General features: G+C 57.4%; 55 protein-coding genes (1 of these 55 running past the window's edge). 31 read left to right on the top strand and 24 right to left on the bottom strand.

All coding sequences use genetic code 11. From position 1 onward, the window contains the following. Nucleotides 1–2,492: the 5' portion of a ribonucleoside-diphosphate reductase subunit alpha gene (locus O3S85_RS17660; protein ID WP_269542151.1), read on the bottom strand. It extends 769 nt beyond the left edge of the window; only the first 2,492 of its 3,261 coding nucleotides appear in the window; the start codon lies at nt 2,490–2,492; the stop codon falls past the left edge of the window. A 515-nt stretch (nt 2,493–3,007) separates the two neighbouring features. Here O3S85_RS17660 and O3S85_RS17655 point away from each other — a divergent pair. After that, complete coding sequence (locus tag O3S85_RS17655) at nt 3,008–3,814, top strand: DNA-methyltransferase (protein ID WP_269542150.1); 807 nt, start codon at nt 3,008–3,010, stop codon at nt 3,812–3,814. 7 nt (nt 3,815–3,821) lie between these two features. Here O3S85_RS17655 and O3S85_RS17650 read toward each other — a convergent pair whose 3' ends face one another. The 5 genes from O3S85_RS17650 to O3S85_RS17630 form a co-directional block, all read right to left on the bottom strand. Continuing rightward, nucleotides 3,822–4,190 carry a hypothetical protein gene (locus O3S85_RS17650; protein ID WP_269542149.1) on the bottom strand — a complete coding sequence of 123 codons (369 nt, stop codon included), beginning with the start codon at nt 4,188–4,190 and terminating at the stop codon, nt 3,822–3,824. Between the two features lie 167 nt (nt 4,191–4,357). Then, a complete protein-coding gene (locus O3S85_RS17645) occupies nt 4,358–5,455 on the bottom strand; it encodes a ribonucleotide-diphosphate reductase subunit beta (RefSeq protein ID WP_269542148.1) in 1,098 nt (365 codons plus the stop codon). 609 nt (nt 5,456–6,064) lie between these two features. Further along, nucleotides 6,065–6,484, bottom strand: a complete 420-nt coding sequence (locus O3S85_RS17640) for an acyl-CoA thioesterase (protein ID WP_269542147.1) — start codon at nt 6,482–6,484, stop codon at nt 6,065–6,067. A 17-nt stretch (nt 6,485–6,501) separates the two neighbouring features. After that, nucleotides 6,502–7,497, bottom strand: a complete 996-nt coding sequence (locus O3S85_RS17635) for an NAD-dependent epimerase/dehydratase family protein (protein WP_269542146.1) — start codon at nt 7,495–7,497, stop codon at nt 6,502–6,504. Nucleotides 7,498–7,561: 64 nt separating this feature from the next. After that, entirely contained in the window at nt 7,562–8,830 is a 1,269-nt protein-coding gene (locus O3S85_RS17630) for an alpha/beta hydrolase (RefSeq protein ID WP_269542145.1), read from the bottom strand. Nucleotides 8,831–9,347: 517 nt separating this feature from the next. On the opposite strand from O3S85_RS17630, the gene O3S85_RS17625 reads away from it, so the two are divergent. The 5 genes from O3S85_RS17625 to O3S85_RS17605 all read left to right on the top strand — a co-directional run bounded on the left by O3S85_RS17625 (nt 9,348) and on the right by O3S85_RS17605 (nt 15,575). Next, entirely contained in the window at nt 9,348–10,430 is a 1,083-nt protein-coding gene (locus tag O3S85_RS17625) for a pyridoxal-phosphate-dependent aminotransferase family protein (protein WP_269542144.1), read from the top strand. A gap of 51 nt (nt 10,431–10,481) precedes the next feature. After that, nucleotides 10,482–10,883, top strand: coding sequence for a GxxExxY protein (locus tag O3S85_RS17620; RefSeq protein WP_269542143.1), 402 nt, complete (start codon nt 10,482–10,484; stop codon nt 10,881–10,883). 59 nt (nt 10,884–10,942) lie between these two features. After that, complete coding sequence (locus O3S85_RS17615) at nt 10,943–13,477, top strand: DNA topoisomerase III (RefSeq protein WP_269542142.1); 2,535 nt, start codon at nt 10,943–10,945, stop codon at nt 13,475–13,477. Next, nucleotides 13,474–14,085 carry an HAD family hydrolase gene (locus O3S85_RS17610; protein WP_269542141.1) on the top strand — a complete coding sequence of 204 codons (612 nt, stop codon included), beginning with the start codon at nt 13,474–13,476 and terminating at the stop codon, nt 14,083–14,085. The genes O3S85_RS17615 and O3S85_RS17610 overlap by 4 nt, the downstream gene beginning before the upstream one ends. A gap of 659 nt (nt 14,086–14,744) precedes the next feature. Then, nucleotides 14,745–15,575, top strand: a complete 831-nt coding sequence (locus tag O3S85_RS17605; protein WP_269542140.1) for a CHASE2 domain-containing protein — start codon at nt 14,745–14,747, stop codon at nt 15,573–15,575. Between the two features lie 7 nt (nt 15,576–15,582). Here O3S85_RS17605 and O3S85_RS17600 read toward each other — a convergent pair whose 3' ends face one another. Beyond that, nucleotides 15,583–16,722, bottom strand: a complete 1,140-nt coding sequence (locus O3S85_RS17600; RefSeq protein WP_269542139.1) for a LolA-like protein — start codon at nt 16,720–16,722, stop codon at nt 15,583–15,585. Between the two features lie 189 nt (nt 16,723–16,911). Between O3S85_RS17600 and O3S85_RS17595 the strand changes: the two genes are divergently transcribed. From O3S85_RS17595 to O3S85_RS17580, 4 genes are all read left to right on the top strand, one after another. Continuing rightward, the gene (locus O3S85_RS17595; protein WP_269542138.1) at nt 16,912–17,937 is read left to right on the top strand and encodes an HAD family hydrolase; all 1,026 of its coding nucleotides are present in this window, start codon (nt 16,912–16,914) and stop codon (nt 17,935–17,937) included. A gap of 3 nt (nt 17,938–17,940) precedes the next feature. Beyond that, the gene (locus O3S85_RS17590; RefSeq protein WP_269542137.1) at nt 17,941–18,978 is read left to right on the top strand and encodes a Gfo/Idh/MocA family protein; all 1,038 of its coding nucleotides are present in this window, start codon (nt 17,941–17,943) and stop codon (nt 18,976–18,978) included. Between the two features lie 82 nt (nt 18,979–19,060). Beyond that, nucleotides 19,061–19,660: a hypothetical protein gene (locus O3S85_RS17585; protein WP_269542136.1), complete on the top strand. Its 600-nt coding sequence runs from the start codon at nt 19,061–19,063 to the stop codon at nt 19,658–19,660. A 64-nt stretch (nt 19,661–19,724) separates the two neighbouring features. Continuing rightward, a complete protein-coding gene (locus O3S85_RS17580; RefSeq protein WP_269542135.1) occupies nt 19,725–20,858 on the top strand; it encodes an acyltransferase family protein in 1,134 nt (377 codons plus the stop codon). A gap of 26 nt (nt 20,859–20,884) precedes the next feature. Here O3S85_RS17580 and O3S85_RS17575 read toward each other — a convergent pair whose 3' ends face one another. The 5 genes from O3S85_RS17575 to O3S85_RS17555 all read right to left on the bottom strand — a co-directional run bounded on the left by O3S85_RS17575 (nt 20,885) and on the right by O3S85_RS17555 (nt 27,310). After that, the gene (locus tag O3S85_RS17575; protein ID WP_269542134.1) at nt 20,885–22,633 is read right to left on the bottom strand and encodes an alpha-amylase family glycosyl hydrolase; all 1,749 of its coding nucleotides are present in this window, start codon (nt 22,631–22,633) and stop codon (nt 20,885–20,887) included. 46 nt (nt 22,634–22,679) lie between these two features. Then, complete coding sequence (locus O3S85_RS17570) at nt 22,680–23,090, bottom strand: four helix bundle protein (RefSeq protein WP_269542133.1); 411 nt, start codon at nt 23,088–23,090, stop codon at nt 22,680–22,682. 5 nt (nt 23,091–23,095) lie between these two features. Further along, entirely contained in the window at nt 23,096–24,355 is a 1,260-nt protein-coding gene (locus O3S85_RS17565; RefSeq protein WP_269542132.1) for a glycosyltransferase family 4 protein, read from the bottom strand. 310 nt (nt 24,356–24,665) lie between these two features. Further along, complete coding sequence (locus O3S85_RS17560) at nt 24,666–26,270, bottom strand: ATP-dependent DNA ligase (RefSeq protein ID WP_269542131.1); 1,605 nt, start codon at nt 26,268–26,270, stop codon at nt 24,666–24,668. Then, entirely contained in the window at nt 26,267–27,310 is a 1,044-nt protein-coding gene (locus O3S85_RS17555; protein WP_269542130.1) for a ligase-associated DNA damage response exonuclease, read from the bottom strand. Before O3S85_RS17555 ends, O3S85_RS17560 begins: the two co-directional genes overlap by 4 nt. 52 nt (nt 27,311–27,362) lie before the next feature. Between O3S85_RS17555 and O3S85_RS17550 the strand changes: the two genes are divergently transcribed. The 10 genes from O3S85_RS17550 to O3S85_RS17505 all read left to right on the top strand — a co-directional run bounded on the left by O3S85_RS17550 (nt 27,363) and on the right by O3S85_RS17505 (nt 36,493). Then, the gene (locus O3S85_RS17550; protein WP_269542129.1) at nt 27,363–27,986 is read left to right on the top strand and encodes a DUF445 domain-containing protein; all 624 of its coding nucleotides are present in this window, start codon (nt 27,363–27,365) and stop codon (nt 27,984–27,986) included. A gap of 651 nt (nt 27,987–28,637) precedes the next feature. Next, a complete protein-coding gene (locus O3S85_RS17545; RefSeq protein ID WP_269542128.1) occupies nt 28,638–29,729 on the top strand; it encodes an acyltransferase family protein in 1,092 nt (363 codons plus the stop codon). 268 nt (nt 29,730–29,997) lie between these two features. Beyond that, nucleotides 29,998–30,489, top strand: coding sequence for a hypothetical protein (locus O3S85_RS17540; RefSeq protein WP_269542127.1), 492 nt, complete (start codon nt 29,998–30,000; stop codon nt 30,487–30,489). 216 nt (nt 30,490–30,705) lie between these two features. After that, nucleotides 30,706–31,617 (top strand): peroxiredoxin family protein, encoded by a 912-nt coding sequence (locus tag O3S85_RS17535; protein WP_269542126.1) that lies wholly within the window; start codon nt 30,706–30,708, stop codon nt 31,615–31,617. Beyond that, nucleotides 31,614–33,452, top strand: coding sequence for an outer membrane protein assembly factor BamB family protein (locus tag O3S85_RS17530; protein ID WP_269542125.1), 1,839 nt, complete (start codon nt 31,614–31,616; stop codon nt 33,450–33,452). The genes O3S85_RS17535 and O3S85_RS17530 overlap by 4 nt, the downstream gene beginning before the upstream one ends. A gap of 292 nt (nt 33,453–33,744) precedes the next feature. Then, nucleotides 33,745–34,176: a hypothetical protein gene (locus O3S85_RS17525; protein WP_269542124.1), complete on the top strand. Its 432-nt coding sequence runs from the start codon at nt 33,745–33,747 to the stop codon at nt 34,174–34,176. Nucleotides 34,177–34,242: 66 nt separating this feature from the next. Continuing rightward, nucleotides 34,243–34,590, top strand: coding sequence for a hypothetical protein (locus O3S85_RS17520; protein WP_269542123.1), 348 nt, complete (start codon nt 34,243–34,245; stop codon nt 34,588–34,590). Nucleotides 34,591–34,681: 91 nt separating this feature from the next. After that, nucleotides 34,682–35,155 (top strand): YybH family protein, encoded by a 474-nt coding sequence (locus O3S85_RS17515; protein ID WP_269542122.1) that lies wholly within the window; start codon nt 34,682–34,684, stop codon nt 35,153–35,155. 25 nt (nt 35,156–35,180) lie between these two features. Beyond that, the gene (gene rpe / locus O3S85_RS17510) at nt 35,181–35,831 is read left to right on the top strand and encodes a ribulose-phosphate 3-epimerase (protein ID WP_269542121.1); all 651 of its coding nucleotides are present in this window, start codon (nt 35,181–35,183) and stop codon (nt 35,829–35,831) included. A 275-nt stretch (nt 35,832–36,106) separates the two neighbouring features. Then, on the top strand, nt 36,107–36,493 hold the full coding sequence (locus tag O3S85_RS17505) for a response regulator (protein WP_269542120.1): 387 nt from the start codon (nt 36,107–36,109) through the stop codon (nt 36,491–36,493). On the opposite strand, the gene O3S85_RS17500 is transcribed toward O3S85_RS17505, so the two are convergent. The 8 genes from O3S85_RS17500 to O3S85_RS17465 all read right to left on the bottom strand — a co-directional run bounded on the left by O3S85_RS17500 (nt 36,490) and on the right by O3S85_RS17465 (nt 44,643). After that, nucleotides 36,490–37,512, bottom strand: a complete 1,023-nt coding sequence (locus tag O3S85_RS17500; protein ID WP_269542119.1) for a phosphotransferase enzyme family protein — start codon at nt 37,510–37,512, stop codon at nt 36,490–36,492. The two genes, O3S85_RS17505 and O3S85_RS17500, sit on opposite strands and share 4 nt — an antisense overlap. Nucleotides 37,513–37,518: 6 nt before the next feature. Beyond that, nucleotides 37,519–38,112 (bottom strand): recombination mediator RecR, encoded by a 594-nt coding sequence (gene recR, locus O3S85_RS17495; RefSeq protein ID WP_269542118.1) that lies wholly within the window; start codon nt 38,110–38,112, stop codon nt 37,519–37,521. Between the two features lie 28 nt (nt 38,113–38,140). Beyond that, nucleotides 38,141–38,449, bottom strand: a complete 309-nt coding sequence (locus O3S85_RS17490; RefSeq protein ID WP_269542117.1) for a YbaB/EbfC family nucleoid-associated protein — start codon at nt 38,447–38,449, stop codon at nt 38,141–38,143. 204 nt (nt 38,450–38,653) lie between these two features. Beyond that, complete coding sequence (locus O3S85_RS17485; protein ID WP_269542116.1) at nt 38,654–39,562, bottom strand: NAD-dependent epimerase/dehydratase family protein; 909 nt, start codon at nt 39,560–39,562, stop codon at nt 38,654–38,656. Nucleotides 39,563–39,607: 45 nt separating this feature from the next. Continuing rightward, nucleotides 39,608–40,762 (bottom strand): hypothetical protein, encoded by a 1,155-nt coding sequence (locus O3S85_RS17480; protein WP_269542114.1) that lies wholly within the window; start codon nt 40,760–40,762, stop codon nt 39,608–39,610. Nucleotides 40,763–40,857: 95 nt separating this feature from the next. After that, entirely contained in the window at nt 40,858–41,556 is a 699-nt protein-coding gene (locus O3S85_RS17475; protein ID WP_269542113.1) for a lysophospholipid acyltransferase family protein, read from the bottom strand. Nucleotides 41,557–41,612: 56 nt separating this feature from the next. After that, entirely contained in the window at nt 41,613–43,742 is a 2,130-nt protein-coding gene (locus O3S85_RS17470; protein WP_269542112.1) for a sulfatase-like hydrolase/transferase, read from the bottom strand. A 58-nt stretch (nt 43,743–43,800) separates the two neighbouring features. After that, entirely contained in the window at nt 43,801–44,643 is an 843-nt protein-coding gene (locus O3S85_RS17465) for a PEP-CTERM sorting domain-containing protein (RefSeq protein WP_269542111.1), read from the bottom strand. A gap of 183 nt (nt 44,644–44,826) precedes the next feature. Between O3S85_RS17465 and O3S85_RS17460 the strand changes: the two genes are divergently transcribed. The 7 genes from O3S85_RS17460 to O3S85_RS17430 all read left to right on the top strand — a co-directional run bounded on the left by O3S85_RS17460 (nt 44,827) and on the right by O3S85_RS17430 (nt 49,813). Next, nucleotides 44,827–45,546: a TonB C-terminal domain-containing protein gene (locus O3S85_RS17460; RefSeq protein ID WP_269542110.1), complete on the top strand. Its 720-nt coding sequence runs from the start codon at nt 44,827–44,829 to the stop codon at nt 45,544–45,546. Nucleotides 45,547–45,628: 82 nt separating this feature from the next. Further along, entirely contained in the window at nt 45,629–45,907 is a 279-nt protein-coding gene (locus O3S85_RS17455; protein WP_269542109.1) for a Sec-independent protein translocase subunit TatA/TatB, read from the top strand. 11 nt (nt 45,908–45,918) lie between these two features. Next, a complete protein-coding gene (locus O3S85_RS17450) occupies nt 45,919–46,380 on the top strand; it encodes a polysaccharide biosynthesis/export family protein (RefSeq protein ID WP_269542108.1) in 462 nt (153 codons plus the stop codon). A 96-nt stretch (nt 46,381–46,476) separates the two neighbouring features. Next, on the top strand, nt 46,477–47,676 hold the full coding sequence (locus O3S85_RS17445; RefSeq protein WP_269542107.1) for a phosphoglycerate kinase: 1,200 nt from the start codon (nt 46,477–46,479) through the stop codon (nt 47,674–47,676). A gap of 10 nt (nt 47,677–47,686) precedes the next feature. Then, nucleotides 47,687–48,466 (top strand): triose-phosphate isomerase, encoded by a 780-nt coding sequence (tpiA, locus tag O3S85_RS17440; protein ID WP_269542106.1) that lies wholly within the window; start codon nt 47,687–47,689, stop codon nt 48,464–48,466. A 158-nt stretch (nt 48,467–48,624) separates the two neighbouring features. Next, a complete protein-coding gene (locus O3S85_RS17435) occupies nt 48,625–48,999 on the top strand; it encodes a hypothetical protein (RefSeq protein WP_269542105.1) in 375 nt (124 codons plus the stop codon). Nucleotides 49,000–49,108: 109 nt separating this feature from the next. Beyond that, entirely contained in the window at nt 49,109–49,813 is a 705-nt protein-coding gene (locus O3S85_RS17430; protein ID WP_269542104.1) for a histidine phosphatase family protein, read from the top strand. A gap of 11 nt (nt 49,814–49,824) precedes the next feature. Here the strand turns inward: O3S85_RS17430 and O3S85_RS17425 are convergent, their stop codons facing one another. The 4 genes from O3S85_RS17425 to O3S85_RS17410 form a co-directional block, all read right to left on the bottom strand. Further along, entirely contained in the window at nt 49,825–51,258 is a 1,434-nt protein-coding gene (locus O3S85_RS17425; protein WP_269542103.1) for a glycosyltransferase family 4 protein, read from the bottom strand. 94 nt (nt 51,259–51,352) lie between these two features. Continuing rightward, entirely contained in the window at nt 51,353–51,844 is a 492-nt protein-coding gene (locus O3S85_RS17420; RefSeq protein ID WP_269542102.1) for a hypothetical protein, read from the bottom strand. A 1-nt stretch (nt 51,845) separates the two neighbouring features. Beyond that, a complete protein-coding gene (locus tag O3S85_RS17415) occupies nt 51,846–52,823 on the bottom strand; it encodes a glucosyl-3-phosphoglycerate synthase (protein WP_269542101.1) in 978 nt (325 codons plus the stop codon). Then, entirely contained in the window at nt 52,807–53,964 is a 1,158-nt protein-coding gene (locus tag O3S85_RS17410; RefSeq protein ID WP_269542100.1) for a peptidase dimerization domain-containing protein, read from the bottom strand. The genes O3S85_RS17415 and O3S85_RS17410 overlap by 17 nt, the downstream gene beginning before the upstream one ends. A gap of 111 nt (nt 53,965–54,075) precedes the next feature. Between O3S85_RS17410 and O3S85_RS17405 the strand changes: the two genes are divergently transcribed. The 4 genes from O3S85_RS17405 to O3S85_RS17390 all read left to right on the top strand — a co-directional run bounded on the left by O3S85_RS17405 (nt 54,076) and on the right by O3S85_RS17390 (nt 57,441). Next, on the top strand, nt 54,076–54,540 hold the full coding sequence (locus O3S85_RS17405) for an ATP-dependent zinc protease family protein (RefSeq protein ID WP_269542099.1): 465 nt from the start codon (nt 54,076–54,078) through the stop codon (nt 54,538–54,540). A gap of 12 nt (nt 54,541–54,552) precedes the next feature. After that, a complete protein-coding gene (locus O3S85_RS17400; RefSeq protein WP_269542098.1) occupies nt 54,553–54,948 on the top strand; it encodes a VOC family protein in 396 nt (131 codons plus the stop codon). Nucleotides 54,949–54,965: 17 nt separating this feature from the next. Then, entirely contained in the window at nt 54,966–56,150 is a 1,185-nt protein-coding gene (locus tag O3S85_RS17395) for a RimK family alpha-L-glutamate ligase (RefSeq protein WP_269542097.1), read from the top strand. A gap of 193 nt (nt 56,151–56,343) precedes the next feature. Continuing rightward, complete coding sequence (locus O3S85_RS17390; RefSeq protein WP_269542096.1) at nt 56,344–57,441, top strand: succinylglutamate desuccinylase/aspartoacylase family protein; 1,098 nt, start codon at nt 56,344–56,346, stop codon at nt 57,439–57,441. The last annotated feature ends 230 nt before the right edge of the window (nt 57,442–57,671 follow it).

Here is a 57,671-nt window from a genome sequence, read left to right as displayed (position 1 = left end):
AAGGTCGAGTAGCTGCCACGCTCGGCGGCCAGATCGCTCGATGCCTCATAGGCGTAGTAGGCAATGGCTTCCATGAACTCGTCGTTAAACTCAACGGCACCTTCGGAGGCGAACGGAATGTCTTTGATGTAAAGCGCGTTCTGCACACCCATGACCCCCAGGCCGATCGGGCGGTGGCGACCATTGGAGGTAGCAGCGGCCTTCGTCGGGTAGAAGTTGATGTCGATGACGTTGTCCAACGCACGGACCGCAACCTGGATCGTGTCGCGCAGCTTTTCGAGGTCGATGTTGCCATCGGCGTCGAGGTGGCTGTCGAGGACGACCGAGCCGAGGTTACAAACGGCGGTTTCGTCTTCGGAAGTATTGAGCGTGATCTCGGTGCACAGGTTGGAGCTGTGGATAACGCCCACGTGATCCTGTGGCGAACGCACGTTGCACGGGTCCTTAAAGGTGATCCATGGATGACCGGTTTCGAAAAGCATGCGGAGCATGTTTTTCCACAAGTCGATCGCCTTCAGGGTGTGGCCCCAAACTTCGCCGGCCTCGGCCTTGGCTTCGTATTCGAGATACTTTTCCTCGAAGGCCTTACCGTAAAGGTCGTGCAGCTCTTTGGCTTCGTTGGAGCGGAACAGGGTCCACTCACCACGCTGCTCCATGCGCTTCATGAACAAGTCTGGAATCCAATTCGCGGTGTTCATGTCGTGCGTGCGGCGGCGCTCGTCACCGACGTTGCGGCGCAGTTCCAGGAAGTCGAGGATGTCGTTGTGCCACGTTTCCAGATAGGCGCAGCCGGAGCCGCGACGCTTGCCGCCCTGGTTAACCGCGACGAGCTGGTCGTTGTGCAACTTGAGGAACGGAATCACGCCCTGGCTTTCGCCGTTGGTGCCCTTGATATAGGAACCGGTGCCACGAACCGCGGTCCACGAACCACCCAGACCACCGGCCCACTTGGAGAGGAAGGCGTTCTCGGCAATGCCGCGGTGCATGATGGACTCGATGGAGTCATCGACCTTGTAAAGGTAGCAGGACGAAAGCTGGCTGTGCGTCGTGCCGGAATTAAACAACGTCGGCGTAGATGAGCAGAAGCGGCGGCTCTTGTAGAGATTGTAAAGGCGGCAGACCCAGCCTTCGCGATCTTCCTTTTCGTCAATGAAGAGGCCCATCGACACACGCATCCAGAAGAGCTGCGGTGTTTCGAGGCGCTTGGCCTCCTTGCGGGATTTGTCGATGATCAGGTAACGATCATACATCGTTGAAATGCCGAGGTAGTCGAAGTCGAGGTCGGCCGACGGATCGAGGGCGTCGGCGAGGCGGTCCAGATCGTAGTCGAGCAGACGCTTGTCGAGGCGGTCCAGCTCCACGCCGCGCTTGAGGCAGCTCTTGAAGTAAAGACGATGCGCGGACTTGAGGCCTTCGATGCCGTCGCGAACGATGTCCCAGTCAAGCACTTCTTCGTAAATGTAGCTCAGCAAAATACGGCCCGCAAACTTCGAGAAGTCGGCGTCCTTTTCGATGAGGCTCTTGGCGTTGAGAATGATCGTGCTGCGCAGGTCTTCGCGGGTCATTTCCGCATAGAGCGAGCGGCGCAGCTCGGACTCGATCTGGTCCTTGGTCAGGCAGAGGTCGAGGCCGATGGAGGCAAAGTCGATGCGCTTGCGGAGCTCGGCCGGGTCCCAGAATTCGGTGCTGCCGTCCTTGGCCGTCAGCATGATCATGGAGTCCTGGCGGCTGTCGTCGGCGGCGGCTTCGGCTTGTTGCTCGCGGAGGCGGCGACGGTGCGCGCGATAGAGAATATACGACTCAGCGACCTTGAAATGGCCTTGGCGCATCAGCTCCTCCTGCACGATGTCCTGCACCTGCTCGATGTGGATAAATGACTCGCCGAGGTTGCGAACGCGCTCGGTAACACCACGCGAAACCGGAACCGCCGGAGTGGAGTCAAGATGCTGCGAAAGGAAGGACTTGCGCACGGCGACTTCGACCTTGTTCTGATCCCACGGCACCACTTGGCGGTTGCGGCGGATCAGGCGCACATTGACCGGCTCGGGCTCATCGGCACCAGCCACGCCATTGCGGCGCTGCGCCACGAGGCTGCGCGCGACGTCATGCGCGTCGTGCTCGATGAGGGCTTTTTCAATGATCAGGTTGATGTCGAGATCGGTCAGCGTGATGTCGCCCTTGCCCGAGATCTGGCGCGCAATGTTCTCGCCCACTTCCTTGGCAATCTGCGCAACGAAAGCCTGATTCTGGTCGGTGAAAATTTCGTTTTCCTCACGCGAAAGCATGAGGTCGGTAAGCGCGTTGCCAATAATTTCGGCCACTTCGGCGAGCTCAAACTCACGCTCTTCGCCAGCGAGCTCAACCTTAACATCGGGGTGCTTAACATCTTCGACAACGACCTCGCGCCAATTAAAGCGCTGCTTCTGGTCGGCGGGTGTGGCGACAATGCGCTTCAGGGCGATATCTTCATCAAAAGAAAAATTAGTGATCATAAGACAGACGGACAGTTTGAAGGTAAAATCAGGTTAGGTGAACAAATAATATGGGAGAAAGCCAGAGACAGCAAAGCCCGGCGGTGTGTGTTTTTAGTAGTGGCGTGATGGCGACCCACCGTGCGGGACAAACAAGAAGACAGCACTCCCGAAAGGGCAGCTCAAACAGAAGTTGTTGGAACTTATGCGCATATCAACTTTTTCTTTCCCTTACACTAGATATAGCGTCGCTTGGCGTTTTCCATACAAGATGTAGTAGTAGCGTTTGTCAAAATGTTTATTGTGAAAAATGTTGTCCACCAGCCTAAACTTCACGCTGGCGACACTTTTTCGTCACCATTCCGTTAACTACCTGCTACTGGCAGATTTACGAAAAAGGACGATGCGCGATTCAACACAAAAACAAACCCGGGATGAAGCTTAACGCCAAGCGATAGACGCCGGGCAACATATTATCAGGATATTTTTGAAGTTTTTTCTGGTACTTTTTACAAGTACTATTAAACAAATAGGACATGGACTATAAACTCTTTCACAAAGACTGCATCGAAGGCATGAAACAACTGCCATCAAAATCACTGGATATAACAGTTACTTCACCTCCTTACAATCTAGGGATTAAATACTCAAAATACTCTGATAAATGCGAAAGAACCGAATATCTAGAATGGACACTAGATTGGACCAATCAAGTTTATCGAGTATTGAAAGATGACGGCTCCCTTTTCCTAAACCTAGGATCCAGCCCAAACAACCCACTTCTGCCACATCAAGTAGCACTACTATTGAGCGAGGAATGGACTTTGCAGAACACCTTTCACTGGATAAAATCAATTTCACTAGAAAAGAAAGATGGAGAGCACATATCAGCAGGGCACTTTAAGCCAATAAACTCAAAACGATACGTAACAGATTGCCACGAATACGTTTTTCATTTCACCAAAACAGGCAATGTGACACTCGACAGACTGGCTGTGGGCGTGCCTTATGCCGACAAATCAAATATTTCCCGCTGGGGACACACAAAAGGCAAAGACAGACGCTGCCGTGGAAATAATTGGTTTATCCCCTACAATACCATCCAGAACAGAAACAAGGAGCGGCCACACCCAGCTACATTCCCCTACCAACTTGCAGAAACCTGCATTATGCTTCACTCGGGAGGCAGGCCATGCTCGATTCTTGACCCTTTTCTAGGCATTGGAAATACCCTAACTGCAGCCCAAAACTGCGGCATGGCCAGTTTCGTAGGTTACGAAATAGACGAGCACTATCTAGATGAGGCAATTAACCTTACGACCGAAAACGCGACCATCCAATAATGATAAACTAGATAGTCCATCCTACGTTTTGCGCAACTTGGACTAAATTATCCAAATGCGCTTGCTGCTTAGCAATTTTCTCCTCGAAAAAACTTTTACCCTCACGCGCATCGTCAATTGTATCGATCAAAAAACAACCGCGGTTGCAGGTCGCAATAAAGAAATCTGATCCACGAGATTCAGATAAAACCGTCTGCTGGAACTGATTGTAGGTGATATTGATGCCATTCTCATTTAAGTATTCAACGATTACGCTTATCGGTACGGCATTCCGCCTGCCTAAAGCATGATTCATCATATACTCAAGAGTAAGCCGAACAGTATCTCCAGCGGAACGGCTTGCTATCTCTCTTTTTACGGCTGTGATCAAGGACATCAGTCAAAGAACAATGATAGAACAAAAATAGTCAATTTTTATTTATTTAGACCATTACTTAGTGCTTGCGGAGGAAAAGGCCGCGATCTCGCGACCGCGGCCCCATCCTTTCCATTTACCACCATGCCACTTTGATGGGCGTTTCCAAGGCGCCCGAGGCAAGTCGATTAAAGTTCGTCGTCATCGACAGCGTCCAGCGAGCTGGCCTTCTGATATTCGGTGACGCGGCCTTCGAAGAAATTCTGCTCCTTCTGGATGTCCATCATTTCGGCCAACCAGGGGAACGGGTTGCTTAGACCCGGATTGAGCGGCTTCAGGCCGCAGCTTTCGAGGCGGCGATCCGCAATGTAGTCAATGTATTGCACGAACTCGTCGGCGGAGAGGCCCACGGCGTTGATCGGCAGGCAGTCGCGGATGAATTCCTTCTCCAGCGCAATGCCTTCCTTCATCGTGTTAACCAAGTCTTCTTTGAACTCGGGCGTCCAGACATCCGGGTTTTCGTCGACGAGGTCCATCAGCAAGTTTCGGAACACCTCAATGTGGTTCGACTCATCGCGCAGCGTGTAGCGGAACATCTGGCCAATACCCGGGAACTTGTTCTGCCGGTAGAGGCTGAGCACCATGCCGAAGAGGCCGTAAAACTGCGTGCCTTCCATGACCTGACCGAAGAGGAAGCAGTTTTTCGCGAGCGCCTGCTTGTTCTCGGTTTTGGTGAGGTCGATGTCGCGGCGCAAAGAGCGCGAGTTGCTGACCACGAAGTCCGTCTTCTTATTGATCGTCGGAATGTCGGAGAACATCGCCTCGCACTCGTGCGGGTTGATGCTGAGCGACGAAATCATATAAACCAGGCTGTCGGCGTGGATATTCTCCTCGTGCGCATGGCGTCCCAAAACGAGCTTCAGCTCCGGCGCGGTTACCAAATCGCGCGTAACGTGCTGAATATTGTCACCCACGATGCCCTCGGCGGCGGAGAAATAGCCGATGGCCATCTTAATAATCCAGCGGTCGATGTCGGACACCGCCTTGGGGTCGCGCCATTGCTCGACATCCTTCTGCATGGGGATATCTTCCGGCTCCCAGTGGTTCGACTTCATGGTCTTGTAGAGGTCGTAAGCCCACTGATATTTCAGTGGAAGGATGTTGAAAAACATCGTGTCGCGGCCATTGATGATCTTCTTGGCGGCGAAGGCCTGCTCGGCTTTTTCTTTGTCCAGAACGAAGGATTTGCTACCGATGGTAACGGTGGTCGTGTCGGTGGTCGGCATGGCAGTTATGCGGAAGTTATTCAGGTTGAAGATTTAGCGAAAAAAGCAGTGTGTCGCGGCCGGTCGGCTCATTTGCGACGATGGAGTGAACGGTGGGTCAGATGAGCAAACATGTCAACACCTACCACTATATCTAGGGTAATTTTTACAAAAAGACCACTAGATGTAGGAATGGCTTGTCAAAAGAATTTAACGGGCAACTCAGGCGCATGCAACGCTGAGGGGAGGATGTCACCAGAATGCCACGAAAATGACCCAATCGACAAGGAAGAGATATTCTTAGTTACCGCCAAGTTATTCACAGCCCAAAAATCGTCTGCACCAACATCCGTAAAGGCCTAAAAATCAGGTAAATACAGTAGACGATCCGGTGTCGTTTTTGACGGCCGCGTGACAGCGTAAAATGCCAATCAACGAATCAATTCACAGCGACGGGTTACCAACACCGAGCAGCGACAGAGAAGTTTATGGAGTACGCCAGCCCTCTGGCGCTTTCGGATTTTGTGATCGTATCAGAATGCTCCACTGTCGCCATTTTTTGAAACGGATCGTTTCATCCTAAAGCGGCAGAGGGCTGCCGCACTCCAAAAGCCACTCCACTCAGCTAAACTATCCCACCCACTGTTCCAAGGCTTCGCGAAAAGCGGGACTCCACTCAGCAGGCTGATGGGTCTTGCCGGAGAGCTTACACACCGTACGTTTCCCCGCGCAATAGAGGGTCTCTTCGTCGCCGGAGAGAAACGCGAAGTCCATCGTCACGCCGGCGGCGCGGATGCGGCTCACCGTGTAGCGAATCAAGACCGGGCCCGGGTTGCGCAGTGGCTGTTTGTAGTCGATCTCCAGGTTGCGCACGACCACGTAGATATCCTCATCGCGTGCGGCGTTGAAGTCCAGCACGCCGAGCAGTTGCTGGAAAAACGCCTGCTGCGCGCGCTCCAGATGCTTCAGGTAGCGGCTGTGGTGGAGCACCCACAGGGCGTCGAGCTCGTCGAAATAAACCTCACTGCGAAATTCAAACGTTTTGGGCATGGCGACACCTTGGTGGCTCAGCGCCCGGATTGCAAATCGCGAGCCACATCGTCCAGCGCTTTCGCGAGGTCCACCCGTGGCGCGTAGCCGAAATCCCGGCGTGCGGCGTCGATGGAAAACCAGTGGCTCTTGGCGAGCTCTGTTGCGACAAAGCGCGTCATCGGCGGCTCCCCCTTGAGCCCAAAGGTGCCCCAAACCCACTCACACACGCCGCCGATCCTGGTCGCGGCCTGGGCGGATACTTTCTTCTCAATCGGTGGCACGCCCACGCGGCGCAGCAGGTCGTTAATCCAGTCCCAGAGGACCACCGGCTCACCGTCGGATAAAAAATACGCCCGCCCGCCACACGTGCCGTGGTTCAGCGCGTCGAAGGCCAGTAAATGCGCGGCGGCGGCGTTGTCCACATGGGTCAGGTCGACGCGATTACCGCCCTCCCCCACGATGCGCAGTCGGCCGGTTTTCGCCTTGGCCACCACGCGCGGCACCAAGTGCGGGTCGCCCACGCCCCAGATCAAATGCGGGCGCAGCGCACAAATTTTCACGCCAGCCTTGCCGTGCGCGGCAAGCAGCTCGCCCTCGGCAATGGCCTTGGTTTTCGCGTAGGGGCTTAGGCCATTGTTCGGGTTGAGCGGCAGGGATTCGTCGGCCCCTTCAAAGGCTTCCCCGGAAAAGGTAACACTCGGCGTGCTGGTGTAAACCAAGCGCTCGACGCCATGCTGCTGGCAGGCCTTGAGCACATTGCGCGCGCCGGTGACATTGGCCGCAAAGAAATCTTCCTCGCGCCCCCACACACCGGCCTTCGCGGCGACGTGGAACACCGCATCGCACCCGGCAACGGCATTGGCAACGGCGGCCTCATCAGCCAAGTCGCCCTGAATCACCTCCACGCCACGCGCGGCGTTTTCCGGCTGCGGCGAGCGCCCGTAGCCGCGCACCTCGTAGCCGCGCTCCAGCAGGAGCCCCACGATCCGCGACCCAAGAAAGCCGCCACTGCCGGTGACCAGGATTTTCATGCTGCTAGGTATGGCGAAATAAGCGGGCGCGTAAACTGGATTTTAAAAAAGGTAGAGCACCGTCTCACTGCCCGATCTTTGCTTTGATCGCGGCCCGGAGCTTGCCCATGTAGTCGGGCGGGAAGGTCCATTCACCGGTGGCGTCATTCCAAACGAGACCGCGCTCTGCGGGGGTCAGGTGGAAGTCGAGCGAGGCCAGGATATCGCTGCTGGTCCAGGGACTGTTGCGGAAATAGCCGTGGCCGTTGCCCTTGGTGGCGTCTTCGGCGTCGGATACATTGATTAGTTGCAGCTTCGGCGTGTTGCGCACGAAGTCCAGCGCTTCTGGCAACGCAGCGAGTGCATCGTGCGAGCCGCCGATCCGATTGCGGTCGAAAAGCCAGTCGCTGAAACCCAGCGCCATGTCTCCCGTGGAATTATAAATCGTAAACGTGTCCACTTTATCCAGCGCATCATCGGCCAGGAGCGCGCCGACCTTGGCCGCGCTCACATCACCGCTGACCAGGATCACGTGCCCCAAATGCGGTGCGCTGGAGTCGATGGCGATGTTGTGCAGGGTCTCGGCCGCCATGCGGGTGCCGGCACTGTAGGCGAGCACGTTGATCTTTTCCACATTGGTGTTATCGGCGAGAAATTGCAGGAAACGGCGGAACTCGCGCGCACTGTTCCCCGAGGCCTCGATGTCGCGCAGATAGGCGATAAAGCTGGGAGTCGACGGCCAGGAATAAGCGATCGTCACGCCATCATAGCCCATGAAGTGCCAAAACTCCGTCGCCACTAGCACCGGGTCGTCAAAGGGCGTTTTGTAGCCGTGGACGAAGATCAAAATCTCATTGTCGCCAGACTGCGCCAACTGGCGATTGATCAGTTCAGCAAAGGCCGCATCGGCGTCGGGCGTATCCGGCGTGGGATCTTTAACAAAGGGGTGGCGGGTGTTGGACAACACGCCCAGCTCGTCCACGCTCTCGATCTGAATAACCAAATCTTTGTCGCGCACGGCGCTGGTGCTGATCTTGCGCACGTCGTCCCAGTCGAGCTCGGAGTCCGTCAGCGTGACCTTCGCCACGCCGACCCGGACCACGCCATCGGTCTGCCCGCCGTAGAACTGCGAGCCAAACTCCCGGCTATCCGCATCGTCAACGACGCGCATGCGGTTGGTCGCGTAGAGCATCCCTTCGTAGGCATTGACGTCCCGGGGCCGCTCGACGCTAAGGCGGTCGATATCCGCCCCTTCGTAAACGGCGGGTGCCCGCATCACCTCAAGTTGGTAAGGCTTGCTGGCACACCCCACGAACAAGACAGCAATGGATAGATTCAACAGTAAGCAGCGCATGCAGTCAGGAGTAAGCCCACTGCCCAAACCCGACAACGCCAAAGTAATCGTTCCCGCATTGCCCACGGGGTGCCCCGATGGACTTTTCTAAAAAGCCCTATGGAGAGATTCAAAAAAGCCACTACTGTTGTTGGTACGACACAGCAGGCTATGTTGCCTCAACAACAGTAGTGTTGTTAGAGAAACAACAGTGGTGGCTTTTCCAAAACACAGCATAGGGCTTTTTGAAAACACAGCAGTAGGCTTTTCGGAAAAGAAGCATTAGGCTTTTGCAAAACACAGCGTAGGGAAACGCTCTTTTGGCTCAGTTGCTTCAGTTGGCGTGCTCCGGGCGGAAAACTGCCACTCCTCGGCGCTGACCGGGCAACACCAACGCGCTCTCGAGACGCAGCAAATGCCCCCGCATCCCCGCGCTGTGCCAGATTGACCCTGTAAATTTTAAAAGGCGACGTTTGACACCGCGCGGCATTACACTCTATAGCCGCTGCTGCTTTATAATATTCAACGCAAGACACACGTGAGCTATAAACTCTTCATCCCTGGTCCGATCGCTGTTTCGGAAAAGACCTATAACGCCATGACCCAATGGGTAATGGGCCACCGCAGCAAGGACTTCGTCAACCTCTTTCAATCCGTCCAGCCTCAGCTGCAGCAGCTGATGTATACGCAGGACCCCGTTTTCATCAGCACCTCCTCAGCCTGGGGCGTGATGGAAGGCGCGATCCGCAACGTCACCAAGAAGGGTGTGCTCAACTGCATGTCCGGCGCGTTTTCGGACAAGTGGAACGACGTCGCCGAGCGCTGCAGCCTGCCCAACGGCAAGCTCCAGTATGAGTGGGGCACCCCGATCGATCCGGAAGACATCCGTCGCGAGCTCTCCACCGGCAAATACGACGCGATCACCTTTATCCACAACGAGACTTCCACCGGCACGATGAACCCGATTGAGGGCATCATGGAAGTGCTCCGCGAATTCCCGGACGTCATCTCGATCACCGACACCGTCAGCTCGTTCAGCGCGGTCAAGATCGACAAGGACGCGCTCGGCATCGACGTGCTCCTCACCGGCTCACAGAAGGCCCTGGCCATGCCCCCCGGCCTCTCGCTGCTGTCCGTTTCCGACCGCGCCATGAAGCGCGCCGAGACCGTCGAAGGCCGCGGCTACTACTTTGACTTCATCGAGTTCCAGAAGAACTACGAGAAGGGCATGACGCCGTCCACGCCGGTCATCCCGCTGATTTACGCGCTGCAAAGCAAGCTGGAAGACATCTTCGCCGAAGGCCTGGAAGCCCGCTACGAGCGCCACGAGCGCCTGAACAACCTCGTCCGCGCGTGGGGTGCCAAGCACGGCATCGAGCTGCTGCCACCGGCCGAGTTCGGCTCCAAGACCCTGTGCTGCTTCAAGAACGATGTCGGCATCGACCTGGAAGGCCTCCGCAAGGAGCTCAAGGCCAAGTATAGCTGCGACATCGACGGCGGCTACGGCAAGGTAAAGGGCAAGACCTTCCGCATCTCCAACATGGGCGACGAAACCGACGAAACGATGAACACCCTCATCGGCCAGCTCGACGACCTCGTCCCGCAGTTCCTGCCCAAGTAAGCCAACTTAAAACGAGGTTCAAACAGGAAGATCGGGAAGAACGGGAAGTTAATGCATCCAAATTACGCCAAGGCAGATAAGCTAACCAAGCCGGTTATTGATTCCGCCTTTCGGGTGCATAAACATTTCGGTCCCGGTCTTCTGGAACCTATCTATCAAAAAGCGCTTTCCCGGGACCTGCTGCTTGAAAAAATCAAAATTCAACGAGAGTTAAAAGTGCCGATTGAATATCGGGGTGAAGTCTTTGACGAATTTATCCGGGCGGACGTATTCGTCGAGGAATGCTTATTGCTGGAACTGAAAGTCGTTGAAAAGATTCGACCTGAGCACATCGCCCAAACTCTTAGTTATATGCGCCTTTTGGATGCGCCGATTGGGATCATTCTTAACTTTTACGAACCATACCTGAAAAACGGCATACGCCGACTCACCTTGCCCGGGGCGGATAATTAAGCTTCCCGTTCTTCCCGATCTTCCTGTTTAAACACACGCCCAGCGAGAACCACATTTACATGAAAACTTTGATCATTGCCGAGAAACCTTCCGTAGCGGGAGACCTGGCCCGCGTGCTGGGGAAGATCCCCAAGAAGGGCGATTTTTACGAAAACGACGAATACGTAATCAGCTCGGCGGTTGGCCACCTGGTGGAGCTCTACATGCCCGAGGACATCAGCAAGGACCTCAAGCGCTGGACCATCAAGACGCTGCCCATCGTCCCGGACAAGTTCAAGCTGAAGCCAATCGACAAGACCAAGCAGAAGTTTCAGGAGCTGAAAAAGCTCATTGCCCGCGAAGACGTCGGCGCCGTGATCAACGCCTGTGACGCCGGGCGAGAGGGTGAGCTCATCTTTACCTACATCCTCGAACTCGCCAAAAACAAGAAGCCCGTCAAGCGCCTGTGGATGTCATCCATGACCCCGGACGCCATTCGCTCAGCCTTCTCCAACCTGCGCGAAGACAAGGAAATGCAGCCGCTCCAGGACGCCGCCCGCTCGCGCTCCGAGGCAGACTGGCTGATCGGCATCAACGGCACCCGTGGCGCGACCGTCGTCTTTGGTCGCCGGGGAGGCCGCGCCGCCACCGTAGGCCGCGTGCAGACGCCGACCCTCTCGCTCGTTTACCAGCGCGAGATGGAAATCCGCAATTTCAAGCCGCGCGACTACTGGCGCATTTTCGCCAACTTCGGCGTCGCCGCCGGCGAATACGAAGGCGTCTACCAGAAGCCCGACTTTAAAAAGAGCGACGACGAGCACGACCGCGCCGACCGCCTCTGGAACAAGGAAGACGCCGAGGCCGTTGTCCAGGCCGTCCTGGCCGCCGGCGAAGCCAGCGTCACCGAGGAAAAGAAACGCACTAAGCAGTCCAGCCCACGCCTATACGATTTGACCAGCCTCCAGCGTGAGGCCAACAGCCGCTTCGGCCTGTCCGCCGGCCACACGCTCAACATCGCGCAGGCCCTCTACGAAAAGCACAAGATGATCACCTACCCGCGAACCGATTCGCGGGCGCTGCCGGAAGACTACGGCCCCACGGTGAAGAGCACCCTCGCCAATCTCGACGAGCCCTACGCGATTCACGCCGAAAAAGTGCTCAACAACAACTGGGTCCACACCGGCAACAAGCGCATCTTTAACAACAAGCAGGTCAGCGATCACTTTGCGATCATCCCGACCGACGCCAAACCGAAGAAGCTGGGCGACCTCGAAGCGAAAATCTTCGACATGATCGCCCGCCGCACCATCGCGATTTTCTTCCCGCCAGCGGAATTCGACGTCACCACGCGCACGAGCGTGATCGCGGGCCATTCCTTCAAGACCGAGGGTAAGGTGCTCGCCGTCGGCGGCTGGATGGACGTTTACGGCAAGGGCGGCGCGGGCGAAGACACGCTGACGCCACTGACCGACCCCGACTTTGCCCGCAGCGATGCGCCGAAGACCGCCATTGCCGACCGCAAGGACGCCCGCCTCGAAGAAGACCAGACCAAGCCGCCGCCCCGCTACTCGGAAGCCACGCTGCTCTCCGCCATGGAAGGTGCCGGCAAGCTTCTCGACGACGAAGAGCTGGCCGAAGCAATGAAGGAAAAGGGCCTCGGCACACCGGCCACCCGCGCGGCCACCATCGACCACCTTGCCCACGAGCGCTACATCGAGCGCCAGGGCCGCGAACTCCTCCCCACGCAAAAGGCCGAGAGCCTGATGCAATTCCTGAAGCAGTTCGACATCGAGCAGCTGACCTCCCCCGCCATGACCGGCGAATGGGAGCACAAGCTCCGCCTCGTCGAAGAAGGCGAGCTCTCGCGTGATGACTTCATGAAGGGCATTGTCGACGCGACGCAGGACATGGTCAACAAGCTCAACAGCCCGCCTCCGCCCGAGAAGACCAACCTCGTTTCCCCCACCAACAACCAGCCTCTGCTCGAAGATCACCGCGCGTGGTTCTCGCAGGACAAGGTGGAAATCCGCGGCCGCGAATACCCGCTCTTGCAGGTCAACAAAGTCATCGGCAACCGCAAGCTCGACCTCAAGGAAGTCGAGGAGCTGATCACCAAGAAGGAGATCGGCCCGCTGGACGGCTTTACCTCGCGCAATGGTAAAACCTTTTCCGCGATCCTCAAGTTGATCGATAAAGAAAACGGCACCAAACGCGTCGAGCTGGACTTCGGTAACAACGGCGAGGAAGCACTCGATGAGAGCGTCGACCTCAGCCAATACCCGGTTGTCGGCAATTCACCGGTGGACGGCACCCCCGTCCGCGAAACGCCGAATGCCTACGTTTCCGAAGGCCGCGACCCCGACGGCAAGCCCGCCTTCCGCCTGAGCCGTAACATGCTCAGCAAGGCCCTGCCCGCCGAGGAAGTGAAGAAGCTTCTCGCCGAGAAAAAGACCGGACTGATCAAGGGCTTCAAATCCAACCGCACTGGCCGCTTGTTTGACGCGCACCTGCTGCTCAAGGAAGACGGCAAGATCGGCTTTGAATTTCCGCCGCGTCCGCCGCGCAAGAAAGCGGCTAAAAAGGCGGCCAAGAAAGCCACTAATAAAGATAAATGAGCGACCTGAAACTTCCCGAGGGTGAGACGCGCGCAGTCATTTTCGACTGCGACGGCACGCTGGCGGACACCATGCCGCTGCACTACCGCGCGTGGAAATACGCCTACGAGAAGAACGGGGCAAAGTTCGAGTTCACCTGGGATCTGTTTTACTCAATGGCGGGCGTCGGCATGCACCACTCCGTCGAGCTCATCAACGAGAAGTATCAGGAAACACTGGACGTCAACCAGGTCGTCGAAGACAACCACGACTACATCGTCAAAGAGCACCACGCCGTGGAGCCCATCATCCCGGTGGCCGAACTGGCGCGCCAGTTCAAAGCCGAGGGCCTGCACATCGCCGTCGCCTCCGGCGGCGACCCGCGCCACGTCCACGGCACGCTCAAGTATTGCGGCATCGACGACCTGTTCGAAGTCGTCGTGACGAAAGCGGACGTGGTCCACAGCAAACCCGCGCCAGATGGCTTCCTCAAGGCCGCGGAATTGCTCGGCGTCGAGCCGCAGTATTGCGTGGTTTACGAAGACAGCAAGCTGGGCCTCCAAGCCGCCGAAGCCGCCGGCATGCGCTGGGTCTATGTAGACCCGGACAAGTATTCCGTCGGCGGATAAGGGCAGTTTCCCAGAAGCGCAGATTTGATCGGGTGGGATGCCAGCGTATCGGTCGGGTGGTATGCATACGAATCGGTCGGGTGGGATGCCAACGTATCGGTCATGCGGGAAATCGGCGTATCGAGCGCCAACGGCGCGGCCGCATAGTAGCCTAGGGTAAGCAAGGAGCAACGCGACGCAGCGCAGCCCTAGGAAAGGAGATCACCCACCAATATTAGAGCGCTGAAGGCGCGGCCGTATCAACGTTTTTGCGGCCGCGCCTTCGGCGCTCCAACGCTATATAAATCCGCAAAACCTAGGGCTTACCCTAGGGCCAACGGACATTCAACTTTCAGTAAATTTGCCCCAACGGGGCTACGCATCAATAGCCCAGGGTTGGCTTGAGGCCGCAGAGCGGCTGAACGCCTACCCTGGGAATACGAATACGTAAATTGCCTATCCCAACGGGATTGCGCAAAACGACATCTTGCGTAGCCCCGTTGGGGCAGTATTTGCAGCAATCAAGATACAAAATGAATGTCCGCTAGCCCTAGGCTACTATGCGGCCGCGCCATTGGCGCTCCAATCACCTATTGTCAAGAGCTCGGAGAAACCATACTCGGCTCGGCCTTGCGAAATATCCTCGGCAGCCCAGGCGTGATCCGCTAAAAACATCGGGCATGAAATCTCTGCTCCTGTCGCTGCTCGCCTGCTGCCTGTGTGTTGCCCCAGCCGTTGCCAACCCACCGGAGCCGTTTGCCGTCGTGCTGATCGACGCCCATGACGAGCAGCAGCTCGGTGGCTTTCCCCTGCCCCGCGAACTGATGGCCCAGGGCATCGACGCCATTGCCGCGCAGGAGCCGCGCGCGATTATTTTCAAATTCTTCATCGATCTGCCCAAACCCGGGCCCGGCGACGCCGCCCTGGCGGAATCCGTTGCCCGCGCACCGGTGGTCCTCCAGGCACGCATCGACGCCTCGGAGCCCAACCCCAATCCGCTGCCCGAGAAGTTTTTCCTGCCCAACATTCCGGCCAACTGGTCAATGAGCATCGTCGGCGACTCGGGCTGGATTCCCCTGCCTGCTATTTCACAGAATGCCCTTGCGGTGGGCTTCGCCGAACACATGCACCCGACCGCCGCGCCGATCCTGGAGCGCTTTCAGGGCAAGGCCGTGAAGTCGCTTTACCTCATCGGTCTGGAGCAGGCCTTTGGCGCGGAAGCCAAGCTGACCCAGCAATCGCTCAGCATCGATGGCCACACGCTGCGCATTGGCCCAAGCATGCTGACGCCCGTTGAATACCCGCAGATCGACGACCTGCCATACACGCCATTTACCGACCTGATTGCCGGCAAGACCGCGCCCAACGCCTTTAAGGACAAGGTCGTCATCTTCGGCTACGACGGCGAGAAAATGCACACGTTCGACACCCCCGTCGGCGAGCTGAAGGCGCACCGTATGTATTGCTACGCCTTGTTCGACCTCTACCGCGAAATGCAAGCAGCGGAGTAGGGAGCGTCTACGAATTGTCCAAGCTGAACAAGCTCGGGAGCAGCCCCTGATTGAAGCGGGTTTTCTCGACCTGGAACGAGCTGGTCACTTCTATCGCGGACTTTTCGCGAACCTCGATCAACGTCGGCACCATGAACTCGCCATCTTGCTGATAATCCTTTAGGCTGACCTCCACCGTGAAGCGCTGATCGTTTTCATCCAGGCCGTCCAGGGTGCGGTAATGCTCCACAAAGGTTTCCGTATCCAGAAAATGCTCGATGACATATGGCGGAAGAGCCGTGTTGCGCAGCACGTGGCACATCACGCCATCGTGCGATCGCTGTCCGGCATACTCGATAAAGCTCGGGTCCACATTAAATTGCCACAACGGCATGCTGGGCATTGCCGACATGAGCAGCGATACGCTTTGAGCACGGGTCATCGCGCGGTCCATGGAGCGGTCTTTAGCAAAGTCATTCGCCATGAGTTCGCCGGCAACGCCGTTGTAAATCGACGTCACTTTCATTTCGTCCATCGTAAGCACCTGCCGCACCTGGTTGGGGGCCTTGATGAAAAGATTCATCTCATACTCGCGGGTGGCGGTCTTTACGCGACCTTCCAGTGAGAATGTGCGCGCCAACTCGTAACCAGTGGCCTGCGCGTTGTAGGCCATGATTTCCTCGACCATGGTGGCGGGGTCGTCGATGCGCTTGAGCGCCGCGCTTTTGATTTCCTGAAAAGAGTCCCGCAGCGGAGCGGCGTCAAATCCCGGATCCTCCGACTTGGTTTCCCTCGCCGCAGCGGCAGTCCGATCGTCCGCCGTTTCCTCGGGCTGGTTGATCCGATTCGAGATCACGTAATACATCGGCACACTGATGGTCGCCAAAACGATCAGGAACATCACCAATGCGCTCAGCCAAAAGAACCCCTTGTTCACCCGGATGCCGTTGAGCAGTTGGTAGTCGGTCGACTTGGTATTGCGCGCGGCGGGCTTCTCCGGCTCAGGGGCCAGCACCGGCTTTTGCTCAGGCACTTTCTTTTCTTCGCGAATCAGGCAACGGCCTTTGCGCGACTCCCCATCAGGGTCTGCTTCACCGGGCTTGCGACGCAATGGACGCTGCGGAGGCGGCGGATATCGCCCCATGGGCGGCCCCGGCGGAGGGCGCATGCCGGGCCGGTATGGCGGCGGCGGGCCTCCACCTGGAGGAGGTGGCGGGGGACCATTGGGAAATCGAGGATCCATGAGGACAATCATCCAATACCGGCAGCCGAATTTTTTCAACCGTAGATTATCCTGCATGATTTGCGTTTTGAGTCTCGCCCTGGGCTAGCATTTAGCGGCAAAATCCGCTCAACCATGTCTGGAAGTCATAGCCTGAACCGCCGCCGCATCGTAGCATGTGTCTGGGATTTCGATAAAACGCTCATCCCCGGCTACATGCAGGAGCCGCTCTTTCGCCGCTATCAGGTGGACGGAAAACAGTTCTGGAAGGAAGTAAACGAATTGCCAAAAATTTATGGCGAGCGCGGCGTGCACGTTTCGCCGGACACCGTTTACCTGAACCACCTGCTCACCTACATCAAGAACGGCCCGCTCAAAGGCCTGCGCAACAGCATCCTGCGCGAGCTCGGTGCCGAGCTGCCGTTTTACCCGGGACTGCCCGATTTTTTCCAAGAGCTACGTGCGCTAACGCAGTCCACTCCCGCCTATCGCAAGCACGACATCCAACTGGAGCACTACATCATCAGCACCGGCCTGGCCGAGATGATTCGCGGCAGCAAAATTGCGCCCGAGGTGGACGGCGTCTTCGGCTGTGAGTTCATCGAAGCGCCCCTGCCGCCCTACTACCTCAAGCAGGACGAGCTCAGCATCCCGATGGATTTCGAGATCAGCCAGATCGGAGTCATGGTCGATAACACCATCAAAACGCGCTATATTTTCGAGATCAACAAGGGCTCGAACAAGAATCCGGACATTTCCGTGAACGCCAAGATGATGCCCGAAGACCGGCGCATCCCGATGGAAAACATGCTCTACATGGCCGACGGCCCCAGCGATGTGCCGGTGTTTTCCGTGGTTCGTCGCAGCGGCGGCAAGACCTTTGCCGTTTACGATCCCGAGCGCGAAAACGAATTTTTGCAGAACGACCAGCTCCTGCAGGACGGCCGCGTGGACAGCTATGGCCCGGCGGACTATACGCCCACCTCGCAGACCCACCGCTGGATCAAGATGCAGGTGCGCCGCATCTGCGATCGCCTCGTGGAAGAAGGCGAAGCCGCCCTGGCCCTCCGGGTCAAAAAGCCACCGCAACATCTCCACCCCCCGGAGAAGAAAGTGGTTGAACCCGGGCCAACGGATGAACAGAAAGACCTCTTCGAATAAGCCATGAAAAAATACCCCTCTACCAGTGATATCAAGGTAGGTGTCGTCGGCTACGGCGGTGCCTTTAACATGGGCAAGAAGCACCTGAACGAGCTTCAAGCCCAAGGCATGGTCCCCGTTGCCGTTGCCGAGATGGACCCCGAGCGCCTTAAAGTCGCCACCGAGGATTTTCCCGGCATCGGAACGTTTGCCTCGATCGATGAAATGCTCGACCAATCGGACGTCGACCTGATCGTGCTCATCACGCCGCACAACACCCACGCCGAGCTCGCCCTGAAGGCACTGCGCGCAGGTCGGCACGTAGTCTGCGAAAAGCCGCTGGCGATCACCACCGCCGAATGTGATCAGATGATCGCCGCCGCGCAAGAGTCCGGCGTTATGCTTTCCACTTACCACAACCGCCACTGGGACGGCATCCCGCTAACCGCGCTCAAGCTGATGGCCGACGGCGCGCTGGGCGATGTTTACAAGATCGACTGCCGCATGGGCAAGCGCTCCAAGCCACTCGACTGGTGGCGCACGAGCCGCACGATTTCCGGCGGCGTCCTTTATGATTGGGGCGTCCACCTGCTCGAATACTCCCTACAGATCATCGACTCCGAGATCACCGAAGTTTCCGGCTACGCCTTCGAAGGCTACTGGGGCAACCAAACCCGCTGGGGCGATGATGCCAATGAAGACGAGGCCAGCGCCGTCATCCGATTTGCCAACGGGGCCCGCGTCACCCTGACCATCACACATTTGGACAGCGATACGCCGCCCGGCATGATGCGCGTTACCGGAACCAAGGGCTCCGTGACCTTCATGGACCCGCACGGTCAGTATCGCCTCGCCCAGCAGGAGGGCGACACGCGGAAGGTCACCGAAGGCAAGCAGGAGGAAACCAAGCAGGAACTTTACTACCAGAACGTCGCGGAATACCTGACCGACCAGGCCAAGCTGATCATCACCCCTGAGTGGTCGCGCCGCCCGATCCACATCCTCGACCTCGCCGCCCGGAGCGCCAAGCTCGGCAAGGCGCTGCCGGCCGAGTATCAGTAAGCTCAGCGCGAATTGTGACGATCAGGTGAACCGCGCATTTCGCCTTTGAAGCGGCGCGGAGAACCACTAAATCCTTGTCGCTATGAAGAAAGCTCTCTTGCGAAACGCTGCGTATTTAATCGTCGGGCTGGCCAGCCTGGTACTCACCGGCTGCTACTCCGCCCGCGAATTTGATTACAAAGGTGCCAAGCTCGATACCGTCCAGGCAATCTCCATCGACAACCGTGAGCCCTACCCGGTGCCGCGTGACTCCTGGCGCCTCGGCCCCGAGCGCGAAGGCGTGGTCAACGGCGAGGAAATCCTCCTGGCCGCGAGCGAAGATGGCTCCACGATTCTCTTCAAGGTCAAGTTTTACCCCTTCGGCCAGAAATCACGCCTGATCAAGCAGTCCACCGAGCGCTCAACCAAGGCGCTCGATGGCATCACGGCTGACCTGAAAGCATCCGGGTTCACCGTCACCCGACGCATTGCGATCATCGACCACGCCAATGTCATTGGCTACAAGTTTGGCGGCGAGCCCCGCATCGTCGGCTTCTACATCTTCTCACAGCCGGGAGCCTACGACGCGCTTTTGCCCCAGCTTGGCGCGGTCACGCCGGAGTTCGACGCACAAGTCGAAGCCGAGGCTGAGGCCCTACCCGGCACACCAACTCCTGAAACCGAGCACGAAGAAGAGGAATAGGCCAGCGAGCCGTTGTTGACACATCCGGGAATACACTTTGCATATGTAGCCGACTGCTACTTACATGCAAAGGCTTTCTCAATTAGATGGGCTCAGGGCGTACGCCGTGGGCGCCGTGGTTTGGGCTCACTGGGCACCGCAGGGCATCCATGGCGACATTGGCGGCACCAACATCGGCGCAATCGGGGTCCAAATATTCTTTGTCCTCAGCGGCTTTCTCATCACGGGTATTCTGCTGGATGCCCGGTTTAAGCAAGCGACGCCGACACCAAGTAGCATCGTGCTACGGCAGTTTTACATCCGGCGATTCCTGCGCATTTTCCCACTCTACTATGCCACCATTTTCTTGATGGCGCTCCTGAACATCGAGCCGTTCAGGGAATCCATTTTTTGGCACGCGACCTACCTGCAGAATGTCTACCAGCAATTAACCACGCGCGATATTTGGGGCTCCCACTTGTGGAGCCTGGCAGTGGAAGAGCAGTTCTACCTCTTCTGGCCGATCCTCATGCTCTATGTGCCAAGGAGTAAACTGCTGTGGCTGATGTTTGCGTCCATCGCGATTTCACCGATTTCGAAAATCGTCGTCTGGTCATCGTCGCTTCAGATTGATCCCAACCTGCTGACCTTTGGCGTGCTGGATTGCTTCGGCGTTGGTGCGCTGCTTTCCGTGCTGGCGCGCCAGCTCTCCACCGACCGGATGAACACGCTGGCAGTGTGGTTCATCGGCGTGGGCGTAGCGCTGTTCTGTCTGGCGCAAACGGAATTCATCCCGCTCCTGGCCTTGCGTCAAACCGGCGTTGCATTGATTAGTGGAGCCATCATCTGGGGCGCTTCTCTGGGCCTGGGCGGCCCGTTGGGCTTCATGCTGCAAAACAAAGTCGCGGTGTATCTGGGCACGATCAGCTATGGGATTTACATTCTGCACGGGCTGAGCCTCGCCCTCTGGCAATGGTTCTATTACTCGGCACCGATCCCCGGCTATCTCATTTTTAGCAAGCTCGGCATACCCGATACCCTCAATGAGAATTACTGGTTCCTGCTCTTCGTGAAAACCGCCATCACGCTAGGGCTCTCGGTGCTCTCATGGCACTTCTTTGAAAAGCCACTCAACCACCTGAAACGGCACTTCCCATACATTCCAAAAAAGACGCCCGAGAACCCATCGCTGGAAACCCAGCCCGCCAAAACACGGTAGCTCACGCGCGACGAACGCCGACGCGATTACTCCGTCCGCGGCACGAGCCACATGGCCTGATACGGAGCCAGCTTGATGCCGCGCGAGCCGTCGCTGTGGGTCTTGCCCGAGAGGATGTCGTAGAATTTCTTCGCCTTCTTGAGCGTCTCAGTGTCTTTCGGATTAACCACGGTTTGCTCTTCGTCGGAGAAGTTAAACACGCAGAACACTGTCTGGTTTTTGCTCGGCGAAATACGCTCCAGCGCAAAGAGACTCTTGCCCGCATCGATGATCTTCTGCTCGCCGTCCGGGTGGAACGCCGGGTAGTTAGAGCGACGGCGCAGCATCTGCAGATACTTCCGGAAAATGGTCCCCTGCGCACGCGACTTGTCCTGCAACAATTCGGCGAGCTCCGCCTCGTCGTATTTGCGGCGATTGATCGTACGCGGCGCACCGGTTTGCTCCACGCCCTCGTGGTAGTTCGGCGTGCCGACCAGGCTGTGAAAATAAACCGCAGGCACGCCCTTAAACGCGAGCGCTACCGCTTGCGAACACAGGAAACGCGCCGCGCCGAGGCCGTCGGAATCATGCCGCCCGGAAAGCGCGGAGAAATACGTGATGTTCAGCTCGTAGGGGCTCTGTGAGCCATCGGGCAGCGTGCGCTTGGAAACATGCGCGCCACTCTGCTCCACGGAGTGAATCAGCTTGTCGAATTCCTTTTTCGGCAAGAGCCCTTGCAGCGGGCGCACGCCGACGCCGTCATGCGAGGCGGTGAAATTAAAGAACGTGCCCTCGCCCGGCTCCGGATACTCCAGATTGGTCGCCCATTTAGTCAGGTAGTGGCTGTTATTCGTCAGCAGCGCGTGCAGGAGCAGCGGCGGCAGGCTGAAGTTGTAAACCATATGCGCCTCATCATTACGGCCGAAGTAGCTGATGTTTTCGTCGTGCGGCACATTGGTCTCGGTGATGATCAACACCTGCGGTGCCACGAGCTCGCAGAAATCGCGCATCAGCTTGATGATCTCGTGCGTCTGCGGCAGGTGCAGGCAGTCCGTGCCCACCTCCTTCCACATGAAGGCGCACGCATCGAGGCGGATCGTCGTCGCCCCGTGGCTGATGTAGAGCATCAGGATGTCGAGAAATTCAAAAAGAAGATCCGGGTTTTGCCAATTGAGGTCCACCTGGTCGGCACTAAAGGTGGTCCACACGTAGGCGTCGCCGTCGCGCGTCACGGTCTTGGTCAGCAGCGGCGAGGTGCGTGGCCGGACGACCTGCGACAGATCCGTCTCCGGATCCATGGTGACAAAGTATTCGTCCGCCGGCGCAATGCCGATCAGGAAATCGCGAAACCAAGGGCTCTGGCTGGAGCAGTGATTGCACACCAGGTCGAACATCAGCTTGAACTCACGCCCGAGGCTTTCGACATCGCTCCACGGCCCGTATTCTTCCTTCACTTCACGATAGTCGATCACTGAAAAACCATCATCACTCGACCAAGGATAAAACGGCAAAATGTGCACGGTGTTGATCGCGCCCTTCAGGTGCTCAGTCGCAAACCGCTTGAGCGTGGCCAGCGGCGTATCCTTCTCGCTCTGCACCATGTCGGCGTAAGTGATCAGGTAAACATCATGCTCGGTCCAGCGATGCTCTGGCTTAATCGGCGGCTGCACCCCCACCCCATAACGCCCGACCATATAATACAGCCGCTCCGTCAACTGATCAGCCTTATCGCCATACAGATAATAGAGCCGGCGTTTAATACGGGAGAGAATGCCTTGGTCGATGTGTTTGATCATGAGATTAAAGTGAACAAATTAAAAATTAAAGATGGCGGTGAGCTGCTCATTCTTGCCGGGACTGAATCGACTTGATGAAGCCTTGGAGCATGGCTGAAATTTCCCGGCATTCGCTGACTAAGGCATCTACATCGGTTTTGGAGGCGAAGCCAAGTGATTGAGCGAGGTAAAGCTGAGTGCGCAGTTCACCCGTGGAGCCCTTCGCAATGCGTAAAAACCGAACAAAGTCTTTCGGACTATTTCGCTCGTATCCCTCCGCAATATTAGACGCGATTGAGACCGAAGCCCTGGTCATCTGATCCTTTAGCGATCGATCCGGGCAATTCTCCAACGCCTTGTATAGAGATACCGTTAACCGGCAGGCACGCTTCCATACCTGGAGCTTTTCAAAAGCAACTGCCGGTTCTTCAATCTCGTAGTCCACTTTAATTTTTAATTTGCTCACTTTAATCTTCACTGGTCTCAGTTGAGACCAGTGAGCTGCGTCATCAGCATCCGCAGCGAGCGCCGCAGCACCGTGTAGCTATAATGTCGCCGGGCGACGCGGTAATTGTGCTCGCACATTTCTTCGCGATAGGCGGGGTCGTCGAGGATGCGGCGGATCTCTTTGACTACGCGATTGGTGACGATGCCGTCCATCAGCGCGAAGCGGAAGCCCTTCGGCTCAATGTCCTGAATGAAGATCGAGTAGCGGTTGACCAGCGTAGGCTTGCGGAAATAAACCGCCTCCAAGAGCGCGTTGCCAAAGCCCTCGTAGGTGCTCGGGTAGGTGACGAAGTCCGCGTGCGGGTAGATGTCCCACAGCGTGTAAATCTTTTTGCCGTCGTCGTCAAATTGGCGGACTTCCCCAATGCGCTTGTCGAAGTAGCGAATATCCACGCCCTCCTCTTTGGCCTTTTCGTCGAGCATGTGCTTGTAGTCCATGCCCTCGTCGCCCGCGGCGTGGGAGATTACCAGCTTGCAGCGCGGGTCCTTCAGCATGCCCACGGCCGTAATCGCGTGCTCGATACCCTTGCGCGGCACGATACGCGTGGGCTGGAGAATCATGATGTCGTCCGGCTCCAGGCCCAACTCGTCGCGAATGTCGGCGGAGTATTCGTCGGGCTGCGGGGCGGGCTGGTCAAAGTCGAACACATTGGGGATCAGCAGCGCCGAGTCCCCTTTACGCAGCGCGAACTGCTCTTCCGCCGGGCGGTTGATGACCACGTTGCGAATATTCGGCAGGCTAGGCGGAAACGCCTGGTCCAGATAGTCCTGGATGCAGCCCACGGAAAAGCGCGTGCGTTCCCAGTAAAAGTCGTGGTGGTGTGCGATTGTCGGCATACCCGTTTCGGCGAGAAACTCCGTGACCGCGATACCCAGCGGCACGTGCATGGGGATCGTCAGCACATTTTGCGGGATGATAAAATCCAGACTGTGCTTGCGGGCAAAATCGTGCAGCGTGCTCTTTAAATAGTCCGCCATGTCGCGAATGCGCACGGAAACAATGCGGTCGCGCACGGTGCGATTCCACAAGCGCTCATTGATCCACATGTTCTCCGGGTGGCCGAAATACGCCTCGGGCACGACGTAGGCAATATCTTTGCTCCGGTCGCTGAGCCCTGAATACCAATAGCTCACGTGGCGATCGTCCCACAGGACTTCCGCCCATTTAGCGCTCTCAAGTGAGACGCCATCTGTTCCGGCAAAGCGGGTTGAGATAAATCCGATGTTCTTGGGCATGGAGGACTTAGCTTAGCAGTTTAGCTGCCAGTATGTATGAAATTCATTACGCGGCAAGCAACAACCGGCACTTTCTAATCTGAACGTGGAAAACCTTCCACACTTTTTTAAACCATGAAGGACACGAAGCGCACGAAGGCCAGTGAGTCGTATTTTATTTCACGCCAAGACCCAAAGACCCCAAGTTAATTTCTTATGATGGAAACTTTGGGCCTTTGGGTCTTGGCGTGAGTTTCAAATCACTTGTCTCTCAGCCTTCGTGCGCTTCGTGTCCTTCGTGGTTAAAAAATCAGTTAGAAATTACGCTGCCCTACTCTGAAGCCTCCAACAGCGCGCGCACCGTCTCGATCGAGTCCGCCTCGCGCGCCGGTTTGTCCTCGCGCCAACGCGCGATGCGCGGAAAGCGCACGGCGAGGCCGCTCTTATGCCGCGTCGACTCCGCGATACCCTCGAAATGCAGTTCAAAGACCAGCGTTGGCTCCACCACGCGCACTGGACCGTGGCGTGACACCGTGTGCCGACGGACCCAATGGTCGACGCGCGCGATCTCGCCATCGGTCAGCCCGCTGTATGCCTTGGCGAAGGTCACCAGCTCCTCGCCCTTCCACAGCGCAAAAGTGTAGTCGGTATATAAACCTGAACGCCGGCCATGGCCCGCCTGCGCAGCGACCATCACCGCGTCGATCGAATACGGATCAATCTTCCACTTCCACCAATCGCCCTTCACGCGCCCGACGCGATACGGGGAATCCCAGCGCTTCAACATCAGCCCCTCCACGCCGCGCGCCCGCGATTCGCCACGTAGCTCGGCCAACCGGTCCCACGAATCCGCCTCGACGCTTTCCGCGAGCAGGATCGATGAATCCGGCCCGGCGACATCTTCAATTGCTTTGCCAAGCAAAGTAACTCTGTCGCGCAAAGTTCGTTCGCGCAAATCTTCACCGCCGAACTCCAGGCAATCATAAACGAGAAACGCGACCGGTGCCTCCTCCAGCACCTTTGCCGTGAGCTTCGTGCGGCCAATGCGCTTCTGCAGCGCCGCGAAGGTCAACGGTTTATCATCACGCCAGGCCATCAGCTCGCCATCGAGCACTGTGCCCTCGGGCAGGCGCGCGGCCAGCGTCGTGACCTCCGGGAACCGCTCAGCAATCATCTCTTCTCCGCGCGACCAGAGCATCACCTGACCTTGGCGCTTAATCAGTTGTGCGCGAATGCCGTCCCACTTCCACTCGGCGCGCCAGTCGGCGCAGTCGCCGAGCTCCGCCGGCTCGCCCTCCAACGGATAAGCGAGAAAGAACGGATACGGCCGCGCGGCGTCGCCCTCATCATCGCCTTCGTCGGAGAGCAGGCGTTGAAAATTCTCCGCCGAGGGACGCCAGGCACCCATCAGCCGGTGCTCCATGACTGCGCGCTCCACACCCGCAAACTCCGCCAGCGCGCGCACGACAAGCGTCCGGCTCACCCCCACGCGAAAGCCGCCCGTGATGAGCTTGTTATAAACGAAGCGCTCGCTGCTGCCGAGGCTACCCCAAGCCGCGCGCACGAGCGGGAATTGCAGCGGGCCGTCCCAGTCGGCGAGCGCCATCACCTTGTCTTCGACGAGTTGCCACAGCGGCAAATCCTCCGCATCGTCCTCGCCCGGCGGCAGGATCAGCGCCAACGTCTCGGCAAGGTCGCCCACGTGGCTGTAGCACTCCTCGACCATCCACAACGGAAACTCCGAGAGCTGGCTCGCCCATTCGCGCAGCATCTTGGTCTTAACCGGCGCCTTCAGGCGGTTGCCCATCAGAAACCACAGCGCCCACGCCGCCGAGCGCGGTTCCGCCTCGGCGAAATAATCCCGCATCGCCGCGAGCTTATCGTTGGTCCGGTTGGACTCATCGAGCCGCACAAAGAGCTGTGTAAAGGCCTTCACAGTGGCAACTCCGTTTGCGGTTCCTCGGGCTCTTCGCGGTCAATGCGCTCGCCTTCGTAGCGTGACGGCACGTTGTAGGCGTTGAGCCCCATGACCTCGCGCGCGTAGCGGATAAACGGCGCGGTGTGCCCGTGGGTCGCGCCGATGTTTTCCGCGCCGGTCGCCTTAACCGCGTCAATGAGACCCGTCCAGTCCACGTGATCGCTGAGCACGAATCCGCGGTCCAGCGAAAGGCGACGCCGCGCGCCGCGCACCGCCATCCAGCCACTGGCGAAGGCCAGCGAATTGGGGGCAATTTTCTTCAGCCACGTCGTCCCCTGCACCGCGCCCGGCGCGACGACGAGGCCCTTGCCCCGGTAGTCAGCGGCGTTGTCCTTGGTCAGCGTTTCCACCTCGGGCAACGCGACGCCCTCACGGCGATAGAGCGGCAAAAACGGAGCCACCGCCCCATGCACGGCAATCGGCCCGATGCTGGCATCCACGCCAGCCAGCACGCGCTGCGCCTTGCCCAGCGAATAGGCCAGCACGATGGACGTCCGCCCGAGCGCTTGGTTGGCGCGCCACCAGCGGTTCATGTCGGCAAACACCTCGCTCTGCGCGGGCCAACGGTAGATCGGCAGCCCGAACGTACACTCCGTAATGAACGTGTCGCAGCGCACGGGCTCAAAGTTTTCCGCCGCCGCATCCGGCGCGGTTTTATAGTCGCCAGAGACCACCCAGACCTCGCCCTGGTGTTCCACGCGCACCTGTGCCGATCCCAGGATGTGCCCGGCCGGGTGGAGCGACACGTGCACACCGTTGATCGTCGTGGCCTCGCCAAAGGGCAGCGATTCAATCGGCGCTGCGCTCCCGATGCGATGCCGCAGCACGCCCTCCCCCCGGCGCGAGCATAGATAGGCTCGCGACCCCGAACGCGCATGGTCACTGTGCGCGTGGGTGATCACCGCGCGGTCCACCGGGCGCCATGGGTCGATGTAGAATCCGCCGGCCTCGCAGAAGAGGCCGTTTTGGTTGGGCTGAATGAGGGGGGCGCGGGACACGATTTTCGTTGTGAGACGGAACGCACTGTATGCAATATGGTCCCTTTGTCCAATGAACCCTGACATCACCGACGCCTTAATCCGCTATTCGTGGATCCCATTTGTGACAGCTTTTATCGGCTGGCTCACGAACTGGCTGGCGATACAAATGCTTTTCCGCCCCCGACAACCCGTCAACATGTTGGGCATCAAAATCCAGGGCCTCATCCCCCGACGCCAGGAAGAAATCGCTGAGCGCGTCGCGGAGGTCGTCGAGCAGGAGCTGCTCACCCAGCATTTCGTCCGCGAACAGATCGAGCAGCTCGATGTGCACAGCTACGTCGACGGTTTCGTGCGCAAAGTCATCCGTGGACGCGTGGCCGAAAAGCTGCGCGGCATCCCGCTGATCGGCGGTATGATAAACGACAACACCATCGCCAGCCTGGAGCGCATGGCGCTGGAGTCCATCCACGCCGAGATCGAGCCCATGCGCGAGCGCATCGCAACCGATGTCGAGGCGCGCCTGCAAGTCCGCGACATCGTCCGCCAGCGCATCCTCGCCTTCGAGATGTTCAAGCTGGAGGAGCTCGTCCGCCGCATCGCGAACCGCGAGTTCCAACTCATCGAATGGCTCGGCGGTGCCCTGGGCTTCATCGTCGGCATCGCGCAAGTGGCGATCCTGCTCGCGATCGGGTGAAGAAAATTATTCGCGGCCCGCGTCGCCACGATGAAAGGGGCGAGCCCGCATCATCTTCCTGGTTTAATCAACCATCCCGCCGCCCCCTTTTTCCTTTAATCTTTTTCCTTTTTCCTCCGCCGATTTGGTTCGCCTTTGGCGAACCAAATCGGCATACTTTCAGCATGAAAAGTTGGCCCACCGGAAGCCTCCAGAGCTTACGAAGTATCGCCGACTGCGCGACCAAGCGTCGCCGACTGTAGCTCGAAGTGTCGGCGACACTTCCTGGGAGCGTCGCCGACGCTTCGGCACACTTAAGCGCGTAAGATGCTCTCACATACGGGCGTATGTTGGTGACACTTACGAGCGTATGTTGCGCTAACCCTCGGCCGACATTCTACCGAAGGACGCGCGAAAGCTTACAGGACGAGCCAACTACATGGTTACCAACAAAGGTCTAGCCAACTCACCTCCAAACCTCTGCCTCCTCGAAGCAAAAACTTACGAACTGGAATATCAACGATCACCAAGATAAATCCATCTCCATCCCCAACAAGCGCAATACTTGACGAACAAGACCTTTACAGCCAATTTCCAGCGATGAAACACACCGATATTCCATCCAGTTCGTATGTTTTGGGGTGTGATCAATAATACTGTTCGAAGAAAGAAATGACTAAAGGAAAAGACAACTACATGCCGCAACTTGATGCGCTACGCACCTTTGCAGTTGCTGCGGTCGCTTTTTCCCATTGGGTTCCGAATGAATACCATTTCGGACTTCCGATCGGGCCTGGAGGAGTTCAATTGTTCTTCGTTCTTAGCGGCTTCTTGATCACTGGAATCTTGCTGCGTTGCCAAGAATATCAAGACCGAGTATACGCACTAAAGTCCTTTTACGCTCGTAGATTCCTCAGAATATTCCCCCTTTTTTATGGAATACTCTTCGTAGGTGCTCTTCTGAATATTAGTCCTATTCGAGAGACTTTTTTGTGGCACTTCGCCTACTTATCCAACTTTTACTTTTTCGTAATACAAGAATGGAATGGCCCTGTTTCTCACTTTTGGAGCTTAGCTGTCGAAGAGCAATTCTACTTAATTTGGCCGACTATTATCCTCTTCGCACCAAGGAAGATGATATCTACCCTGGTAATGGTAACTATCGGTGTGGGAATCTTCTCTAGGTATGGCCTGGCCAACGCATTTCCCGAAGTAAGATTCATCTCACTTTTGCCAACATCTGCGCTTGTATCCCTTGGACTTGGAGCCGGGCTTGCCTGCTACAAGGCGAATCTAATCGGTAAAAGGTTTATTGGGCTTATAAGCAGTGGGATACCCGTGTATCTTGCGCTGCTGGTCTTACAAGAATTCGGGATAAGATTTCCATTCCATGGTAGCCTGATGGATTTCTTTCTCATGCTTGGATTTACTTGGCTGGTATATAAGGCTTCCGCAGGATTCCAAGGTCTTGTTGGTCGATTGCTAAGTTTCTCTGTTTTGATCTATCTAGGAAAGATCAGTTACGGACTATATGTTTTACACAATTTTGCAGGAATTCCTGTATTAGTATTTACTGAGAAGCTCGGATTGCCTTTTCTTAAGTATGGTTTTTCAGGTATCATCTTGAAAACAATATTCACAGTAGCTGGCGCGAGCCTCTCTTGGCACTTTTTTGAACAACCTATAAATCGTTTTAAAAGTAGATTCCCATATCGCTCACCAAAGGAGATATCGGATTCAGAATCGAATAGCGAGGGGCATTGACTCCCCCCGCTCTCACACCACCGGACGTGCGGAGTAATGGCGCTTAGTTAAACCCTCTTTTCGTCTATGTTTTCATTAGGTGTTTTTGGTGCTTGCTCGCCGACCATAAAATCATCGAAAACAACCCTTAACTAAGCGTCATGACCACAAGACTTCACGTTCTGCAAATGAATGAAAACGGAAGACATCAGTAGGATCGAACAAAAGCTGGGTATATTTCTTCCTGACAGTTATAAAAAAACTGTTTCACTTTTTCCAATACCAGCACTTGCGAGAACACCGACACAAACTTCTGGGACGATGCCAACCAACTTATCGAACTGAACAGAAAACTGAGAGAAAGAGAAATTTAGAGATCCCTAGCCAAAGTTTTTTTGCACTTGGCGAAGATGCAGGTGGTTGTAGCGAAGCAATCGATTTAGTTGATCCTGACTTTGGAGTTTTCTGGTTTGATCGACAGCATATTGAAGTTTTAGAAACAGACAGAAGTGAAGAGAGAATGGAAGCGTGGATCGCTAGACAGATCAAGGATCACACACATGACTTAATGGCTGACGGAATTGATCCCAATGGAACTCCAAAACAAAGAGATGAGGAATATGAGAAAAGCTCAAAGAGTCGGTGCTACGCTTTGAGCTTTTCTAACCCTGTTTATCACAGTCATCTTACTAACTGGAGTCTGGATTGGCATGAACAAATAAAAGGTATAACAATTAGCTTCTTGCAAGCACTTCACGCCGCCAGAGCTCTACGGTCCTAAAAATAGCTCCATACCCCAGCGGAAAATCTAGGTGCGTTATGATCACATTGGGCCGAATCAAGCAACTGACCGATCAGGCGAAGCTTCTGCCAATAGAGGCTATTAGGGCTGAGCTCCCGCTCGCATCGCTGTCAAGGTTCCGATGGCAAAATCGTCAAATGAAGCAGAAGATGCCGCATTGACAGAAACCAATATTTCCCGACAACTAGCATCACTGTGCTGGTTACCATAAAACACGCTTGTCTGGCCGCCATTGCCCTCATGGCATGCCAGTTGATCCACGCCGCCGAGCCCAAACCCAAGGACCTGCTGGCCGAGCCTTTTAAAAGCCGCCCTGAGCTGGAGGCCGGCCTGCAAGCCGCGCAAGAGGCCGGCGCCGCGCCGGAAACCCTGCTGGAGGCAAAGATACTTTACGCGCTGTTTCATGACCGCGAGGAGGCCGCGCAGTTCGAAGCGCTCTACGCCGAGACCATGCAGCTGCAACCGCAGTGGCTGTATTCGCAATGCCACCTGATCGAAGACGCGCGCATGCTGGAGGCCATTCAGGCCGCGCTTCAGGCGAAAATTGCCCGCCTGCAGGACGACGGACCCGCCTTTGAGCAACACGCACAACGTGCGCTGTGGCTGGAGCCCGAGCTCTCCCTCGTGCTCAACCCGTGGGTGAAGGACTACCAGCAGGAGCAGGATTGGCAAACCCAGCACGCGCCGCTGGACATGGTATTGCTAGGCCTCGACGGGCAGGAGCACACCCTCGGTGAATTGCTTGAAGGGCGCAAGGCGCTGCTGCTCGACTTTTGGGCCACCTGGTGCGGGCCTTGCATTCGCGGCATGCCCAAGCTCGAAGAGCGTGCCCGCGAACTGGAGCCGCAAGGCGTTTACGTCGCCAGCGTGAACACGGAAAACACCGCCAAGGCCTCGGCGTTTCGCCGTGACCACCCCTACGAGTTTCACTGGCTAGTGCAGCCGAAGGACCGCAACTTCAGCCGCCGCTTCGACATCGATTTCATTCCCCGCGTGCTCATTATCGCTCCCGATGGGCAGGTCCTTTTCAACGAGCACCCCAACGATCCGCGCTTGCTAAAAGTGCTCGCCGAGCTCGGCGTCAGCCTGGAAGGAGGCGACCAATGAAACATCTTTTAACGCTCTTGGCACTCCTTGCCGCACTTGCCTCGCACGCCGAGCCGAAAAGCCCGGGCTGGCCAGTCCACTTGTCAGGCCGGACCTTTTACAGCGCTACCCACGACGCGCAACGCCTCTACCTGACGACGCAAAAAGGCCACGGCTATGCCATCAATCTGGACACCGGGGCCATCGACTGGCAGCAGTCCATCCCGTGGAACACCAGCAGCCCGGAGCTCGTCGATGGAGTCCTTTACCTCCCCGCCTCAAGCAGCCTCTTGGCGCTGGCGCCCGACAGCGGTGAGACGCTTTGGCAAAGGCAGGATTACAACGCGCACCAAGTCATCCAGGCGGGTGGCCAGCTCTTTGCGCGGTCCCACGATACCCTCCTGCAACTCGATGCCGCCAGCGGCCAGATCGAAAACGCGATTACCGCACAAGGCTACCTGGGCGGCATCTTCGCGACGCCCCGCGGCATCGTGCTCCAGCGCAACCTGCAATACCTCGATGCCTCTCCGGAATATGACGCCACGCTGGCGCTGATCGATCCGCAAACGGGCAAGGAACCCCTGTGGCAAATTGACTTGCCCAACCGCCGCCTGGGCCAGCTCGCCACCGACGACGAGTATATCTACGTCGCCACCAATGAACCCGGCATGGCCGCCTATCACCTGGCCGATGGCTACCCGGCCTGGCAAACCACGCCCGGCTACGACGCCGAAGCATGGCCGACCTACCATGGCAACGGCTACCTGCCGGGCAAAGCCCTGCCCTGGCAAGACCGGGTATTCTTCACCATCCTTGGCGGTAAGTCAGACTGGACTGCGGAGCGCAAAAAACTGATCGAGCAAGGGCGCACCGAATACGCCGAATACCAGAGCAACGAAGGCGGTTTGCTCGGCGCGGTGAACCGGGCCACGGGCGAGGTCATTTGGGAGCAGCTCTTACCCCGCGCAGCCCTCAGCCTGCAAATGGCCCATGGAAAGCTGATCTATGTAACCGCCTTCGGCTGGGTGCGCGTGATCGACCCCAAGACCGGCACCATCGAGCACACCTTCACCCTGCCCTATGGCAAGGAACTCGGGCTCAACAACAGCTACCAGTTTGCCTTTGCGCAAGATGATGCGCTCTACGCGGGCATCGATGGCTGGATATGGCGCGTCGGCTGGGAGGACCTGATGGCCCACGATGACTGGCGCGGCGTCATTGATTACGAAACGGCAAAGCTGGACTCGGCCCAATCCGTTGCGCGGCTATCGACGCCGATGTCGACGTTCAAGCCCATGGTCGAGAACGAAGCGCTTCATGTGGAGGTCGACTTCGGCCAGGCCATCAACGTCCACAACGTCCTCTTTGAATTCTTTCGCGACGGTGAGAAAGTCCACGAGCTTTACCACTCGCCCAGTGGCTCGCTGGACCGCAACATCGACTCCGCCTCGATCAGCCTATACCTGAGCGACTTGGGTTACCGGCCCGACTACCGCAACAGCGACACCTTTAACCTCCTCATGAAGCACCAGCGCGCCGCCCAGGGTCGCGACGAGCTGAGCCTCCACGCGATCTTTCAAAACAGCGCCACGGCCCCGTCATTCACCGGCCACCAAAGCCTCAGCTACACGCAGGACCAGCTAAACCTCGCCCATGGCTACGCCGCCAATGTTTTCGAGGAGATCAGCTGGAACGACGGCCAGCTACCCGTCATGGTGCTCCTCACCCAAAAGCCCGACCGCAGCATCCCGATCAACTGGCTGCGCGTGCGTTCGCAAAACTTGCAAACCTTCCGCGACACCTACCCCCAAGGCGACTACCTCCTGATCTCCATCCTCGGCGAAGAAACCGAGTAACGGCGGTGGCTTTCGGGCGACATTTTCCTGAAGAACGCCCAAAGGTTTGCAGGTCGAGCCAAATACCTGCTTGCCGACAACCGTCTAGCCAACTCACCCCAAACCTCTGTCTACTCGGAGCAAAAACTCACGAACTGGAATATCAACCACCACCAAAATAAATCCATCCCCAACAATCGCAATCCTTGACGCACAAGGCCTCTACAGACATTTTCAAGCGATGAAAGGCACCAAAATGGCACCCAGTTCGTATATTACGAGGTGGGATCAATAATACTGATATGCAGAACAAATGAAACGAACCCTTCTATCGATAATACTGCTTTTCACGACTTCTGCCTTCGGTGACGTTAAGCCCATCGAAGGCAAATGGATCATTGTCGATTTCGTTCCACCCCCCGTTTCTGCCCTATCGCCACAGGAAGCAAAAAAATCAATCGAAAGAGGAATGATCCTTTATTCCAATTGGTACGTCACTCACACTCAGAACGTTAAGAATCCAATCTACAAAAAAAGAAAAATTAAAAATGAAGATGAATTCTACTCAGAATACAGAATGACCTTCGAAGATTTTGGCATCTCGACTGAGTCGGTAGAAGAATTTGAGGTATCCAACTCAGATGGTACCGCACTTGAGGGCTACGGAAGCTGCTTTCTAAAGATTAGCGATAAGAGACTCGCAATCTGTATCGATGGCCTATTCGTGATCTATGAAAAATCATAAGCATATCAAGGCACTTCTCGTAACGGCAGCAAGCCACCGCGTGTGAACTCTTCGTTCTATAAGAAAATGGAAAAGGAATATAAAGATCCGGCCGATTTTTTCCAAGAACGGGATTTTCCAGGAAGGAAACTTATCGCTTGGGGGGTTGGAATATGGGCGGTCCATTGGTTGCTGACGGGTTGGATTTTCAGGATGAATGCGTTCTCGGAAGAAATAAATCTAGTCGCAAGCCTCCCCTTGATTCCAGCAGCAGTTCTTTTTTTGGTAGGCTTCTGGAAAGCGGTGAAAGGAAAAGGATACCATCCCGTACTCTTTCTCATCGCCTTTACTGGCTTCATCGGGCTATTGGTCCTGTTCTTTCTTCCAGACCAGAGCAAGCAAAAGGATAACCAATCGCTTCTGGAAAACGACTAACGGCGTGCCATAACTCATCGTTCTCCCTCCCTTTCCGTCTCGCCACAGTCGCGCGATCAGCATTAACTGAGCGTTCAACCAATACGCCGTTATGCTGAAATACCTACTCGCTTCGCTTTGTTTGTTAACGCTGGCCTCCGGGCTGCAGGCCGCCAGCGGGCCGCAGGTGCTGCGGGCCACGGAGGAGTTTTACGCCGCGCTGAATGCGATGTTCGCGGGCGACGTTGCGCCGATGGAGGCAGTCTGGTCGCACGATGAGGAGGAGGCAACTTACATGGGGCCGGATGGCAGTTACGTGGTCGGTTGGAGTAAGATTAAGGCGGATTGGGAAAAGCAGGCGGCCATGAAGCTCGGCGGCAAGGTTACCCCGACCAATATTCACCTGATTCTGGGCAACGGACTGGCCGTGGTGCAGTGCTACGAGGTGGGGCAAAATTTCGACAACGAGGGCAAAAAGGTTGAAGTCAAAATCCGCGCGACTAACGTCTTTCGTAACATCAACGGCGAGTGGAAAATGGTCTCGCACCACACCGACCTGCTCCCGCACCTGATGCACCAACACTAACTTTGCAATACAAAGCATATCGCGCATGAAGCCACTCGTCGCACCATCGATCCTTGCCGGAAACCACGCCCGCCTCGCGGAAAGCTTGGCCGTCGCCGAGGCCACGCCCGGCATTGAGTGGGTCCACATCGACATCATGGACGGGCATTTCGTGCCGAACCTCACTTTCGGCCCGCAGACAGTCAAAGACCTGCGCCCGGACAGTAAGCTCTTCTTCGACGTGCATCTGATGCTCGCTCGCCCCGATCAATACATCGAGCAGTTCATCGAGGCCGGCGCGCAAAACGTAACCATCCACACCGAGCCCGACTACGACCACCTGGCCACGCTGAAGCGCATTCGCGAGCTCGGTGCCACGTGCGGCATCTGCATCAACCCCGGCACGCCGACGGATGACCTCCTGCCCTACCTGGACCACGTGGACCTCGTCCTGCTGATGACGGTGCAGCCCGGCTTCGGCGGCCAGTCTTTCCGCACCGACGTCTTGCCCAAGATCGAAACCGTCGCCCAATGGCGCGCAGACAAAGGCTACCAATGGCGCATCGAAGTCGATGGTGGCGTGGACGCCGTTACGGGCCAAGACTGCCTGAAGGCAGGTGCCGACACATTCGTCTCAGGCTCAGCGTTTTTTAAAAACCCGGACAAGCCCGGCTTTGTCGCCGGTTTGCAGGGTTAGCCCTGCCAATTGTAAAATTTTTACACATTCGGGGCCATTTCCCAGGGCTTTCGCCAGAATAGAGCATGAACCCTGTTTTATCGCATCAGTAGGCACTATCCAGAACCACTTGACCCTGCGTATTCCCTAATCCCGGCGATAAGATCGCCTAAAAGCGCCCCACGAAGTCACTCCAGTTCAGCGATTTACCCTATTTGGCGGAATCTGCCATTCAGCGAAATGGTTTGTGGTTATCGTTTGATTGCGGCAGTTTACCAACCATTCCTACGACTGCCATGAAGCCACAAGTTCTCGTCATCGATGACTGCGCCGACGCCCGCAAACTCATCCACATGATTCTTAGCCCGCGCGGCTACGTCACGTGGGAGGCGGAGGACGCAGTGCAAGCCTTCGAACTTCTGAAAGTCGAACGCTTTGACTTGGTCGTGATCGATATTGCCATGATCGGGATTGACGGTTTCACCATCGCCTCCGAAATCCGCCACGGCCACGTGGGCCCGCTCAACCGCGATGCCTTTTTGGTCGGCTGCACCGCCCTGTATTTGGACAAGAAAAACGTCAGCAAGGATTCCACCGGCATGGACCTCTTTTTCCGCAAGCCTTTGGGCGTGCGCGAGTTTGCCAACAAAATCGACGCCCTAATGGGGCGGGTAGCGGTTTAGTCACCGAAATTGATATCGAACGCAGCCCCCGTGCGCCAACGTTCTTCGATGCACGCCATGCTCTGGGCCACGGTGGTTTCAGGGCGATGGCAGGCCTCGTTCCAGTAATCCATGGCGGGCCGCATGACGATGTAGCAGAGAGTTTCCCGCAGGCGAAGCAGGTCGGGCAGCATGGCCAGTTGCGCATCGTCGAGCGTGTATTCCTCGCGATAGCCACGCGCCAGAGCCGCGACCACCTGCCCGACGAGTTGCGGCGTCACATTTTTGGGTGCCCAGGATTGGAAATAGTAATGGCTATAGAGCAGCACGGCGAAATCCGTCATCCGCCAACCGTAGCAAGCCAGGTCGAAATCGATAATTTCCACTTCGCCGTTTTCAATGAGCAGATTGCCGCCATGTACATCGTGGTGGATCAGGCCAAAGTGACGCGGCGCACGGGCGCGGTTTTTAAAGTCCGCCAAAAACGCCTGCATCGCTTCCACTGTGGCCGGATCATAGGCAGAGGTATCCTCCGTAAATTGGTGGGTGCGCATGTCCCACCAGAGTTTGCGCTCTTTATCTGGCGGCAGCTGGAACTGGTCGGTAAAGCGATGAATACGGCCCACGGATCGCCCAATCTTAGCGAAGAGATCGTCGTTCCATTCGGCAGGATTACCCGGGTCTGGTGAATGGCCGGCAAAGCGCTCGAAGCAGCTAATGTGGTAAACGCCGTCATCGTTGATTGTAGTCTCGAGCAGCTCGCCACGCTGAGATGCGATGGGCGTCGTCACCACGCAATCGTTTTTAATAAGCCAGTTGAGCCACATGAGCTCCGCCTCCAGCTCGTGCCGCGGGCGAGCGCTGCCATCGCTCACGCGGACAATTACCGGGCTGCCGCCAGTCGTCTGAGCGGCGAACACATGGTTGATGCCATGGCGGATCAGCTCAGCACCCTGTTCCTGCAGGCCCCAGTGGTCGAGGCATCGATACAGGGCATCCTGGTAGGGTTCGGTTTCCGCCAGATGATGCCCCCGCCTCATCGTCTATTAGAATTGTTTGCGCCCCTCGAGGGCGTTGCGCAGGGTGGCGGCGTCGGCGAAGACGATACCCCCGCCGCTGGGCAGGCCGAAGCCGATACGGCTAATCGAGGCCGCGCTACCGCTCAGGAGCTCGTCCTGAATGTAGTGGCAGGTTGCCTCGCCCTCGATGTCGTTGGACAGCGCGAGGATGATTTCGCTGACCTCGCCGTCAGCAATGCGCTTGGCCAAGGGCGCGAAATTCAAGTCGTCAGGGCCTACGCCATGCAGCGGCGACAGTTTGCCATGCAGCACATGATAAACACCGCGATAGGCGCCGGATCGCTCAATCGCCATCAGGTCGGGCACCGTCTCCACCACGCAGACGATCTCCCGGCGTCGGGCTGGATCGGCGTAGATCTCGCACAGCTCGCCCTCGGTCAGGTTACCCGTAACGGGGCAGCGGTGCAGCTTTGCGGCCGCCTCTTCCAAGGCATCGCAGAGCGGTTGCAGGCGCTCGGGCTTTTCGACAATGAGGTGCATCGCCACGCGCTCAGCGGAGCGGTGGCCCAAGCCCGGCAGTTGCTTAAGCAGTTGGTGAACTTTCTCGAAGGCCGGTGACACGGGAAGCAGGCGTTAGCGCGGGGGGCGCTTACATCATCCCCGGGAACTGGAAACCGGCAGTGGCGTCGCCCATCTTCTCTTCGTTGTAGGCCTTGGACTTCGCAGCGGCCTCCTTGACGGCTTCGAGCAGCGTCTCCTCGATGAACTCGGCGTCCTCCTTGAGGAACTCCGGATCGAGCTTGATCGACTGGAACTCACCCGCTCCATTGATCTTAATTTGGATCGCGCCACCGCCGCTGGAAACGTCCAGCTCGGTCTGTGCGAGTTCTTCCTGTAGCGCTTCAATCTTGCGCTGCATTTTCTGTGCTTGTTTTAGAAGTTTACCGACTCCGGCCATAATCAACCAGCGTTAGCGAACCGCGCCCCGAGTCAAGCCAACATCCTGTCCTGGGCTGAGCTTGTCGAAGTCTGGACCGATGGATTTCCGCATTGCGGAAATGGTGGGGCAGCGGCGGATGTAGCATAGGCGTCTCGCCTGTGCCCTAACCATCACCTAATAATTCGTCGATTGAGGCACAGGCGAAACGCCCGTGCTACAAGCTCACAGCAGCGACGCGTAACCGGCCTTGAAATCCGGATACTTCGGCGTCCAGCCGAGCTCGCGGCGGAGCTTCTCGTTGGACACGCGGCGGTTCGGGAGGCTGCCCTGGGCGTTGGTGCGCATGGGGCCGCGGCGGGCCTGCATCGTGGGGTCAAAGACCGGCTTGGGCGCGCCGATTTGCTCGGCCAACCATTCGACAACGGCGGCCTTCGTCGGGTAATCGCCGTCGACCACATTGTAAGCACCGGCAGGCGCAGATGTCGTGGCAAAGGACGCCAGCACCGCGCTCACGATGTCGTCCAAGTGAATGTAGTTCAGATAAAAGCCGCCCTCGCCGGGGAAGGTGGTCGTGCCGCGCTTGAGGGCGTCGAGCAGGTGATGACGCGTCGGACCGTAGATCGCGCCCAGGCGCAAAATGAACGCGCGCTCCCAGCAACCAGCGGGGGCGTTTTCGATCAACTCCTCGGCTTCCCGGAGGACGTCGCCGTTAGCGGTGAGGTCTTCCGGCACGTCTTCCTCGGTGACAATGCGGCCATCGCTATGCGGGTAAACGCTGGTCGCGCTGGTGTAGGCGTAGGTCCCGACTTCGGCGTTTTGCGCCCAGTCAATGATCGACCCCATGCCTCCGATGTAGCTCTTGCGGTAGCCCTCCATGCCGTTGCCAGCGGAGCTCACGCAGTTGAGCACGAAGTCGTATTGCGTAGCGACTTGGTTGTGCCAATCCGCAGTGTCGAGCTCGCAGCGGATAACGTTGCGCGCGAATTGCTCGGCCTCGTCGGCGCGTTCGGCATTGCGGGTCAGCGCGTCTACAGTGGCACCCGCATCGGTAAGCGCGCGGCCAACGGCCACGCCCACATAGCCACAACCCAAGATCAGCGCCGAGCGCCCTTGAAAATTTACATCTGCCATGCCGCGCAATTACGCGGAAGCCATGGGCAGGGTCAACCTTAGGCGCTAGTTATTGCTGAATTCGTTCGGGCGATTCGGGCGCTTGAAGGACGGCTTGTTCTGCGGCGGCGCGGGCTTGTTATCGCGCGTCACCACGAGGTCAGGCTCGCTGTCTGCCTTGGGCTCTTCGGCAACAAACGGCGATTTCGAGGCCTTCTTGCCTTTACCAAATGACGGATTGAAAAGGATGCGGTCCGTGCGCGAGGAAACAGACTCCCACAGGCCGAAGGTAATGCCCGCCAGCAGCACAAAATCGATCACGTTGAGCGACAGGTTGTAAAGGGTCATGTTATCCGTCAGGTGCGAGAGCAGGTTAATCACCGGGTAAAGGAACCAACCGCCGATAATCATAAAGACGATGATCGACATGCCCTGCTTGAGCTTGCCGCGCAATGCGCTGGCACCTTTGCCCAAGGTAGAGAAAAGCAACATCGTGAGGCTCGCGGAAAACAGGAAGGGAAACACCGACAGACCGAGCTGCTCCATGCGACCGTTCACGAGCTGCGAAAGGCCGATAAACAGGAAAATGCCTGAGCCGAGGCCAAACATCGTCAGGTAAAGCTTCTTCTCCTGTGCGGGCACCTTGATGATGCGGGAAAGGACGTAGAAAAGCACCGGAGCAAAAACCGCCCAACAGAAGCCGCGCAGGCCCAAACCGGGCTCTGGCACCTCACCGCGCACGGAAGCCGCATAGGTCTTACTCAGCACGAAAAACATGAAGCCAACCGCGACCAGCAGGCCGCCATAGGTAGCCATGGAAACGAAACGCACCTTGGCCTTGTCCTTAAAGGCTTTGCCAAAAAGAAACAGCCCGATGCAGCCCCAGATCAAGGCGTCCCCGAGGAAAGAATAGTATGTGACGTGCTGGATCGGCGTCGAGGTGATGCTCGGCGGCGGCGCGTCTTCCACTGCAGTGACTGCGGTAACGTCCTCCTGCTCCTTAGCCTCAGATTGCGCGGCAGGCTTGGCGGCGGGTTTCGCCACCTCGGCCGGCTTGCTGGCCACAGTTGTCTTCGCCGCGACAGGCGCAGGCTTCGCAACTGGAGCAGGCTTCGCAACCGTGGTGGGTGCGGGCGTTGGTGCCGGAGTGACGGGCGCAGATGGGCTATCCGCCTTAGCTATGGGTGGTAGCTTTTCGACGAGGGTTGATTTCTCTGACATGGGTGGTTATACGAGTTGGACCGATGATCATCGTTAGATCAAGCCCACCCGTAAAGAAAAATCCTCAACTCATCATAGGTGATATCCGCACATCCCTAAGTTTCTCCACGTAAGGACTTTGAGCAACGCGAGAGAGTATATTCAGCTATAACGTTTACTTCATTTAGACGGAGAATTAAGGCATCGCGTGTTTTTTGCAGCGATTCCTCCAGATCGATCAGGCTCGGAGATGTGCCAGGCAAAATCGGTTCACCGAGCTGGATTTCCACCTCCGGCAACTCATGCTTGCCGTGGTGAATCTTGCGCCACACCGGCAGGCCGGTCGCCTGCGGCGCACGTTTAAAGATCGCCTCCAAGCCCGGCTGCAGCGGAACGTTCTCCCAGTCCGGAACCAGCCGGCCCTGCGGGTAAATAATCAGGCAGCGCCGGGACCCGCCCTCATTTAAGATACGCACAGCGTGCAGCAAGCCCTCGCCGCGGTCGCGCGCGGATTCCAGATTCACCCCAAACACCCCACATTTCTGGAAAAAGGGGAACTGCGCGAGGTTTCGGGCCTCCATCATCAAGCGCTGATCCATGCCGAACTCCCGCGTTAGCGAAAAGTCCAGCAAGCCGTCCCACCACGTCTGGTGGTTGCCAAAAAGCACCAGCGGATACGGTGCGGTGGAGGCCAGCCAGTCCTGCCAACCCTCGAACCCGCCCACGCGCACAGCGTAAAACCGCTGCCGGTATTTCCGGCGCAGGTAGGCTGCCAACAAGGCTTGCCGCCAAGGGCTTTTGGATTCGGGCATCATGCGGGCATCTTGAACCAAGCAAGCGCCCAGCCAAAGGCAAATCTTTGCCTTAAATCCTACTCCACCAACTCAGCATTCACGCGAAAAAAAACCGGATTTGGCACAGGGCCTCCGGCGGTAAAGGTGTAGGTAACTTCGGAGTAACTCCGGTTGAGCGGGCGCGCGTCGGACCTCGTGAGCAGCGTTTGCACGGGGGACCAATCGTCGCCCAGGGTCGGCGAATACTCGGCGGCAATACTTAGCCAGTCGCTACCCGTGCGCTGGATCAGCCGAAATGACGGCACACCATCGGCAAAGGAAAAGTCCAGCAGCCCCAAGGGCGCGCTCTGAAAAGGGTCCCCGCCTAACGCATATTCCAGGAGGTTAGAATAGCCGTCGCCATCGGGATCGGCAGCATCACCCCAAACACCAAGTTCCTGGCCAGAGTCCTCCAGCGCAGCGTTTTCGAAGTTAAACGCGCGCCATTCATAAAGAGCAGTCAGGTCCGGCGGCACCTCGCCAGCAGCAGTAATGCGCACGGCGTCAGCGATCACGTAGCCATTGGCGTCGGTGTTGTGGATCCGCACCTGGAGGCTATCGCCCGCATTGAGCTGGACCGTGGTCAACTCGTTCCATTGACCGCCGTCCAAACGTTGATTCACGGTAAATTCCGTCGTACCCGCCGGTGTAATGACCGACACCGGAGCATTGCTTGCACGGTTGGAGAGCGCGCTCCAGTAGAGGTCGATCGTATGCTCGCCGGTCTCCGCAGCGGTGTAGGCAAAGGTCACGGATTTCGTCCCCTGCCCTGCGTTGAGATCGTGAATGTAATCCGAGCCAATGAAGCCTGAGCTCGCGGAGGAATTTTTCCACTCGCCCACCACGGTTACCTGCAGTGAGTCGTCGTTGTCGATTACCTGGCCATTGCTGCCACCGGTCTCACCGCTCGGGATAGACAAGTTTCCCTGCAAGAAATCGAAAACCTTTTGCAGCTCCTCCCGGGCTTCCTCGCTCTCGGGTGTGGGCGTGATTACCTCCGGCTCCGCGGGCAGATTACGCGCATCGTAGAGCTTGCCATTGGAGTTGAGTCGGAACTGACCATTGAACAGCGACTGCACGCTGTTGATGCCCTGGTGGACCCACTTGCGCGGCATACCGGGGCGGCCCTCAAGCTGCGGCACAAAACTCGTCCCGCGATATTCAATGGTTTCCGGGATCGCGACCCCCGCCAGCGAGCAAACCGTCGGAAAAACATCGGTAATGTCGATCAAGTCGTTACTCACACCAACGGGCACACTGGACGGCCCCCAGACAATGAAGGGCACGTGGGTGCCCCCGTCGCTCAAGTCCCGCTTGCCATCGGTCACCTCGCCGTCCGTGGTCTCGCGAACGGCCCCGGTATCCGTGCCGTTATCACCAATGAAAATGACGTAGGTGTTCTCGCGGATGCCGAGCGCCTCCACCTCGTCGAGCAACTCGCCAACGAGAAAGTCCATGTAGTTGACCATATTGGCCAGCGAAGCACCGCCACCGGCTGGTGTGTTGACTAGCGGGCTGTGCGGGAGCATCTCGTTGTGCACGATCATGAAGGGCTCGCCGTCGGCAGTCGCCGTAGCCATCCGCACCTTTACGTAGTCAACGAGGACATCGGGTCCGAAGCGGTCTTCGATACCGGTCATCACCACACCGTCGCGGTTCAAATAAGGGTCCCAGAAACGCTCGGTTTTGGCGGAGCCGTCCCAAATCTGCCACACACACCACGAATCAAAGCCTGCGTTGGCAATGTGGTTCGGGTGCTCGGTAAGCGTCGCCAGCTGCCATTTTCCCGTGGTCGAGGTCTGGTAACCATCGGCTTGCAGCAGTTGAGCAAAGGTCGGCATCGCATTGAAGTCCACAAACTCCGAGGTGCCATTGTGCACCGGCAAGACGCCCGTGTGGCCGTGCTCAAAGGTGTAAAGGCTGGTATGCATGCTGACGCGGGTCGGCGTGCACACGGGGCTCGTGTAGGCGTAGGCAAAGCGCAGCCCGTCGGCGGCCATGGTGTCGAGCTCCGGCGTTTCATAAGTTAAGCCGCCGTAGCAGCCGAGCGCTTCGTAGCCCAGATCGTCGGCCAGAATAATTAAAATATTCGGCCGGGCGTCAACCTCAGCACGCCCGACCGTTGCGACGCACAACGAGATAATTGCGAGTAGAAAAAATCGCGACATATAACGGGGAAGCGCCGTAGCAGGGACTACGGCGCCAATTTAAAAATAGATTTTCAGTTTATTTGCGGCGACGAAGCGCCAACACGCCCAAGCTGACCAATCCAATGATCAATGCCCAGGTCTGCGGCTCAGGAATCATGGATATTTGAACCGAATTCAGGAAACCGCGGTTAGCGGTGCCAAAGGAAGACGAGCCCGTTGCCTTGCCGCCATCACCGTTGGAAACGATGTTCAATGCTTCACCAGCGGCGAGAGTGATCGTGATCTTACCGTAGTTGCCACCATCGACCCATGCAGCGGTCTGGTCACTACCCATGAAGCTGACGCTGGAGCTATCATAGCCGGAAAAGTCGAAGTTCGAGCCCGCGACTCCCGTTCCCGCATAGTAGGAATAGAGAAGCTCACCGGTGCTCTGGCCGTTGGTGTTACGACCGGTAATGTAAATTTCGTAAGTGCCAGCGGCAAGACCAGTCACTTGAAGGCCAATTTGGTTACGGTCGGGACCGCTGCCGCTGAAAATACCACCCGTGCCCACAGAATTCCCTTCGTAAACGCCGGTATTCGCCTGAAGGCCCAGATTATTCGCAGAAGTCGGCGTGGTAGCCAAATCCACCGTCGTGCTGACGTCCAAATTAGCAATGCCGAGATCGAAAGCCACACCGGTTGCCGCAGTGCCATCAGCATACAAGAGGCCGGAACCAACGTCGCTGTTGCTTATGTTATTCCAAGAGGTGTCAGTAAAAGAGGGTTCGCTCGTGTGGAGCGGGCTATTGGTTAGGTTTGCGCCGGTCGGGCCACCTGACGAGCGAAAGTTCAGCATGAGCGTTTGCGCCTGAGCAGAAGTCGCTAAAGCCACCGTCAAAGTCGTGGCACCAAGGAGAATTTTAAGAGAGGTATTCATGATGTGAGGGGAATTAACTTTAAGGACACGATCATTAAGCCACAGCCAGGCTGCGCCCTCAAGACTACACCATAGCACTATTTGCGCATAATTGGGCAAAAATTACGCACGCCAAATTTTGATCATTGCGAAACAATTGATCGCTTTTCTTTTCCCAATGATTGGTCCACTATAGTGACCGGTATGACCAATCAGCGACAGGCCTTCATCACCTCCGTTGTGCTGCACTGCACGGCAATTGGTTTGCTGGCGTTGTTTATCTTTATCGACCCACTCAGGGCCGAAGAGCAACCCGTTGTGCTGGAGCTGGTTACGCTCCCCGACGAGACGCCCCAGCCAGAATCGCCTCAACCGCCGCAGCCCGTGCTGGAGCAGCCGCAGGTGCGCCAAATACAAGATCGCCAGCTGCCGGACGTGAATATCCCGGAGCCCAAGGTGGAGCCTAAGCCAACCCCCAAGCCCGAGCCCCCAAAGCCAAAAATGATGAGCTTGGCCGATTTCGATAAAAAAGTCGACCGCCGCGACGCAACCCCCACCCCACCCAAGCCGCGCAGCACCGCCGTCGCCCCCAGCGTAAATACGAACATCAAGATCGACGTGCCCACGACGGTCGCGCCGTCAAATGCGGCCGCCAATTCATCATTAGTGGAGAACTACAAGACTCGCCTGCGCAACGCGATCGAGCTTAGCTGGAACCGCCCGGTGGATATCGGCAATACTTGGGCTGAATTTCAATTCTATGTCTATCCCAATGGAAGCATTGGAAAAATTGAAGTCAAACGCTCAAATGCGTCACCTGCTTTCATCGAATCAATTCGTAAACTGCTGGAGTCACAGACTCCAATTGGACCTACACCTCAAGGTTGGCAGGGAAATATGACCATCACTTTCCGCCTGCGCTAAGCAGAGCATTGGTAAACCACGATCACCAAAAACCTGCCCAATTGAGGGTTTACTTCCCACCAAGTTGGGTTACATTAATACGATGAACATGTTTTTGAACAGCCTGCCAGTGGCCTTCCTGAGCAACCTCCAGGGTTGGGAAATCCCCCTGTTGGTCATCTTCGGGTTGATCATTTTTGGCGGTAAGAAGCTGCCGGAGTTTGCCCGCGGTGCCGGTCAGGCGATCAAGGAGTTCAAGAAGGCCTCCAAAAGCGCCGAGGACACCTTCAAGCAGGCCCTCAACGAAGAGGACGAAGCCAAGCCGAAGCCTGTCGCCAATCAGCCCGCCCAAACCAAGGGCGAAGAAGCTGCCAAGATCTAGCACCGGCCGTAATGAAGCTCGCTTGCTCATTGGGATGGTTCCTGTTGAGCACGGTTGTTTGTTTGGCGGAGGTCCACGTTGGAATCCACGGCTTGGTGAACAAGCCAGGCATCCATTCCGTATCCGAAACTCAGGGGCTGCTGGATTTATTACATGCCGCTGGCGGCCTCGCGCCAAATGCCAACAGTAATTCAATCCGTATCGTCACCCAGGATCGCAGCAGCACAAAGAAAACCGTCTTCGAAATTGATGTGCACTCAGTTTTTGCGGACAAGATCGATTACGAACTCCCTCCTGGCGCAAATGTCTTCGTATCCAGTGGCTTCCTGGGAGGCCTCCATGGCGAAGAGTTGAAGCAATTCAATGCCTCGATTGAGCAATTCGTCGCGCGAGATGACAAAAAGCTCAAAAAACTGAAAGGCATCGATTACGCGAACACGGCAAATGCTTTTCGCAAAACACCAGCAGATTAGCGCTGCTAAAAAGCCCGGTAAGTCGCGCAAAGTTAACGCGTCTGGGCTAAGTTTCGTCTTGCAGGAGCGGCGGGGGTGCCGAGAATCGTTCGCCCTATGGCCACTGTAAAGACTGTACAAGACGTCAATCTCGCCGGTAAGCGCGTGCTCGTGCGCTGCGACTTCAACGTTCCGTTCGACGCGGAAGGCAAGATCTCCGACGACACCCGCATTGTTGGCGCCCTGCCGACCATTAAGCACCTCGCCGCCCAAGGCGCGAAGGTCATCCTGTGCTCCCACCTGGGTCGCCCGAAGGGTGAGAAGAATCCGAAGTTCACGCTGGCACCCGTCGCCGTGGAACTCGCCAACCAGCTTGGCCAGCCCGTGAAGTTTGTTGAGGACTGCATCGGCGAATCCGTGAAGTCCGCGGTCGACGCCATGAGCGACGGCGACGTCGTCCTCCTCGAAAACGTCCGCTACTACCCGGGCGAAGAAAAGAACGACCCGGCATTCGCCAAGGAGCTCGCCGCCGTCGCCGACGCCTATGTCAACGACGCCTTTGGCACCGCTCACCGCGCCCACGCCTCCACTGAGGGCGTTGCGCAACTCGTCGACACCAAGGTCGCCGGCTTCCTCATCGAAAAGGAGTTAGAATACCTCGGCGAAAAGACTTCCACGCCGGAGCGTCCCTTTGTCGTCATCCTCGGCGGCGCGAAAGTTTCCGACAAGATCACCGTCATCGACAGCCTGCTGGACAAGTGCGACACCATGCTGATCGGCGGTGCCATGGCCTACACCTTTGCCCTGGCCAACGGTAAAAAGGTCGGCGATTCCCTCTCCGAGCCCGACAAGGTCGAGACCGCCAAGGAAGCCATGGCCAAGGCCGAGGCCAAAGGCGTAAAGCTCCTCCTGCCGATTGACAACCTGATCACCAACAAGCTCGACTTCGGTGCGGGTTCGGTTGGCGAAGTGAAGGTCATCTCCGGCGACATCGAAGACGGCTGGGAAGGCGTCGACATCGGCCCGGACACCATCAAGCTTTACGAAGAAGCCGTGAAGAGCGCCAAGACCGTTCTCTGGAATGGCCCGATGGGCGTCTTTGAGATCAAGGCCTGCGCCCAAGGCACCTTCGCCATCGCTGAGGCGGTTGCCCAGGCAGACTGCTGCTCCATCATTGGTGGCGGCGACTCCGTGAAGGCCATCAAGAAGAGCGGCCAGGGCGACAACGTCAGCTTCATCAGCACCGGTGGCGGCGCGTCGCTGGAGTTCCTCGAAGGCAAGACCCTGCCGGGCGTTGCCGCACTCGAAACCAAGTAATTTACCAATCATGTCGAACAACCGAAAATACCTGATCGCAGGCAACTGGAAGATGAACAAGACTTCGGCCGATGCCGAAGAATTGATCAAAGCGATCCTCCTCGAACTGGGTGACAAAAACGGCGTCAGCGTCGTCGTCTGCCCGCCATACACCTCGCTGGAAACCGGCGCCAAGGTGTTGGCCGAAAGCAGCAACGTCCAGCTCGGCGCGCAAAACATGCACGCCAAGGCCAGCGGTGCCTACACCGGCGAAATCTCCGCCGCGATGCTGCGCCAGCTCTATGTAAACTTCGTGATCCTCGGCCACAGCGAGCGCCGCGAATACTTCAGCGAGTCCGACGAGGAAATTAACGAAAAAGTCCTCGCCGCTCTCGAAAGCAACCTCAAGCCGATCCTCTGCGTGGGCGAAAAGCTCGAAGAGCGTGAGTCTGGCGACACCCTCAAGGTCGTGGAAACCCAGCTGCTCGGCGGCTTGGTCAACGTCCCCGAGGACAAGGCCGATCAGGTGGTCATCGCCTATGAGCCCGTCTGGGCCATCGGCACCGGCAAGACTGCCACGCCCGAAATGGCGCAGGAAGTCCACGCCGCAATCCGCGTGCTGCTTCGTGACCGCTTCGGCAAGGCCACCGGCGACAAGATCCGCATCCTTTACGGCGGCTCCATGAAGCCCGAAAATGCAGACGGTCTTCTGGCCAAGGAAGACATCGACGGCGGCCTGATCGGTGGTGCTTCGCTCGACGCGAAGTCCTTCGTCAAGCTCGTTGAGTCGGCAGCCAAGGCCAGCGCCTAAGCCAGCCCAACAGCCAATCTTCTTTCAAAGCGTCGCAACGCCTCAGCGTGTTGCGACGCTTTTATCATTTATGGCCAGTGTATTTTCCCGTAAAATAGGTCGGTTTTAGACCCATATGTAGGATTGATTAAAGCGATTCGGTAAGTCATTTAATTTACATGCCCTACCGCACGTCATGGGAGCCAGCAGGCTTCTTGCTTGAGCATTCCGGCCTGATCACTGGCGATGAAATCGACCAGGCCAACCAGCGCTTTTTCAGCGATCCCCGCAGTGACACCGCCCGGTATCAAATAATCGACTGCAGCCAAGTGACCGAGGTGGACATTTCCGTCCACGACATGAGCCGTACCGCTGCCTACGATCTCGGCGCCAGCCGCTCCAACCCGCAGATCAAGTTGGCCTTCGTCTCCACGCACCCCGATATGACACTGGCCATCGAAAAATACATCACCGTGTCCAAAAGCCTGAAAACTACCTGGCGATTCGGCATCTTCGAGGATATCGAGCGTGCCCGCGAATGGGCGGAGATGTAATCAACTTGCTACAATACAAAGCCATTCCCCACTTCGCGAACTGGGATCGAGACATTCAGCAAGGATAGGGAGTGACTTTGCGCATTAACGAGCTTTCATAGCTTACTTTATGCGTATCTATTTAATCCGCCACGCCGATCCCGACTATGCCAACAATACCATCACGCCAGCCGGTCACTTGGAAGCCCAAGCGCTAGCCACACGACTTGCCAAGCAAGGCCTTGACCGAATTTTCTGCTCTCCAATGGGGCGCGCTCAAGACACCGCGCGCTACACTGCCAAAGCCCTCGGCCTCGAACCGACAACGCTTGAGTGGACCCGAGAATTGGACTGGCCCCGGATTAGCGAGGAAGGTCTGGGAAACATATGTGCCTTCGATCTTCACGGGCACTCCGTCCATCTGGACGACCACACCTACACATGCGCAAACTGGTCCGACGTCCCCCCGCTGGACGACCCGGCCTTCCGCATCGGCTACGACACACTATGCCGCGAGGCTGATCAATTCATAGCCGGCCTTGGCTATGAGAGAGCCGGTCAAACCTATCGAATTGCAAATCCCAACCGCCTCAAAATCGGGCTTTTTTGCCACGGAGGATTTGGACTCACCCTCCTCTCACGCCTGCTAAACATTCCCATGCCACTGGTCTGGACTGGTTTTTTCCTGCCACCCAGCAGTGTCACCACGATTCTGTTCGATGAGCGAAACGATCAAGTCGCAACGCCACGCTGCTTGGGCGTAGGCGACATTTCCCACCTCTATGCGAGCGAATTGCCCATGTCCACCATCGGGATCAAGGCGAATAAGGAATAGGCAAAGGCCGACTAAGTCCGCAGCAGATTGAAACGCTGCGGGTCCAGGAACTGATCCAACACCGTCTGGTGCGACGCATACTTTAGCGGCTCAACGGCGGATTGCGCGACCTTCTCATAGATCGTCTTCAGGTTTTCTCCGTAACGGTCGAGGCTGAAGTTTTGCGCAATCAGCTCACGGTTGCTGGCAATGCAGCCTCCCGCTGAATCCAAGCCCAGCGAAGCCGGTGCAATTTCACTTTGCGATGCAGAGTTGGCGTTAACGTGCAAGATTACTTTCTCCTGCAAAGCTTCCGACAAGCGGCCAAACTCCACCTTGCCGCCGGCGGTCATTGCGTCGAAGGCTTCATCCACTGCCGCCAAGGGCAGCACGCAATTGTAAGCCGTGTAATAATCGCGCAGGGCGGCGTCCAGCGTCTCCCGAATCAGCGCCTCGCCCACCCAGTCAAGCGGGACCATCATCCGGTCATAGAGCGACGACAGGTCGACATCCGCGTTCGTAAAATCACTTGTAATGTCGGGCAGATTCCGCCCCACCAGCGGCTTGTGGAACAGATACGGCTCCAGGAAAGCCAAGCCAAAGCCCTCTGCCACGCTCGTCGAAATGATCGCATCGGCGGCCGACATCAGCTCGGGGAAAGACAACGATACGTGTTCACCCAGCGCGAAGCGAACCGGCAGGCCCAGGCTTCCGGCAAACTCCAGCCAGCGGTCGTAGATCGGCCGCGCCGCCGGGTTGGCCGGAGTGAGCGTGGTGGCAAACAGCTGGTCCTCCTCCGCCATGGCCGACCACAGAATCAGCTCACCCAGGTTTTTGCGACGAATGGCACGCGTCGGGTAAAGCAACAAACGCCGCCCCTCAAAGCCCGATAGCGTCGCACGCTCGGGCGGCAGCTCGGGCACGGCAATCGGATTGGGCAAAAGGTGCAGGCTTTGCGTTGCAAAGTTACTTTGTGTGAGGAAGCTTAAATCGCGGGAATTCAGCAGCCCGTAGTGCACCTGAGAGGCCTGCGGGTAGAGCTTATCCATGTTGGGCGTCTGCGAGGAAATCGCGGCGTAGTTGCCCGGGCGCCCGTCTTCGGCGAAATCATGGATCTGCAGCAGCACCGGCGTCTCCGCCGCCAAGCGTTCAACCACCTGAGGCATCGCCATGTTTTTGCCGAGGCAGTGGTTGTGAATGTGCCATACGTCCGGTTCGCCGCCGAGCGCTTCGCGGGCGGCTTTCTTGAGCGAAAACCAGAGCGCACCCGGGTCAGGCTTTTCATTGGCCTGCGTGTAAGACAGCCCGGGCACAACAGCGGTCTGGATCAGCGCATCACCCGTGTAGGGTTCTCCGGAAAAGGCGGCCATTTGCACGCCCCGCCCCTCCATTGAGGCAAATGCGTTCTCGACCACCCGCGTGACTCCCCCGGGCTTCAAGTGGTAATGAACGATGGCAACTCTCATAGGGTAACGGCAAGCCGTTGTGTATTAGTTCTTACTGCAAATATGCCCGTTAGCAAACGATATTGTATCTTTAAGCCGGTTTTTACCGAAATCTTCACCGGGCGCGCAGATCGCGCACGATGCGCTTGGCCTTGCTTCGCGCCTCATCGAAGTCGTAGGTGAAATCAATGATGCCGGCGTGTATCACCTGGCGCTCGACGAACACCTCCAGCTCATCGACCACGCCATAGCGGATCACGAAATAGAGTGGCACGGCCGTTTGCCCAGTAATGGAAATCTCGTCCAAATCTGCGTCGTAATATTCGACCCAGTAAGACGAGCCACCGGAGCTCAGTTGCTCAATGCCTTGGCCATCGAAACGCACACCGATCATGCCACCGTAATCACCGCCACCCATACTGGTATAGCCCGTAGTCTCGGGGCCCGGCAATTCAAACCCCGAGCAATACGCGCCCACATCGAGCAGGAAAACTTCGCTGCCAGATTCCCACACGGGCGGGCCCGGCTCGCGGCAACTGGTGACCAGGCAGCCGGAGGCAGCCACCAAGGCCACCCCCACCACTGCGCGCAAGCGACGGGGCACCATGCTAGTAGCCCATCTTCTCGCGATATTGCGGGATGTCAATCATCGGCGGGCGCTCCTCCTCGACGATCTCGAAGAGCTTTTGCTCATACCGCTGATCGACGGCTTGGAACTGGCGGAGAATGTTGTGCATCTCCGGCAAATCACCTTCCATGCCCATGCCCTTCATGCGGCCGAGGAAACTCTGCAATATGCCGAAGCTCATCTTGCCCAGCGAGAGGGTTTCCTGGTTACGGTGCACACGCTTGTCGAGGTCCGTCTGGCCGAAGGCTTCGAGCCCCCACTGCTTGTAAACATCCATAATGTGGGATGTTTCCACGCCGTAGCCGATCGGGAACGGGATGCGCTCCAGTACCTCGCGGCGCACGGCGTATTCGCCTGAAAGCGGCTGCACGAGGCCCGTGAGCTCCGGGTAAAACAGTGAGAAGAGCGGGCGCACGAGAATCTCCGTTACCCGTCCACCGCCACTGGGGCGGATGCCTTGCGAGAACGCCAGCGGACGGTCGTAAAACGCCTTCACATAATGCACCTCTGGGCGGTAGAGCAGCGGCGCGACGAGGCCATAGCAAAAGCGCGGGTGGATGTTTTTAATGTCGGCGTCGACATAGCAAATGATGTCGCCCTTAAGCTGGTGAATTGCCTTCCAAAGGTTTTCCCCCTTGCCGCGCTTGTGCCCCTGCTCGGGCAAAATGTCACCCGCGAAGTAGGTATCCGCGCCAAAAGACGAGGCCACTTCCAGCGTCTTGTCCGTGGAGCCGGAGTCGATCACCGCAATTTCGTCCACCAGCGGATAGCGCTCCATCAGCTCGGAGCGGAAGATGACAATTTCCTTACCGATCGTCGCCTCCTCGTTGAGCGTCGGGATGCACAGGGAGATCGTCAGCCCCGTTTTTTCCTTCTGTTTGAGCAGCTCCATCTGGTCGAAGAACTGGCTATGGTGAAAGGTGTTGGACTTAATCCATTTTTCAAGCTTCGTCGACATCGCAGTATCCTCCATCTATTGCTTGCAGCAGGGTGATGAGCTGAGCCAGGCCGGCAAAAATCGGCTCGATCTCAATCGTCTCGTTGTAGTCGTGTCGGTGCTCGCCGTTGGTCAGGCCAATGACGAGGGAGGGGATGTCGCGGCCCAGCAAGGTGCTGAGCTCACCCGTGGACGGTGCCGCGTGGTCCTCGACCTCCAGGGCCTTGAGGATGCGCCGCGCCCCGCGCACGAGCGGGTGGTTAAAGCTGATCGAGTTATTCTTGCGGTTGCCGACTTTCTTCAGGTCCGCCATGGCACCAGTCATCGAGCTGGTCTCGGCCACCACGGCCTCAATTTGCTCGAAAATTTCACTCGCGACGCCCGCGCCTTCGCTGCGGATTTCGAAAAGCAGATGCGCATCGCGCGCGGTGGTGTTATAAGTCGTGCCCCCATAAATGGAGCCCATGATGAGCTGTGTTACCGGGTCCTGTGGTAGCGGGATTTCCAGCATCTTCGTCATCAGGCGGTTCAGCACGGGTATCGCACCACCGGCGGCAAGGCCCGTAGCACCGCGCTTTACCTGGCAGTCGATCGTACCGCGGATCACGCCCAGTGAGCTGTAGCTGAGGCGGCCTAGCGTGGCCCCCTCGCAGAGCACACCAGCGCGCATCGGCAATTGGTTGTTCTCCAGGAAAAAGCGCATGCCTTCGATGTCGCCCTTGCCCATGCTTCGGGTCGAGCCCAGCAGCACCAGGTTGTCATTCAGTTCGATGCCGAGCTGTTCCAGGAGCGTGGGCAAGGTCACCACGGCGGCGAGGCCGAGGGAGTTGTCCATGATGCTGGGGCCAACGATGCTGTCCGGATTTACCTGCACGGCATGGTCGACCGATTTGGCGAAAGGCGTGTCCAGGTGAGCGGAAACAAGGATGTTTCGCTTACCGGTCTTGCCCGGGTGAATGCCAACCGCGTTGCCCAGCTCATCCGTTGACACATTTTGACAGCCGGCCTCGATCAGGCGGTCCATCATGAAGCGCGCGCGCTCGGCTTCCTCGAATGTGTGCGATGGGATTTCACTGAACATCACGGCATTGGCCAACAGCAGTTCACGACGCCCAGCGAGCCGTTCGCGTAGGTCCGGCAGGGCGTCGAGTAATTCAGTCATTGGTTCAGCCATAAGTGGTAACTTACATTTATCCCCCTTTTGCCCTGGACGACAAATGTTTTTTATCGGTTGGTAAAATTGGCGTAATATAGTAACCTACGGATCACTTGCATGGCTACCACCCATAAGAAATCACCGCGCCCGCCTGTGCCCATCGGCTGGAAGGAAACCATCGACCTGCCCGATTGGGGAGCCGCCAACCTCGTCGCCAAAGCCGACACCGGGGCCAAGAGCTCCGCGCTCGATGTGCGCAACATTCAGTTGCTGCCCAATGGCCGCGTGCGCTTCACCCTCGCCGCCGACCGCAAAGACGCCTCGCTGACCCAGGAGATCGAGGCCGACATCGTGAAAGAGCAGAAGGTCCGCTCCAGCAACGGCCAGCTGCAGCGCCGGGTAAAAGTGGAAACCACACTCAAGATCGGCCGCCGACGCAAGAAAGTCACCTTCTCCCTCGTCAACCGCCACCACATGATTTGCCGCGTGCTTTTGGGGCGTGAAGCACTCGCCGGTGATTTCGTCGTCGACTCCAGCCAAAAATATCTCCACGGGAAACGGAAAAAACCGCAAATCCACTAACCGCCCGCTACCATGTTCGACCATATCGGCTTTTTCGTGAATGACATCACGCGCAGTGCCGCCTTTTACGAGGCGTGCCTCGCACCGCTTGGTGTGCGCATTACCCAGCGTCAACCGCACATCAACGCCGTCATCATATCCGGCGAATCCGAGTATCCCTTCATTTGGATGGGGGAAACGCCACCAGACGGCGACTACCATGGCAGCCCGGTCAGCAAGGACGCCACCCGCCCCATCCACTTGGCGTTCAAGGCCGATAGCAAAGAAGCAGTGGACGCCTTCCACGCCGCAGGCCTCGCCCACGGCGGCAAGTGCAACGGCCAACCCGAAGACGACGGCTACGATTATTACGCCGCCTACCTCATCGACCCCGATGGAAACAACATCGAGGCCGGCTTTCATTTATAAACCAACACTCTTTCCCAATGGACCCTTTAAAAATCGCCATCATTTCCCGAGCGCCGCGCTGCTACAGCACTAAGCGCATTCGCGAAGCCTGCACCAAGCGCGGGCATAAACCAAAGGTCTTGGACCCGCTCAAGTTCGGCATCTATGTCGAGTCAAAGCACCCGAGCCTCACTTTTCGCTCGCGCCGACTCAGCGAATACGACGCCGTCATCCCGCGCATCGGCTCCTCGGTCACGTTCTACGGCGCAGCCGTCGTGCGGCAGTTCGAGCAAATGGGCGTGTGGAGCGCCAACCCCTCGCAGTCCATCATCATTTCCCGCGACAAGCTGCGCAGCCTCCAGGTGCTCAGCCGCTACGATCTCGGCATCGCGCCATCGGCCTTTGTCCGCGACCGCAAGGACGTCCTCCCCGCCATTGAGCGCGTGGGCGGCGCGCCCGTCATTGTGAAACTCCTGGAGGGCACGCAGGGCGTCGGCGTCATTTTGGCGGACTCGATTAAAATCGCCGAAGCCATCATCGAGACGCTCCAATCGAAGTCGCTCAACGTGCTCATTCAAAAATTCGTCAGCGAAAGCCGCGGCAAGGACATTCGCGCCTTCGTCGTGGGCGACCGCGTCGTCGCCGCCATGCGCCGCAAGGCCGTGGGCACGGAGTTCCGCAGTAACGTCCACCGGGGCGGCGAGACCGAATCCGTCACCCTGACCGAAGAATACGAGCGCACCGCCGTGCGCGCCGCGCAAATCCTTGGTCTGCGCGTGGCAGGCGTCGACATGCTGGAAGGCGCGGACGGCCCTGTGATCATGGAGGTCAATTCCTCGCCCGGCCTCGAAGGCATTGAAAACGCCACGAATGTCGATGTCGCGGGGGCCATTGTGGACTACCTCGTCGAAAACGTTCGCTTCGACGACCTCGACATCCGGCAGCGCCTTGGCCTCGCACGTGGCTTTCAGGTGGCGGAATTCACCGTCGGCACTGACTCCAACCTGGCAGGTAAAAGCATTGCCGACAGCGGTCTGCGCGAGCGCGATGTCATCGTGCTCAGCATCAATCGCAGCGGGCAGGTCCACGCCGCGCCCAAGGGCGATGACGAGATCCACGCCGGCGACCTTCTTCTGTGCTACGGTCGCAAAAACACACTGCGCGACTACCTCCCCCTCAAGAAGCCGAAGCGCAAAAAGGCGAAGGCCAAGAACAACTCATAAAACAGCACCAAGTAACTTAACGGTAGCGCGGAGCGTCCCGCTCCGCAAGCTGCGCCCAAACAACCAATTCAGTTCGTAACAACCCAAATGGCGCAACCCGCCCCCACGAACTAACCAAGCCTGTAACCCATCCTTGCGGGCCGTTATGGTCCCCGCACCCTTCGCAATTCAACGCGTTTTCTCACACCACGCAATGCCCACCGCCAAGTCCACCCGCCGCAAGCAAAAGCCCATCAAACTCGGCATGGAAACCATCCCACCCGGTGAGTCGCGGGACGTGCGGTTAAAAATATCCGAGACTTACACCGGCGACGAAATCGCCCTCCCCGTGCGCGTGATCCACAGCGCCAAGCCCGGGCCCAAGGTATTCATTTCCGCGGCCATCCACGGCGACGAAATTAACGGCACCGGCATTGTCCACGACCTGCTTTACGACGAGCAGATCACCATCGATTGCGGCACGCTGTTTTTAATACCCGTTGTCAATGTGTTCGGCTTCGAGACGCACGAGCGCTACCTGCCCGACCGCCGTGACCTCAACCGCAGCTTTCCCGGCAACGAAACCGGCAGCCTCGCCTCGCGCATTGCGGCAATTTTTATGCGGGAAATCGTCTGCCAGTGCGACTACGGTATCGACCTGCACTCGGCCGCCTTTCAGCGCACCAACTTCCCCAACGTGCGCGCCGATCTCTCCAACCCCGATGCGCGCAAGCTCGCACTCGCCTTCGGTTGCCCGCTGATCGTCGACGGCCGCGGCCCGGAGGGCTCACTGCGCCGTGAGGCGTGCAAGGCCGGCTGCCCAACGATCATTCTCGAAGCTGGCGAACCCTGGAAGATCGAGCGCGGCATCCTGGAGCTCGGCGTGCGCGGCATACGCAATACCCTGATCAAGCTCGGCATGCTTACCGGCGAAAACATCCCGCCCGCCTATCAAATACGCGCCAAAAAAACCACCTGGGTTCGCGCCGAGCTGGGCGGCATCCTGCGCTACCACATTGGTGCGGGTGACTGGGTTGAGGCCGGGCAGCCCATTGCGACGAACTACACCATTCTCGGCCAGGCACAATACACGCTGACCAGCCCGTGCGACGGCGTGATTCTCAGCTTGGCGACACTACCAGCGGTAAAACCCGGCGAGCCGGTAGTCCACATCGCAGTGCCCACCCGCAGCCTCGCCACGATTCGCAAAGAAGTGGAGAAAAAGAGCGGCCTCTCCCACCGCGTCCGCCGCGACCTGGCGACCAACATTGCGATGACCAAACTGGACGACAGCAGCGACGCGCCAGCGTGACGCGAATTGTAACGTATTTTTTGAACAGAAGTTAGCAAAGATAGCCATGTTGCCTCACCTTACTGGCATGGCCGCCTAAAGGCGGAACCCCAACCTTGAGCAACCGAACATAGTCTGCATAGAACTTAGCTGACACCACTCTCGGGCCAACGGACAATCATTCTGAGCGCCAAGGGCGCGGGCTCATATTAGCCTAGGGTCAGCAAGGAGCGTAGCGACGAAGCGCAGCC

Origin of the sequence: Cerasicoccus sp. TK19100 (genome assembly GCF_027257155.1) — a bacterium.
Lineage (GTDB): Bacteria > Verrucomicrobiota > Verrucomicrobiia > Opitutales > Cerasicoccaceae > Cerasicoccus > Cerasicoccus fimbriatus.
The sequence above is the reverse complement of the archived record's forward strand: the minus strand, read 5'-3'. Positions and strand labels throughout refer to the sequence as shown.

Coding starts and splice junctions, on each gene's coding strand:
- O3S85_RS17655 (WP_269542150.1), top strand. CDS start 3,008: ATGGACTATAAACTCTTTCACAAAGACTGCATCGAAGGCATGAAACAA.
- O3S85_RS17650 (WP_269542149.1), bottom strand. CDS start 4,190: ATGTCCTTGATCACAGCCGTAAAAAGAGAGATAGCAAGCCGTTCCGCT.
- O3S85_RS17645 (WP_269542148.1), bottom strand. CDS start 5,455: ATGCCGACCACCGACACGACCACCGTTACCATCGGTAGCAAATCCTTC.
- O3S85_RS17640 (WP_269542147.1), bottom strand. CDS start 6,484: ATGCCCAAAACGTTTGAATTTCGCAGTGAGGTTTATTTCGACGAGCTC.
- O3S85_RS17635 (WP_269542146.1), bottom strand. CDS start 7,497: ATGAAAATCCTGGTCACCGGCAGTGGCGGCTTTCTTGGGTCGCGGATC.
- O3S85_RS17630 (WP_269542145.1), bottom strand. CDS start 8,830: ATGCGCTGCTTACTGTTGAATCTATCCATTGCTGTCTTGTTCGTGGGG.
- O3S85_RS17620 (WP_269542143.1), top strand. CDS start 10,482: ATGCATCCAAATTACGCCAAGGCAGATAAGCTAACCAAGCCGGTTATT.
- O3S85_RS17615 (WP_269542142.1), top strand. CDS start 10,943: ATGAAAACTTTGATCATTGCCGAGAAACCTTCCGTAGCGGGAGACCTG.
- O3S85_RS17610 (WP_269542141.1), top strand. CDS start 13,474: ATGAGCGACCTGAAACTTCCCGAGGGTGAGACGCGCGCAGTCATTTTC.
- O3S85_RS17605 (WP_269542140.1), top strand. CDS start 14,745: ATGAAATCTCTGCTCCTGTCGCTGCTCGCCTGCTGCCTGTGTGTTGCC.
- O3S85_RS17600 (WP_269542139.1), bottom strand. CDS start 16,722: ATGCGCCCTCCGCCGGGGCCGCCCATGGGGCGATATCCGCCGCCTCCG.
- O3S85_RS17595 (WP_269542138.1), top strand. CDS start 16,912: ATGTCTGGAAGTCATAGCCTGAACCGCCGCCGCATCGTAGCATGTGTC.
- O3S85_RS17590 (WP_269542137.1), top strand. CDS start 17,941: ATGAAAAAATACCCCTCTACCAGTGATATCAAGGTAGGTGTCGTCGGC.
- O3S85_RS17585 (WP_269542136.1), top strand. CDS start 19,061: ATGAAGAAAGCTCTCTTGCGAAACGCTGCGTATTTAATCGTCGGGCTG.
- O3S85_RS17580 (WP_269542135.1), top strand. CDS start 19,725: ATGCAAAGGCTTTCTCAATTAGATGGGCTCAGGGCGTACGCCGTGGGC.
- O3S85_RS17575 (WP_269542134.1), bottom strand. CDS start 22,633: ATGATCAAACACATCGACCAAGGCATTCTCTCCCGTATTAAACGCCGG.
- O3S85_RS17565 (WP_269542132.1), bottom strand. CDS start 24,355: ATGCCCAAGAACATCGGATTTATCTCAACCCGCTTTGCCGGAACAGAT.
- O3S85_RS17550 (WP_269542129.1), top strand. CDS start 27,363: ATGAACCCTGACATCACCGACGCCTTAATCCGCTATTCGTGGATCCCA.
- O3S85_RS17545 (WP_269542128.1), top strand. CDS start 28,638: ATGACTAAAGGAAAAGACAACTACATGCCGCAACTTGATGCGCTACGC.
- O3S85_RS17530 (WP_269542125.1), top strand. CDS start 31,614: ATGAAACATCTTTTAACGCTCTTGGCACTCCTTGCCGCACTTGCCTCG.
- O3S85_RS17525 (WP_269542124.1), top strand. CDS start 33,745: ATGAAACGAACCCTTCTATCGATAATACTGCTTTTCACGACTTCTGCC.
- O3S85_RS17520 (WP_269542123.1), top strand. CDS start 34,243: ATGGAAAAGGAATATAAAGATCCGGCCGATTTTTTCCAAGAACGGGAT.
- O3S85_RS17515 (WP_269542122.1), top strand. CDS start 34,682: ATGCTGAAATACCTACTCGCTTCGCTTTGTTTGTTAACGCTGGCCTCC.
- rpe (WP_269542121.1), top strand. CDS start 35,181: ATGAAGCCACTCGTCGCACCATCGATCCTTGCCGGAAACCACGCCCGC.
- O3S85_RS17505 (WP_269542120.1), top strand. CDS start 36,107: ATGAAGCCACAAGTTCTCGTCATCGATGACTGCGCCGACGCCCGCAAA.
- O3S85_RS17500 (WP_269542119.1), bottom strand. CDS start 37,512: ATGAGGCGGGGGCATCATCTGGCGGAAACCGAACCCTACCAGGATGCC.
- O3S85_RS17490 (WP_269542117.1), bottom strand. CDS start 38,449: ATGGCCGGAGTCGGTAAACTTCTAAAACAAGCACAGAAAATGCAGCGC.
- O3S85_RS17485 (WP_269542116.1), bottom strand. CDS start 39,562: ATGGCAGATGTAAATTTTCAAGGGCGCTCGGCGCTGATCTTGGGTTGT.
- O3S85_RS17480 (WP_269542114.1), bottom strand. CDS start 40,762: ATGTCAGAGAAATCAACCCTCGTCGAAAAGCTACCACCCATAGCTAAG.
- O3S85_RS17475 (WP_269542113.1), bottom strand. CDS start 41,556: ATGATGCCCGAATCCAAAAGCCCTTGGCGGCAAGCCTTGTTGGCAGCC.
- O3S85_RS17470 (WP_269542112.1), bottom strand. CDS start 43,742: ATGTCGCGATTTTTTCTACTCGCAATTATCTCGTTGTGCGTCGCAACG.
- O3S85_RS17465 (WP_269542111.1), bottom strand. CDS start 44,643: ATGAATACCTCTCTTAAAATTCTCCTTGGTGCCACGACTTTGACGGTG.
- O3S85_RS17460 (WP_269542110.1), top strand. CDS start 44,827: ATGACCAATCAGCGACAGGCCTTCATCACCTCCGTTGTGCTGCACTGC.
- O3S85_RS17455 (WP_269542109.1), top strand. CDS start 45,629: ATGAACATGTTTTTGAACAGCCTGCCAGTGGCCTTCCTGAGCAACCTC.
- O3S85_RS17450 (WP_269542108.1), top strand. CDS start 45,919: ATGAAGCTCGCTTGCTCATTGGGATGGTTCCTGTTGAGCACGGTTGTT.
- O3S85_RS17445 (WP_269542107.1), top strand. CDS start 46,477: ATGGCCACTGTAAAGACTGTACAAGACGTCAATCTCGCCGGTAAGCGC.
- tpiA (WP_269542106.1), top strand. CDS start 47,687: ATGTCGAACAACCGAAAATACCTGATCGCAGGCAACTGGAAGATGAAC.
- O3S85_RS17435 (WP_269542105.1), top strand. CDS start 48,625: ATGCCCTACCGCACGTCATGGGAGCCAGCAGGCTTCTTGCTTGAGCAT.
- O3S85_RS17430 (WP_269542104.1), top strand. CDS start 49,109: ATGCGTATCTATTTAATCCGCCACGCCGATCCCGACTATGCCAACAAT.
- O3S85_RS17425 (WP_269542103.1), bottom strand. CDS start 51,258: ATGAGAGTTGCCATCGTTCATTACCACTTGAAGCCCGGGGGAGTCACG.
- O3S85_RS17420 (WP_269542102.1), bottom strand. CDS start 51,844: ATGGTGCCCCGTCGCTTGCGCGCAGTGGTGGGGGTGGCCTTGGTGGCT.
- O3S85_RS17415 (WP_269542101.1), bottom strand. CDS start 52,823: ATGTCGACGAAGCTTGAAAAATGGATTAAGTCCAACACCTTTCACCAT.
- O3S85_RS17410 (WP_269542100.1), bottom strand. CDS start 53,964: ATGACTGAATTACTCGACGCCCTGCCGGACCTACGCGAACGGCTCGCT.
- O3S85_RS17405 (WP_269542099.1), top strand. CDS start 54,076: ATGGCTACCACCCATAAGAAATCACCGCGCCCGCCTGTGCCCATCGGC.
- O3S85_RS17400 (WP_269542098.1), top strand. CDS start 54,553: ATGTTCGACCATATCGGCTTTTTCGTGAATGACATCACGCGCAGTGCC.
- O3S85_RS17395 (WP_269542097.1), top strand. CDS start 54,966: ATGGACCCTTTAAAAATCGCCATCATTTCCCGAGCGCCGCGCTGCTAC.
- O3S85_RS17390 (WP_269542096.1), top strand. CDS start 56,344: ATGCCCACCGCCAAGTCCACCCGCCGCAAGCAAAAGCCCATCAAACTC.